This window comes from Segatella oulorum F0390, from assembly GCF_000224615.1.
Lineage (GTDB): Bacteria > Bacteroidota > Bacteroidia > Bacteroidales > Bacteroidaceae > Prevotella > Prevotella oulorum.
Map to the genome: position 1 here is coordinate 21,492 of NZ_JH114216.1, position 57,671 is coordinate 79,162.

Genomic DNA, 57,671 nt, shown 5'->3' on the forward strand with positions numbered 1-57,671 from the left:
TGTGTGTGTGTGTGTGTGTGTGTGTGTGTGTGTTACACTTTTATTTGGTTCTACCAAATAAAAGATGTTAAAACTTACACTGCTTGAAAAATTATTTTTCGTCTGCATACAAACACTTTCTGCTTAATTCGGCGGCAAAGGTAATACTTTTTTGGGAGATAAAAAACAAATTGTAATAAAAACACTCAAAGGCTGGCCACATGACGGCAGATAATTGCCCTAAAAAAGCCCCTGTTCAAGTTTGTTGAGCAGGGGCTTTCGGTTGCTAAACACATTCACTGCACCGACTTCGGCGGCAGTGTGACGGGGAACAGTGGGCTGTCGACATGCTCTTGATAGATGATGTTAACAAGTTGTTGCACAAGATCGGGGTGCTCGGCGGCGAGGTCGTGGTCCTCGTGCAAATCGGTTTCGAGATTATAGAGATGGGGCACGCCCTTGATGACCACCAATTTCCAATCGCCTCGGCGCACGGCAATCTGGTTGGTTTCGGCAAACTCCCAATAGAGATGGGGATGGCGTTGCTGTGCGGTATCGTGCCCAAGGAGCGTTGGTACGATGGAAAGTCCGTCGAAATAGTCGGTTTTTAAGCGACGGTTGCGATAGCGTTGGGCACAGTTTTTCACACCGGCCAACTCGCTAAACGTGGGCATGAGGTCGTAGAAAGCAAAGGGCAGCGGATTCACTTGCCCGGCTGCGATGTGGCCTTTCCAACGGGCAATGAACGGAATTCGAATGCCGCCCTCGTAGCATTGTCGTTTGAGTCCGCGCAGCTTTCCATCGCGATTGAAGAACGTGGGATCGGCACCTCCCTCCTCGTGGGGGCCGTTATCGCTGGTGAAAATCACGAGCGTGTTGTCGTCAAGCCCTTTGCGTTTAAGCAGCGCCATAATCTCGCCCACGTAGGCATCCAAACGGGTTATCATGGCAGCAAACTGCGCATGGGTGTGCTCCACAGCGTTGTAGCGCGATGATTCCTGTCCACCCCAGGTTTTATCGACAAAGAACCGCTTCTTGTAGAACGCCACCAACGAGTCGTTGGGCTGTGCCAATTCGGCGTGAGGCAGTGTGTAGGTGAGCACTCCAAAGAAGGGTTTACCGGGCGTTTGCGCCTCAAGCCATTGCAAAGCGCGGTGATGAATGAGGTCGGCCGAATAGGCTGTACGCTTGTGATAGTCGTCACCAAACATGGGATAGGCGATATTCTCGTCTAACACCACGCGCCTCACGCCCTTGTCGCCTTGCGCTCGGCTGTAGGCGTTGAGGAAATTGGGGTAGTAGAGATGGGCCTGAAACTGGCAGATGTAGCCAAAGAACTCGTCGACGCCACGCTTGTCGGGTGTGGAAACCGACCCTTCGTAGCCGCCCGCCCACTTGCCAAACATACCCGTCTGATAGCCGTTGGCTTTCATGATTTCGGTCAGAAGGATGTGGTTGGGGGCGTAGGGATGTTGCCCCACAACGGCAAAGTCGGTGTTTTGGCCATACTTCACGGTGTGCTGTGCATCCCAATATTCCTTGTTGCCGCGCACTTCGGTGTGCCCACTGTGCTGCCCTGTCATGAAACACGCCCGCGACGGTGCGCTCACAGGTGCTCCGGCATAGGCCTGAGTGAAGCGCATACCCTCGGAAGCCATGCGGTCGATGTTGGGTGTGAGGATGTAGGGCTGTCCATAGCAGCCCAAATCGCCATAGCCCATGTCGTCGCACATGATGTAGAGGATGTTGGGCTTCGTGGTTTTTGCGGCCTGCGCTGGCAACAGGGCAAACCATGCTGCCGGCGTGAGCCAAAGCGATGAAAATGTTTTCATTGTTCGTTTAATTGTTTAATCCGAAAAGTTCATTGTAACCGGGGTTCTGCGTGAGCTGCTTGTTGAGCACAATCTGGCTTGTGGGCACCATACTCAAATAATAGGTATCGAGCCACCCGCCGTGCACAAGCGGACTTTCATAGGTGTAAATCCAGCCACTTCCGGCGCTGTTGTTCTCGGCAGCAGCCTTGCCATTGGTGCTGATTTCGTCGTAATCTACAAACTGCCCCGTGTAAGCATTGGCACGCGGTGCATAGATGTTTTGCGTGGCGGTGGTCCATAGTCCACAAGGCTGTCGGTTGACATAGTAGGCCGCTTTCGCCCAGCGCCGCACATCGTAGAAAGCAAAACCCTCACCAAAGAGTTCGATTTGACGCTCGCGGCGAATTTCCCATAACACGGGATCGACATTATAGTTGCCAAACTTTCCACCGTGACCTGTCCACCAGGGTGCCGTACCGCGGTCGCGATGAGGGTCGAAATTGTCGTCGATGGTGGCAACAACCATGTGAGCCACACCTGCTCGGTCGCGCAGTTTGTTGATGGTTTTGTCGGCCACTGCCTGCGTGAACAGCCCCAACTCCCAAGCCGCCTCAGCATAGTTGAGCAACACTTCCTCAATCTTGAAGATGGGTTTGTCGGCCGTACAGAACGCCGATGAGCCTGTGGAGAACTCCCATAAGTCGTAGTTTTTCCAGAAATAATAGCCCGTGCGGCAACGCATATAGGGCACGCGTGCGTCGGTAGTGAGGTTGGGACTCACGGGTGTTAGTGCGGCTCCCCAGTTTTGTCCGGGGCATCGTTTCATACCTTCTCCACCGGCTGCACCACCCCGCACGCATTTTTCGTTGGCGCCCATGTAATCAATGTAATAGCGATATTTCGCAGCTTCGGCCGCTGTCACCACATGTCCTTGGTTGTTGTCGCCAGCTTGCAGAAACTTCCATGTGCGGAAGGTGTTGACATTGTCGGGCACTTGCTTGTTGGGTGCCACCACATAAGGCGGCTGAATGTTTTGATACAAGCGCGGATCGCGGTCGGCAAAGGTGCCCCACATATCCTTGCCACGCCCACCTTGATAGCCCGAAGCGGCATTGGCAATGGGCAATCCGTTTTGCATGAGAAACAAATCAACAGTGTATTGCGGCACATCGGCAGCGTTAGCAGCAATGTGTTCGAAATCGTTGTAGCGATTCATCAACACGTTGTTCACAAACGACTTGTAGTAAATCACACCGGGCTTACCTTTCAGATTCTCCGTCGTCCACAGCTCACCATATCCCGTTGCAGGCGTATGATGGGCGTCCTCACCTTGATAGAGCGTAGGATAAGCATCCATCAATTCTTGTGAAACGGCCATACAGCGGTGCAGATAGGCCTCAAAAGGCTCATTCAGTCCATGGTATTTCGCCCATGTGGCTTCACGAAGCAGAAAGCGTGAGAGTGCCGCCTTGACGGCATTAGCTGTGAGGGTGTTGTCGCCATCGTTGAAATTACCGATGTGTGTGGCGGCATATTCCAAGCGTGCGATGATGCTATCGGCCACCACAGCACGCGGAGTGCGCGGACCGTAGCTCTCGGGATTGCTCTCATCCAACACTTTTGTCACCCAAGGCACATCGCCAAAGCGGTCGATGAGCTCCATATACCAATAGGCAGAGAAGAAATAACCCACCGAACGCCAATGCGCTATCTGTGCAGACGTGAGGGCACCATCGTTCAAATGGCTCATCATGATGTTTATTCTTCGGATGTAGTCAAAGTCCCATCCGCCCCCATCGGCCGTCGCTGTGATGGTTTCATAAGCGTAGGGATTGCGGGCATTATCGCGGTGTGTGACCAAACCGCCATACCAATCACCGGTAAACTGAGCCTGCATGTAACTGCTGTTGATGCTTGTGCGAATGGTGGTGTTGGTAAACATTTCATAACAAGGGTTCATAAACGCCTTGAAGTTGTCGTATTCTTTGAAAGCATTCTCTTCGGTGAGGTCGGTCAAAGGGTATTTTTCCAAGAAACTATCGTTGCAAGCAGTGAGCACGGTGGCTGCGAGCACGACGACTGTTATTATCTTTTTCATAAGAATATTTTTTAGATTAGAATGTAATGCTGGCACCCAACGAGATGGTGCGATAATAGGGATAGCCCCACGAAATACCGTTGCTCAAGGCATTGGCCGTGGTTGATGCAGCCGTTCCTTCGGGGTCATAACCCTTGGGAAGATGGCTGAAAGTGGCTAAATTCTCTACACTAACATAGAGTTTGGCATCTTGCAACATCGCACGTCTCACCCATATTTTAGGTAAGGTGTAGGCCAACGTAATGTTCTTGATGCGCAGATAGGCTGCATTTTGCAAATATTTGTCGCTCACCCGCGTGTTGGAACCCACATTGTTACCTTGGTCATAAATGCGGAATAGCTTGCTGTTGGGATTCACAGGTTGCATATAGTCGGGGCTCGCAGGGTCATAGCTCTTTGCCCGCCAATAGTCGGTTTGGTTGGCATAGAGCGCTTGGAACACGGCATCACCTGCGCCAGCACCGCCAAAGGGGAACAGCGCTGCACCGCCAAGCCAATAGTCACGCTTGCCAACGCCCTGCAACATCACGTCTAAACTGAAACCTTTGTAGCTCGCACCAAGGTTTGCACCAAACTGATAGCGGGCGGCATCGTTACCAATAATCTTGCGGTCGCCGGGGTTGTCAACGGTGTTGTCGCCGGCATTGATGACGCCATCGCCACGCAAATCCTTAAACTTCATGTCGCCAGGTTGCGGGTTTGCTCCGTTAATCTTCGTCACACCAGGCTTCAGCGTCCAGGTTTTATGCCGGGCATCGGCTTCGTTAAAGTCGTCAAGGGTATAATAACCATCGGCCACATAGCCCCATATTTCGCCAACCTTCCGCCCTACGTAGTAGTCGGAAAGCAAGCGCGACTCATTGTTAAACTTCGTGATTTCGGCCTGACTGTCATAGAGATTGAACCCTATGTGATAGTCCACCGCTCCAATCTTGTCGCGCCATGTCACATTGAGTTCCCACCCTCTGTTCTTCATGTTGGCCACATTCTGCAACGGTGCCGACGTGCCCACCACCTTGGGAATTTCAATTCCGGCAGCCAACATGCCCGTTGTGCGGCGGTCAAACCAATCAAACGTGGCAGTAAGACGATTCTTGAAGGCATAGAAATCGAAGCCAACATTAAACGTTGTCACCTTCTCCCACGTGAAATTGCGGCTCACCAAGCCTGGCGAGGTGATGTAAGTGGTCTTGCTTTCACCATCTAATATATAGGTGCCACTGCTGTTGACGCTCATAATGGGCGTGAACTGATAAGGACTGATGCGCTGGTTGCCCACCGAACCATAGGACAAACGGAATTTCAAATCATCCAACCAGTTGTGCGACCACGTCATAAACGCCTCCTGACCCATGCGCCAACCCACACTCACAGAGGGGAAAAAGCCGAAACGATGGTTCTTAGGAAACTTCGAAGAGCCATCATAACGTCCGTTTACCTCTAACAGATAGCGGTCTAAATAGGCATAATTCAAACGCGCAAAACCGCTGCGAATGGCATATTCTGAATACTTATCAATGATGGTTTTCTCACCGGTTCCGCCAGCAAACGAAGGCACAGTGGGCACGGCTTGTGCCAACACATTGCCATAAAAATAACGATAATAGGATTTCTCTTGGTTGAAACCCGCCATCACTTTAAACGCGTGCTCGCCCCATTTGCACTCATAATTGGTAAAGAGGTTCAAAGCATTGTATTTTGTGGTGGCGTCATACATGCGATAGAAATCCTGTCCCCTCTCGGTAGAATATTTTGCAGCAAGCTGGGCATCAGCAAATCTAAACCGCCCGGAATAAAACTGTTGATGCTCATCAAGACGGTCATAAGTATATTCACCTGTGATATGCCAACCCTGAAGCGGACGGAAAATGGCACGCAACGACACCCGTGGCATGGATTTCTCAACCAACGAAGTGGGCGCATACGTGAGCATATTGAGCGGCGTTTGCGAAGGCAAATCTTCTTGAATGCCTAAAATCGAACCCGGAATACGTCCCTCGGGATAGTAGTTAATGAGACGGGTTGAATAGAAACCGTTCATGTTACCAATGTTCTGGGGCGCTTGTTGCGTGGAATTAGTATAGGTGAAAGTGGCCTCTTGCGTATACCATTTTTGCACATCGGCTGCAACAAAGCCGCTGATAGTCTTGCGGCGGAACATGTCTTTATCAGTCACCAACGGCCCATTCTCACGACTTAAGCTGCCCGAAAGACGATAACGCAACGTACCGGTACCGCCCGAAACCGTTAGATTGTGATTGGTAATGGCACCCGTAGTGAGAATGTTCTTGGCCAAATTCTTTTCCGAGAGCCAGTAAACGCGGCCATCGGTGTCTTTAAAGATGCCGTCGCCCACGGTGGCAATCGATGCTGGGTCGCGCTGATATTGTTGCAGATAGTTGCGCCATTTGCTCACTTCGCCGTTACCCGCCCAATAAGAATTGGAGTAGCCTGCTTCGAGATAGGCATCCAAATATTCCATCAGCGATGCCTGTTGCAAATGGTTGAGCGACTGTTCCCAGCCCACATTAAAGTTGTAATTGGCCGTAAACCGGGCATTGGCGTTGGGGCGTTTCAAAGTTACCAAAATCACACCACCGGCAGCACGCGCACCATAAATGGCCGAACTGGCAGCGTCTTTCAACACCGTCACACGCTCAATGTCCTCGGGATTGAGTGCACTGATGTCGCCTTCCACATTGTCAATGAGCACAAGCGGTGCGCCTCCGTTGATAGAAAGCGTGCCACGCACATTCATTGATTTTGCAAATCCCGGTCCTGAACCGCCGCCAATGGTCAATCCCGGCATCGCTCCTTGCAGCGCAGCCGCAGCATTTACCATTGGACGATCGCCCAAAACATCGCTCATTTTCACCTGCGAAACCGAACCGGTGAGGTTGGCTTTCTTCTGTGTGCCATAGCCCACCACCACCACTTCGTCGATGGCTTTGGCCTTATCTTGCAGCGTTACCGAAAGATTGGGGGCCGCTTTCACCTCTTTTTCGCTGAACCCCACATAGCTAATGACTAAGGTCGCGCCTGCAGGCACCTGCACTTTGAAATGTCCATCAAGGTCGGTTATTGTACCGTTCGACGTGCCTTTCTGCACCACCGAGGCGCCAATGAGCGGCTCTCCCTGTCCATCTTTCACTAAACCGGTAATGGTTGTCACACTTTGCGCATTCACACCGAGTGGAATGAGCAGCAGCAGCGCGAGCAAAAGCCTGCCTACTGCGGTCTTACTTCGTTGTTGATAACTGTTCATCTGTTTAAGTTTAAGTAATATATAAAAGTTTTATTGACGTTTCATTCTGCTAAAAGTTCTCACCAGCACCTACCAGGATGCACTGAAAGCACCGTCCCATAGCTTGCACATCTGCACCCATTTGTAAAGGAAGATTTTTAATATCTTTTGCTGTTTTATGACTGTTTTAGCGCCTTTGAATAGCTTTTCCATTGGTTTTACATGCGCTCTTTCTTAAAAGAATTTCATGTTAACAACTTCTTAAGCGGTCGTTCAGGCGGGGTAAATGTAGTTCTTTTTTTGATATGCACCATACTATTTAGCATTTATTAACTCGATGTTGATAACCCATCATGCCACTTCACCAACAAAACACTGCGATATTGCACAGAAAACTGCGCTATATTATACGGAAAACTCTACTATATTGCACGAGAAAATGCACTATATTGCACGAGAAATAGGTACAAAAGAAAGGAGGATATGCCTTTTTTGACATATCCTCCCATCATTGATGTAGATTGAAACTATTCATTCGTCGCTACAAAATGAGCGCAATTGAAAAAGAGTTGGCGGTCCTTGAACACGATAATGACAGAGAGTGCAAGCAACAAAAGGGTCTGAATGCACTTGCTATCGGGGTGGGTAGAGAATATTTCATTGAAATATCCTGCTGTGATATGGAACACGATTGCCACGAGAACGTTACGGTTGGTTTTGTAATAAAGCCAGTTCATCAGAATGACAAATGGAAAAATGCTGACGATGAAGTTCAAACTGTATAGCCATCCTTCATGCACTACGTTAGCATGATAGTAGCCTTTGATACCGGCAAGGGGGAAATGCCACACAGCCCAATAGGCAGCAAAAACGATAGAGGTCTTAAAAAGGTTCATTCGTAAACGCAAACTATCGGTGCCATAACCATGCCATGCAAGTTCTTCGAGCGTAGGTGCAAGGATAAGCAGAAACCATACGGGAAAGACACCCGAGGTGAATGTATAATGACCTGTTACGATAAACTGGGACGGACTATAGCCAAAGAGCAACGATATTGCCATGGCACACAGAATACTTGCAGGCATCAACAGGCAAGCCGCGAGGTAATAGGACCACTTGTTGGGCGACAAATTCAAGAATCTACCCAAGAAATCCTTTCGCAAAGTGCCACTCCTAAAAACTAAAATGAGGGTTAAAACCATCGGAAAACAAAGTCCTATCAGACCCAACAGAGGGGCTACCCATGCACTTTCCGCGTCAATAAGATGGTGACTTACATAACTGGCTGCGAACCAAAAAGCCCACGGGATAAGTGTACTCAAAAGATAGAAGAGTGCCGTATGGCGATACTTGCTGACAATATTTTCTTTCATACCGTTTGGTCTTTATAAAAAACAATCCTCGTCGTCATCTATTTATGCTTGCTGCGATGGCAATAAAGATTGACGTTTTACTTCACTTCCTTAAAAATAACAGATGCAAATCATCACTGTGTTCATGTCAGATGCTACCTACATGCGCAAAAACAAAAACAACAAACGATAATCCAAATGTTACAAAGATACTTCCTGCATACCCCTTCAGCGCAGAAAAAGCCTATCAAACACGGTTGGTCTGCCCATTTTTTTGATTTAAATCATTTCTTGTTAAGTAAAAAATGCAAACAGATGTGAGAACCACATCAGCACCTTTGCTCGGATAAACCATTCGCCTTTTAGGCGGGAAAGTGGCCATCAGACATCATAAAGATGAAGAAAAACGGCTCCAGCTACCCATCATTATAACAGAAATTGTTTATCTTTGTCCACATATTGTTCATGATACATGTGCTCATTACGTCATGGGCATGCCAAAGATTAGACATTATGCCATACGCAAAGATGAAAGAAATCACGACCCGCCTTTGGGGAAAGTACGATGTTCGCTTCACGACTAACGAAGATATCAATATCATCGTTGGCATCAATGGTAGTGGGAAAACCACCCTATTAGATGAAATCAACAAGATGGCCATTGAAAAAGTTGAGGATAAAAACCGGGTCGTATATGTGCCTTCTATCGATAATATCGTCATACGCGACGGACGAAAAGTTGCCAATGCTTTGACTCAGGATTTGGAATTTTATATGTTTGACATGAAGACCGGGCCTTCAATGATGTACCAACGCATGGCGATGATTGATGCTCCTGCTGAGAAACAAGCAGAGATGAAAGCACGTATTGGAAATTTCTGCACAGCTATCAACGGACTGTTGAAAGAAACTGGTAAGCATATCGAGATTGAAGGAAATAAGTTCAATATCATTTCTCATGATCAAACGATAATTCCTCTCCATGCATTGTCTTCTGGAGAGAAGCAAATCCTCCTCATCCTACTCCGTGTATTTCTGTTGGAAGAAAAGGACTCTTACGTGCTACTTGATGAACCCGAGAACTCACTTGACATCAGTTGGCAATTTGAACTCATCAACCTTTTGGTGAAGCTCAACCCTAATGCTCAGTACTTCATCACGACTCATTCTCCAAGTATCTTTGGAGATGGATGGGGAAACAAGATTATCTATATGGAAGAGGTAACAACTCCAGTCAAGTAATGGCCACATGAGCAACATCGAAGACCAAGCACAATACTATAATAATCTTCCATTGCGCTACCGAAACATCAAGGCTGTTGTGCATTTAGAAGCTAAAGAGGATATTCCTTTCTGGGATTATCAGTTGCAAAACGCATATCCATCAAAATATCATTACATTACCTATTCCAAGAATAATAACGGGGCTGATGCAAGAGGATGCGAGCAATGTCTTCGCTATAAGCCTTACCTGACGAAACGTTTCTTCATTTGTATAGATAGCGACTTGCGTCTGTTAAAAAGAGAAGAAGGGCTCACTGCAGAAAATAGAATTGCTCAAACATATACATACTCTTGGGAAAATCATCTTTGTGAAGCAGAACATCTTCAGCATAGATATCACACAAAAGTTCCAAATCCGGGATTCGATTTTAGCATTTTTCTCAAAAATCTTTCCATTGTTCTTTATCTACCACTTCTATATCTTGTGCATGATAGCCAAGAGCCAAGTCTGAATCAACAATGGAATATCCACAAGTTTAATGCATGTCTGCCCCTACAACCGAATCGAAAAGAGTTAGAAGATAACGGAAAGCCCTATATTGAAAAGGTAAAAAAGTTGTTTGCTGACGCACTCAAGAGCTTGCAACCGCCTGCAAACATGACGAATGAGAATCTGAAAAAAGAAGAGGCTTATCTTCATATACAAGGCCATCAAATCTACAAGTTAACGCTCCATATCGGTACTTTGCTGTGCAAAGGGACTGGTATTGCTTTCAAAACTGACATCCTTGATAAAGCTTTTCCCATCAATGGCTATTTGGAAATAGAGAATTTGCAAACAGATCTCAAGCAAATCCTTTCCGTAGAATAAACACCAAACATTGCATTCAAGGCTTCGTTTTATCTTTATTGTAACACGAAACGGGACAATATGATGATTGAACGCATATAAAAAAAGGAGGATATGCCCTTTTCTGACATACCCTCCCATCATTTATGTAGGTTGAATTCATCTGTCTTTCTAAACCCTTTCGAAGCCATTAGGCCTCAATATGCCCCAAGGTAATCTCTTTACCCACCTTGCCTTCGAGGATTTTGCGACTCAAATCGTTGAGCACATAGTCCTGAATGGCACGTTTAACGGGGCGTGCTCCAAACTCGGGATCATAGCCTAATTCAGCCAAATCATCAATCGTTTCCTTCGTCCAATGCAAGGTGAAACCCTGTGCAGCAAGCATTTTCTGCACGCGTTTCATTTGCAACTCAACCACTTCACCAATCTCCTCCTTCGTCAAAGCGTGGAAAGTGATGATGTCATCAATGCGGTTAAGGAACTCGGGACGCATCAACTTCGTGAGCTGTTCGCGCGTTGCGTTGCTCGTCATGATGATGATAGTGTTCTTGAAATTCACCAAACGACCTTTGTTGTCCGTCAACCTTCCGTCGTCAAGCACCTGCAACAAGGTGTTGAACACATCGGGATGGGCTTTCTCTATCTCATCGAAAAGCACCACACTATACGGCTTACGGCGCACAGCTTCGGTTAATTGTCCACCCTCATCATAGCCCACATATCCTGGAGGTGCACCGATAAGACGCGTCACACTGAACTTCTCTTGATACTCACTCATGTCGATACGTGTCAGCATGTTCTCGTCATTGAAGAGGTATTCGGCCAAAGCCTTTGCCAATTCGGTTTTACCTACACCCGTTGTCCCCAAGAAAATGAACGACGCAATGGGGCGATTAGGGTCTTGCAGTCCTGCACGACTGCGACGAACAGCATTCGAAACGGCTTCAATAGCCTCGTTTTGTCCAATCACTCTGCGGTGTAACTCGGCCTCCAAATGCAAGAGTTTGTCGCGCTCACTCTGCAACATGCGGCTCACAGGAATGCCGGTCCAACGGCTCACCACTTCGGCAATATCGTCAGAAGTCACCTCTTCGCGAATCAAAGACTCACCCTGTTGCTTACGAATTTCCTCACGACGATGAGCAATATCGTCATCAATCTGCTTCATTTCGCCATACCGAATCTCGGCCACACGCTGGTAGTCTCCCTCGCGTTCGGCACGTTCGGCCTCAAGTTTCAGTCCTTCTTTCTTCTGCTTCAACTGCGAAATCTGATCCACTTCGGCCTTCTGTGCTTGCCAACGAGCACGAAACGCATTCACCTTATCTTTGAGTTCGGCAATCTCTTTTTCCAATAATGCAATCTTCTCGGTGTCGTTCTCGCGCAAAATGGCTTGCCGTTCAATCTCCTTTTGCTTCAGACTGCGCTCCATTTCATCAAGCTCTTCGGGCACAGAGTCGCGCTCCATACGCAACTTTGCAGCCGCCTCATCCATCAAGTCAATGGCTTTATCGGGCAAGAAACGGTCAGAGATATAACGCTCCGACAGCTGAACGGCCGCAATACAAGCATCATCTTGAATGCGCACATGGTGGTGGTTCTCATATTTTTCCTTCAAACCACGCAGAATACTAATCGCATCTAACTCATCGGGTTCGTCGACTTTCACCATCTGGAAGCGGCGTTCCAAGGCTTTATCCTTTTCGAAATACTTCTGATATTCGTTCAAAGTGGTCGCCCCAATGGCACGCAACTCACCACGAGCCAAGGCGGGTTTCAACAAGTTTGCAGCATCCATTGCACCTTCACCACCGCCTGCTCCGACGAGCGTATGAATCTCATCGATGAACAAAATGATTTCACCATGCGCATTGGTTACTTCCTTAATAACCCCCTTTAAGCGCTCTTCAAACTCACCTTTGTATTTTGCTCCGGCCACTAACTGACCCATATCGAGCGAATAAAGCTGCTTGTTTTTGAGGTTTTCGGGCACGTCACCTTTCATAATTCGCTCGGCCAATCCTTCAACGATTGCCGTCTTACCTGTTCCGGGTTCGCCCACTAAGATAGGATTGTTCTTGGTGCGTCGACTCAAAATCTGCAACACACGGCGAATTTCTTCATCACGTCCTATCACCGGATCGAGCTTACCTTGGCGCGCTTTCTCCACCAAATTAGTGGCATATTTGCTAAGTGCCTGATAGTTTTCATCGCCACTTTGCGATTTCACTTGCTGCCCTTGGCGCAACGATTCAATGGCCTTTCTCACACCTTCTTCCGTGCATCCGGCATCTTTCAGAATGCGACCTGCCGTGTGATTGCCTTGCATCAGGGCCAACAAAATAGGCTCTACCGACACAAACTCGTCACCCATTTTCTGCGAAAGCTCCTCGGCTTTGTTGAGCACCTGCACCGAATCGTTGCTCAGATAGGGCTGTCCACCCGAGACCTTCGGCAGATGTTGCAGCTCATTGTGCAACGCCATGTCAACAGCTTGCGCATTCACACCAAGCTTTTGAAAAATGAAATGCGTAATATCTTGCGCCTTCTCCAAGATTCCTTTCAGCAAATGTATCGGCTCAACACTCTGCTGCTGTGCAGCTTGTGCAGCCTGAACACCCGCTTGAACGGCCTCTTGTGCTTTAATTGTATATTTGTCTAATGTCATACTTTAAACTCCTTTCTTTTGTTTTCCTATACGGATGCAAAGCCGATACCAAGGCTATGCACCCGCCATTTTGTCGTCTATGCACGACATTCTGTCATATATTATACACCACATGCTATGAAAACATGCTGTAATCCACTCATCCGCATGCCGCTTTTCCACTTACTGTTAACGGATAAAAGTAAGAATAGCATTTTGATTACATCCCTTTATATCACAGCAAGATAGCTATACCTTCCTATTATTACAAATCCAACAGATTACCAAAACATGCTACACATTACCTATAATCTGTTTCTCTTATAGATATTTTGAAACATATCTATCTCACGTTTGCTTATACCAAGCTTAACAGCAACAGCCTCCCATTGCTCGATACCCATCATTACTTCACCGATAATTGCCTGGGCTTCTTCCTTGTTAATCATATACTCCTTGCAAGAGTCCAGCAAAATTTGTAAATTCGATTCATTCGTTGACGAGTTGATAAGCAGACTTTGATATGTACCAAGCGTAGGATTCAGGTCATAAGCCGGTGCCAAAGTCCATCCTTTTGGAGTAAGCAAGAAACCATGATTACGGAAATGATCATCACAATTACCAATAGCTATATTGAAAGCAACCCGACGATAGAGTTGAAGAATGTTCTCCTTGACATCACAACAATGCTGAAGAATAAAGTCTACGATATCAAGATAGCCGTTTCCACTCCCTGCATCACAACCATCTGTAAGCCCTAATAATGTCATTGCTGATGCAAAGTGGATCCTTTTACCCTCTACAGTGCGGTCAAAACGCTTCGATAGAAACGTATGATACGTATCACCAGAATGAATAACTCTTGTTTCAGCGGCCACAACACCTGCCTCTTTAGCAAGCAGATGACTATGATATTCCCATAAAGCTACATCGTAATCATCCTTCCGTGAAGGGAACTTCGCAACATAAAGGCTTCCTTCTTCATCTACTACAACAGCCTTAGGACGAGCTCCACCCAAAGATGTTCCAGGATGAACAAGTTGCCTGATCCATTTCTTCTCAGGCATAAGGTGTCTTTCTTCACTACGTTCAAACTCCCTACTGGCTACAACCAAGGTGCGAATGTCTGTGATAGGCGGAATGCAAAGATTATCCCTACTGTTAATAAATGCACCTGCTGGTGTTTCCTTAAATCGAAAACCTCCCATACGAGAGAAATCATCTATACCAATAAGATAGTCGAATGAAGACAAATGTCTTGCTGGACGCCTCTCTTCTTTCGCCTGAATTTGCTCACGACGGTTCAAAAGTGTTCTCCCCCAACGGTCTGGTAATGCATCACAAAAACAACCAAAGATATCTTTTCCTGGCTGCGTGTACTGTCGATCTGGATAGCTATTGATGTCTGCACTCAAAAAAATACTGCCATAGTTGGCAAGCCATTCCTTATCAAACTCAAAAGAATAGGAGTCTGAGCCACGAAGAGATTCATAACCAAGTGTACCTATCAGCATTGGAGATTCCAACCAATCGAAATCACCATACAGCAATAATCTGTTCATTTATTCACCCCTTTTTCGAAGCGCGTTCACGATGTTTGAGCGCAAGATCCTGCAATGCTCGCCCCATTTCGTCCTTCTGTGCCAAGCATAATATATCATCCTCCAACTGCAAAGCATACAGCACTCGCAGATAAATTCCGATAGCAACCGTTGGTATCCCTTTTTCTATCCTATTAATCGTAACAGGAGAGCACGTAGCACGTTCTGCTATTTGCGCAATACTCAAATTACGACGCAAACGGGCAAGTTTAATCTGTTCGCCGACCACCTGCATTTTCTGTTCCAATTTGCGGGGAAGTTTTGTTCCCATCGTTGTCTTAACCATATTGTTATATTCAATTCAATGCACAAATATACCACCTTTTATTCATTTTATGATATGTTATGGAGAGAAATATTGTCTTATTCCAATCTTTAACATAAAAGCGAAACCGTGAAAATGAAATACCTCTTCATATTTATGAGCAATACCCCTATTTCAGAATAAACCCTGAAGAAAGGCAACATACGCTTACGTTTACCCACTTTTTAACAAGCTATGATAAGAATTCTTATCTCAAACAGGGGCAAACTCCCCTGGAAATGGTTATATTTGCAGCATGAAGCGCAACAGAAAAAAAATATTATATTTCCTCAAAACAGGGGTTTGGTTAGAGGAACAACCCGTACAACGCAGCAGCTATCGCCTGTTGCTCACCCTGCTACGCAAACTCTATATTGCCCTAAAGCTATTCATTGAGCGCGGCCATTCCGACTATGCCGCCCAGCTTTCGTTTAGCACCATCTTGGCCATCGTGCCCATCTTTGCACTCATTTTGGCTATCGGTCGCGGCTTTGGTTTAGCCAACTACATCGAAAACTCGGTGAAAGACTGGCTCAACAGCCAACCCGAAGTGGCCAATTTCATCATCCATTTCTCCAACGCTTATTTAGAACATGCCCGCACAGGCCTATTCATTGGCATCGGCATCCTCTTTATGTTGGGCAGCATCATCAGCCTCATCTACAACATTGAGCAAGTGTTTGACAGTATTTGGCAAGTGAAAAGCAAACGCAGTCTACGACGCATCGTGTCAGACTATCTATCGATGATCTTCGTCGTACCCATCATTCTCATCATTTTATCGGGCCTGAGCATCATCGCCAACACCACAAACGCCGAGCTACAACAATTCATTTTCTTAGGGCCCATCTCGCAAGTGTTGGTGCAGTTTCTGCCGTTCTTTGCCCAAATGATGATTTTCTTAGGCCTTTTTATCGTCATGCCCAACACCCATGTCAAGGTAGTTCACGCCTTGTTTCCAGCTGCTTTAGCCTCACTTTTGATGCTTATGCTGCAATGGGCTTACGTGCATTCGCAAATCTTTCTCACCAGCTATAACGCCATTTATGGCTCATTAGCCGCCCTTCCTCTGTTCATGTTGTGGATGCATCTCTCGTGGTATATCCTGCTGTTTTGCACCGAATTGTGCTACATGAGCCAAAACCTTGACAACTATGATTACATGATTAAGCCCAGCGAAATCAGCGAGCATACCCGCCGGCATATTGCCCTTTTGGTCATCACACAAATCATTAACCGCTTCAAAACGGGAGAAAAAGCGCCCTCGCCGGTAGAACTCAAACAACAAACCCACATCCCCATCCGCCTCATTAACGATGCCCTTTATCGGCTGCAAGGAGCACAACTCATCGTCGAGGCCAATCTTTTAGACGACAACGAGCAACGTTTTCTCCCCTCACAAGCGCTGAAACGCCTACCCATCGGGCAGATTATCGAACAATTAGACACCGCATGCGCCGACAAACGCAAGGACAAACGCATGCAGGTCTTGGCCACTTTAGACCCTCAAACAGAAGCGATGCTGCACGAAGTGCGGCAGGAAGCACTCCAAAAGTTAAATCAGAGTCATGACTTTTAAAAGCCTTTGGCAACAACTTCTGCCGCAATATGATGCACGCGAAGCGCAGGCTGTGGTGCGGTTAGCCTTAGAAACGCTCTTCGGTTTCACGCTCACCGACCTCTATACTGGTGCGCTTGACAAGCTCAACCCCGCGCAAACGCAACAGCTTTCAGCCCTCATGCACCGATTGAAACACGGCGAACCTGTGCAATATGTGTTGGGGAAAGCTTGGTTTTGTGGCCGCCCATTTATCGTCAATCCCCACGTGCTCATCCCCCGACCCGAAACAGAACAGCTTTGCCAACGCCTCATTTCGTTGTCCAATCAGCCCTATTGCGCCCTGCAACCGCCTGCACTTCGCCACGGATTAGACATCGGAACAGGCAGCGGTTGCATTGCAATCACCTTGGCACTCGCCCTCGATAACGTAGCAATGCACGCGTGGGATGTCTCAAGTGATGCGCTGCTCACCGCACGAGCGAATGCACATTACTTAGGCGCACAGGTGGATTTCGTGCTCCAAGACGCCCTCTTGGCTGCCGAAAATGCCGATAACAGCCCACAATACGACTTCATTGTCTCCAATCCACCCTACATTTGCGAGTGCGAACAGGCCGACATGGCACCACAGGTGTGGGCCCACGAACCCGCAACGGCACTCTTTGTGCCCAACGATCAGCCCTTGCTTTTCTACCAAGCCATCGCTGACTTTGCCGCAAAACAACTCAAAAGCGACGGCTTGTTGGCGTTTGAAATCAACCCACTCCATGCCGATGCGCTCTACACCTTATTATATAAAGGCCCCTTCTACGATGTCGAAATCACCCAAGACCACTACGGCAAACAACGCTTTGCCTGGGCAAAAAAGCAATAAAACACAGCAAGAACAATGGAATACGAGAGACAACTGAAAAAGAAAACAAAAGAGATGACCGAGGAACAGGCACTGCAACGCCTGTCAGCCCTTTGCGCAAAAGGGGAGCATTGCACCTATGAAATGGAAGAAAAACTGCGTAAATGGCAAATCGACGAGGCGGCACAAGCCCGCATCATGGCCTTTCTCACCGAGAAGAAATTCATCGATGATGCGCGTTTTTGCGAGGCTTTCATCCAAGATAAACTGAAATATAACGGTTGGGGACGACGAAAAATAGCACAAGCGCTCTATTTAAAACATATTGACAGCAGCATTTCCGAGCCCTTGTTGGATGAGATTGCAGACGATCTCTATATGGAGAAACTGCGCCCATTGGTCGAGAAAAAATGGAAATCTATCAAGGCACGCAACGATTATGAGCGCGCCATGAAGCTCATTCAATATGCCATGGGACGAGGATTCGACATCGATCTCATTCGAAAGTGCATTCAGGAAATGGGCGAAAAGACCGACGAAGACGCTGATTGCTAAACCCAACGAAACCATGAACCCGCTGCTTTCCACCCCACTCCATACCGTCTTGCAACAGCTACGCGCCTTGAGCAACCTGTTGTTCCCACGCTATTGCGCCATCTGTGGAAAGCGATTAACGACCAACGAGATAGCCTTGTGCATCACCTGTAATTGGCATTTGCCCCGCACCTATCAACACCTCACCCCACGCGACAACCTGCTTTGCCGCCTCTATTGGCGCAAAGTGCCCATCGAACGAGCGGCAGCCTGGTTCTACTATGCAGCAAAATCGCCCGTCAGCAAGGCCATCTACACCATGAAATACCATCATCGTGCCGTCATAGGCGAACAATTAGGCTACATGATGGCCAAGGAAATGGCGCCCGAAGGCTTCTTTGACGGTGTGGATTGTCTTATCCCTGTGCCACTCACCCCGGCGCGAAAACGCCAGCGAGGCTACAACCAAAGCAGGTGTATTGCAGAAGGTGTGGCACGCATCACGGGCATCCCTATCTTAGACAAAGTGCTTATCAGAACACACTTTGCAGGCAGTCAGACAAAGGCTGATGTGCAAATGCGACAAGAGAATGTGCAACACGCATTTCAATTAACCCGACCCCAAGCCATCAAAGGGCGCCATGTGTTGCTCATTGACGACGTAGTGACTACGGGAGCCACCACACTTGCCTGCGCCAAAGCATTGGCCGAAGCCGAAGGTGTCGTCATCAGTGTGCTCGCCTTGGGTGTGGTAAAAGAATAAAGGGCAAATGGATTGCCAACCAAAAGCCATGCAATTACCCGCTAATTACGATGCTTTTATGCACAAATCTCTACCACATTGCAGCACAAAAGCATTGCTTTTACAAAAGAGTTTCATGGCACAACACCACCAAGGGCGCATTGACCACAAAAAACATCAGTGTGGCGAGGGAGACAAACGCCCTGACCACGCTGACATTTTTACATTCTATTCAGGACGAACAGAGAACTAACAAGTCAGCTGTTGCACGCAGATAAGGGTTAAGCCTTATCTAAAACAAACCGCTCTACCACGTAGGCCACGCCATCTTCATCATTGGATAGCGTCACAAAATCGGCAACAGCCTTCACGCTTTCCACGGCATTAGCCATGGCAATTCCTAAACCCGCATAGCGAATCATCGACAAATCGTTCTCGCCATCGCCGCAAGCCATCACCGCTTCGCGTGCAATATGCAGGTGTTGTGCCAACTGACTGAGCGAGTCTCCTTTGTCAATTCCTTTGGGAACGCACTCTAAGAATTCGGGCATCGAACAATAAACATCCATACGATGGCTCATTGTGGCGCGCAGTTTGGCTTCTAAAGCGGCCACCTTTTCGCGCTCACCCACAATCAAACACTTGTTGACAATGTTGTCGGTGCGCGTCCAAAAGTCGGGCTGATGGATAATGGTTGAACGGTTGATGCGCCCTTCTAATTGCACTTCGGGATTGCTATCGTCGGTGGTTATCATGCCCCCTTTCTGGTGAACAAGGATGTTTAACCCCGCCTTCAAGGCCTCATCGTGCAACAAAGGCACCAAGTCGCCATCCAACTTGCGTTCGTAAATCACTTCATCCGTGTGGCAATCAATCACCTTTCCGCCATTATAGGCCAAGATAAAACCGCCCGTCTTGTCCAGCGAAAGCTCGTCGGCTAAAGGACGAATGCCATAACTCGGACGCCCCGAAGCCAACACAATCTTCACCCCTTTGGCTTGGGCTGCCTGTAAAGCCGATAGGGTGCGCGGACTAATGACCTTCTCACTATTGGTCAAAGTGCCGTCAAGGTCGAGCGCAAGGAGTTGATAGTGTTGTTCCATCAGCAACCTGTTCCATCAATACTACATGCAGGACCCTCGGGCATGGGCTCCAAACCAACCTCTGCTGACGACAAGGTTACGCTGCCATCCTCGCGCACATAGCACGGAATACCCACGTCACCAATCTTCTTTGCCTCATCAAAAGCGGGATGATGCTCGCGCAAATCTAAAAATTCTTTGAGGTTGTGAACGTGCTTGCCAATATCAATGATCTTGAAATTGGGATTTCCTTCTACCTGCTTCTCTACATAGGTGCAGTAAGGACAAGTCTGCATGACATACATCTTAATCATAATCTTTCTGTTTTAATGAAACTTATTGTAAATAGGCAAATGCTATGCCCCATGATTTTTGCGTGCAGGTTGCCCTGCATCAGAATGTTTTTTCGAAGGCCAAACGGTCGCCTCGAGGACCATAACTCACACTGCCACACGCCTGATAGCCCATTGCTTGGAGCAAATGCAACATGGCGTGGTTGTCGAAATGGGTATCAACCTTTATCGAATAGATGCCCTGTGCACGACAAAGTGCCTCACACTCGGCAAAGAATTGCTTGGCCAAACCGCGCCCACGTGCCTGCAAAGCAATGGCCAAACGATGGATAACACCATATTTTCCATGCGTCAACCAATGAGCAGTGGGCTGCAAATAGGCCGCCTCACCCTGCAAATCGAGCACCCCATAGGCCAAAATCGCATCGCCTTCTGTAAGGAGATAGGCCTTGTGGACTGCAATATCCTGCTCGATAATCGCGCGTGTGGGATAGTGTTCGTCCCATTGTTGCTTGCCTTCGGCCATCATGTTGTTGCGCGCATCATCCACAATTTGCCAACAGGCAGCAACGTCCTGCGCCTCAGCTTGGCGGAAAAGAATGGAGTGTTGCATTGTCTTTTTGCTGCAAAAATAAAGGTTTCAAAGTGAAATAGCAAATATTTATGCCGCATTCTCTATGTTATTCATGGAAAGAATATGCTTGTCCTTTCAATGTTTTATACTATCTTTGTCCCCATGAGCAACGCTTTTATCCCCGATGCCTCGCAAGAATTGGTGCTAAACCTCACTGAAGGGTTCCACCTTGTGTTGGCTCCTCCCGGCTGTGGAAAGACACAAATCTTAGCCGAACGACTCAAAAAGGCGTGCGAAGCGGGTGTGCCTTTTAGCGAAATGCTGTGCCTCACGTTCACCAACCGTGCGGCACGCAGCATGCAAGAGCGTGCGTTGCCGATGCTTTCACAAACCGATGAAGCTCCGTTCATGGGCAATGTGCATCGGTTTTGCTCCCATTTTTTGTTTGAAAAAGGACTCATCTCGGCCGCCACATCAGTTGTTTCGGACGACGATTTGCTGAGCATTCTCTGTGGATTTACAGGCGAAGACGAAAATGCTGTGGCTGCTAATCCGCGCCGAAAAAGCATGTATATGGAGGTGATGTTTTTGGAACATCTGCTCTTTCAGATTGAAACAAAGCAGCCGAAAGCACTGCGTTTGCATCCCGATTGCCTCAACCGCGAAGACATCATGGCGCTAAGAGCGCTCTGCAAAGCTGCACAACAGGAATTTACGCCTGCGACATTGTTGGATATTTACGCCCACACCGATGTGTATAGCGAATATACTTTCGATGCAGGCACACAGGTTTTGGTGGGTCGACTGCTACAAAAAATGTGCTTAGCATGGCAATATCGCCGCTATAAAAAGGAGAATTTGCTCATCGATTTCGAAGACATTCTGCTCTTAGCCTATGAAAATCGCGACTTGTTGCCGCGCTATTCGTGGATACAAGTGGATGAGGTGCAGGACCTTAATCCACTGCAATTAGCCATCATCGATGCGCTGACGGCCGACGATGGCGTGGGGAAGCCGTGCGTGTTGTATTTGGGTGACCCGCAACAAAGCATCTTTTCGTTCATGGGTGCCAAGCTCTCTACGCTCGAGTTTCTGCGCCAACGTTGCGCAGGACAGGTGCACACACTAAGCTATAATCACCGTTCGCCGAAATATTTGTTGGATGTTTTCAACGCTTATGCCATGCAACAGCTGCACATTTCACCCGAACTGCTGCCCACAACGCAGTTCAATCCGCCTACTACGGGCGACGAATTGCTGTGCATGCCCTCAACAACTTTCGACGAAGCCTATCGTGATGTGGCACAACAGACAGCGACTTGGTTGCAACGTTTCCCCCAAGAACGCACGGCAATCATTGTGAATGCCAACGCCGATGCCAACGAAGTGAGCAGGGCTTTGCACGAAATGAAGGTGCCACACTTTAAGATTTCGGGCGACGATTTATTCAATCAGCCGGCCATGAAATTGCTCTTTGCCCATCTCACCGTGATGAACGATGCCCTGAACTTCTTGGCTTGGTCGCGTATTGTGCAAGGAACGCAGGTGTTTCAGACGCCGACTTCTGCCCGCAATTTTGTGCAAGCGTGCGGCCAACGTGCATTGTTATTGCCCGATTTGCTGCGCAACGACGACGCAACCTATGTGCAACGGTTTGTCCATGCCTATGAAAACGAGGTGATAACCATCTTCGACACCGAGACAACGGGGCTTGATATCCTGCACGATGACATTGTACAAATTGCGGCAGTGCAAATCAAACAAGGAGAAATGGTGCCCGGTTCGCAGTTTTGTGTTTATATAGAAACCCATCGAACCATCCCCGAAATGCTGGGCGATGTGGTCAATCCGATGATTGAAGCACGCCGACATCAGCCGCTTGTTGCACGGGAAAAGGCGCTGCAAATGTTTATGGATTATGCGCAAGGAACAACACTCTTGGGGCATAATGCCGACTATGATGTGCACATTTTGACAGCCAACTTGCAGCGCGATTTGCCCCACTATACCGACCTTTCGCTGTTGGATAGCTATTTCGACACGCTGCTGTTGGCCAAACTTTTGCGACCGGGTTTGCGACAATACAAACTCAAACATCTGTTAGAGGTGTTGCATTTGGCTGGCGAAAACAGCCATTTAGCCGATGCTGATGTCGCAGCTACACGCGAATTAACACGCTATTGCTATCGCAAGGCATTGGACATCGTGCCCCAACAGCAACAGTTTTTGGCACAAGAGCGGGTGATGGCACGCCGAAGAACATTGCGCAACAACTACCAACCCCTGTGGGAACACACACAAGCGCAGCTGTGGTTGCAAGGCAAAGCGGCCGTCACCTTGAGCCAAGCGCTGCGCGAAGCCTATGAATTGTGCTTGCAAATGGAACTCTTTCAGCCTGTGGAGTATTTCCAAACTGTGGTGCGTTATGTTGAACAGGGATTGGAAAAGGAGGACGAACAGCAACCGTTGGCCGTGCAACTGAGCGCACATTGCATGGAATTGAACACGCTTAAAGAGACCGATTTGTGCAGCAAGGGTGTGGTAGACGAGCCGGTTTTTGTGACAACGTTGCACAAAGCTAAGGGCTTGGAGTTTGAAAATGTGTTGGTATTTGACGTGGTAGAAGGGCGCTATCCCAACTATTATCACCAGCACGACCCTGCACAAGTGGCCGAGGATGCACGCAAATTCTATGTGGCTATCACGCGCAGTCGCAAACGATTGATCATTCATCACCGCACAGTGCGCATCGACAGTCGCGGACAACGCCACGAGATTGCCCCTTCACGCTTCATCGTTCCGCTGGCACCTTGGTTGCATTTCTTGCCGCTTCCGCCCGATTCTTCGGTTGAAAACGGATTTTTCTAACGCACTTCTTCGCCTGCTTTCTCGCAGAAAACACGGGGAGAAGCATCGAAAAAGGCTGAAACCGAGCAATCGATTTCAGCCTTTTTTAGCGATGATAGCCATGCAATGAACTACTTTTTCATGTCGAAGCCCATGCGAATGCCATCGTAGTTTTGGCTCAATGTCCCCAAGGTTTGCAGCGCTTCGTTGCCCGAAAGCTTCGCCACCTTTTGCGCTAAAGCGAGCAGTTTCTGCGATTCGAAGAGGAAACTCATGCCCGCTGCCGTCTTTTTTACATAGACCGGAACGGTGAGTAGCATCGTTTTCAGCACCACTTGTTGCGTTTTACTGTTGAAAGTCCATGTGCCATTGAACGACTGTCCATAGAGCTTTCCCTTGAATTTCTTATCGTTAGTGAAGGTAAACTGCGTATTACTTTGCTGAATTCCGGCCTGCTGGAAATAGCTTTTCAGCTTATCTTTCGCCTGCGCAGCAGCCAGTTCGCCACCTGCTTTTGCGAGTACATTGTTGCTGGTGAAGGCCACTCCGGGCTCGTCATACGTCCAAGTGGCGATGAGATTGCGCTCGGTTACCTTGTCAGTTCCCAACACACTGTTGAGCACATTGCCGGCAGTTTTAGCCTTATTGTTGTTACCAAGAATACCCATAATGCTGCCCGTGATGTCCTTTTGCGGTGCAGCTTGGGCAGCCATGCCGCCCATACATACCAAAGAAATGGCCAACACTGCGGCCGGCCATTGTTTTTTATTCATCTTCATTTATATTTAGTTTGAAAAAATATTGCTTATCTGCGGTTGAAGATGCGCAGCAGATAGAGGAAGAGGTTCACGAAATCTAAATAGAGATCTAATGCGCCCACGAGGGCAAGTTTTTGTGAATTTTCGCTCAAATCGGGTGCCGCTGCCAACTGATGTTTGATTTTTTGACTGTCCCAAGCGGTGATTCCGATGAAAACAGCCACGCCAATGTAGCTCACAACATAATCGAACATGACGCTCTTGAAGAAGAAATTGGCCAACGAAGCAATGATGAGTCCAAACAAAGCCATGTAGCACATGCTACCGATGGTGGAGAGATCGCGCTTGGTGAAATAGCCAAAAGCGGCAGTTACACCAAAGGTTCCGGCCGTGATGAAGAACGTTTTGATGATGGCAACAGAATCAAAAACCACAAAAATTGCCGACAACACGGCTCCATTGAGCACCGAGAACAGTGCAAACATGAGCGTTGTCATGGCCAATGAGCGGTTTTCTTTATCAACACTTTTGCTGATTTTCCACACCAATACCAACTCCACAATGATGATTCCCCAGAAAACTATCTCTCTACCGAGTATCAAATTGAGCAGATTAGGCGATGTAGCTACGCCATAACCCACAATGCCACTGATGGCCAAAGCAAACACCATCCAGGTATAAACCTTGCGCATGAGCGCGGGAAACGCCTGCGAAACCTCGAAGGTGCGCGTGGAAGATTCTTGTTCGTTCACACGATTTTCAAAATCATTGTAATCCATATTCTTTTCTCCTTATTGCTAATTGTCTCTTATTATTCGTTTGTTCCAAATCTATTTATACGCGTGCAAAAATACACTTTTATTCAACGATGAGCAAATTATATGCCACTTTTTCACACATGTTCACGACAAGTGTGGCAGTTGTCACTGGCATACATGCCGGGAAACATAAGCCACCGGGTGAGCGATGATGCCGTGTACCACAGCACAATCATGCTCCTTTTCCGGCAGGTTGGCGGCCCTTTCGTGCACCTTTGCCACAGCCTCCGTTGTAAAAGCATCGTAATTGTGCGACAATCCAGCATGTTTTATGCGACAATCTGCATGCAATTAGTGCGCAATCTCGTGCATATTGCTGGCCATCCGAAAAGGAACTGCACGCCAAGCTCATTGGCAGAGACAATAAAGGCGGATGCTTTGTAGAGCATCCGCCTTTAGCATCGTTGCGTTGTTGGCTTAGAACGACTTCTTCGTCAGTCGGATAAAGAAGCCTATTAAACAAAGGTAGGCCGCCAAAGCACAAAGCTCGCTCAGGGGATTTTGCCACCAACTCCCGGCAATCGACCACTCCACGCCGCCAAACTTCAGCAGTGCACTCACGACACCCATCAACGCACCGCCGGCAATAAAGCCGCTGGCTATAAGCGTTCCGCGCTCGCCTCGCGCCTCGTTTACCTGCGCATCCTTCGAGCGTGTGGTGACAAACCAGTTGATGAAACCGCCGATAACGAGGGGCACATTAAGCTCTAATGGGATGAACATACCCAATGCAAAGGCCAGCGCCGGCACCTTAAACAGTGTGAGAATGATGGCCAACAGCGCGCCGATGCCATAGAGCACCCAGGGCGCTCCCACGCCGTTCATGAGCGGATCGATCACGGCTGCCATGGCATTGGCTTGCGGAGCGGCGAGATTTCCCGAAGCAAATCCGTAGGTTTGATTGAGCAACATCATCACACCGCCCACCGTTGCGGCACTCACAAGGGTGCCCAAAAACTTCCAAGTCTCTTGCTTTCGTGGTGTGGTGCCGAGCCAATAGCCTATCTTTAAGTCGGTGATGAAGCTGCCGGCCATGCTCAATGCCGTGCAAACCACACCGCCCATCATCAGCGAAGCCACCATGCCTCCGGCGCCTTTCAGCCCAACAGCCACCATGATGACACTGGCAAAGATGAGCGTCATCAGCGTCATGCCCGACACAGGATTGCTGCCTACGATGGCAATGGCGTTGGCTGCGACTGTGGTAAAGAGGAAAGCGATGACTGCAACCAGCAGAATTCCCACCACGGCAAAGAGCAGATTGCCTTGCATGATGCCCGTCAAGAAGAAGATAAAGGTGGCCAACAACACGGCGATGGTGCCGATAGCGATAATTTTAAAGCTAATATCTTGCTGCGTGCGCTCCACTTGTTGTGTGGCATTCGCGCCGCCTTTGAGCTCGCGTCCGGCCAATCCCACGGCATCACGAATGATGCCCCAACTGCGAATGATGCCGATAATACCGGCCATAGCAATGCCACCGATGCCAATGCTGCGCGCATAATTCTTAAAAATCTCTTCGGCACTCATCTGCCCTACGCTCTGCACTATCGCGGGATTCCACAGGTTAAGCACCGTGTCATGATAGAGTAACGACATGCCCGGCACAACAATCCACCACACAAACAGGCTGCCAAAACAAATGTAGAGCGCATATTTCAAGCCGACAATGTAGCCCAAACCCAGCACGGCTGCACCCGTATTGACCTTGAACACCACCTTAGCTTTGTCGGCTAATGCAACGCCCCAGCCCAGCATGCGGCTCGTTACGTTTTCATTCCACCAGCCCAACGTCGCCACAATGAAATCATACAGGCCGCCAATCAGGCCGGCAATGAGCAACGGTTTGGCTTGTCCGCCGCCCTTAGCTCCGCTCACCAACACCTGTGTTGTGGCTGTTGCTTCGGGAAAAGGATACTTTCCGTGCATGTCTTTCACAAAATATTTGCGGAACGGAATGAGAAAAAGTATGCCCAAAACACCGCCCAAAGCCGAAGCTAAGAATATCTTAAAGAACGACGTTGTGATTTCAGGATATTTGGCTTGCAGTATATAAAGCGCCGGAAGTGTGAAGATAGCGCCGGCCACTACGGCACCACTACAAGCGCCAATGCTTTGAATGATGACGTTTTCGCCCAACGCATTCTTGCGCTTTGCAGCCGTCGATGCGCCCACAGCAATGATGGCTATGGGGATAGCTGCTTCGAAAACCTGCCCCACTTTCAGTCCCAAATAGGCGGCAGCTGCCGAAAAAAGCACGGCCATGAGGATGCCCCACGTCACCGACCACACATTAACCTCGGGATAAACCCTGTTGGCTTTCATCACGGGCTCATAGTCTTCACCCGCCTTCAGCTCGCGAAAAGCGTTCTCGGGAAGCTGAATCTGTTCTAAATCCTTCGTTTCCTTTTCCATTTTATTAAAATTTTCACAAAGGTAAAGCAAACCACTCGAAATGCAAAATAATTGCCTTCTTTTTGCATTCCAAACCACCTTGAAACGCATAGACAAACTCATAAAATGGGGAATAAATAGCTTTTGAGGCGATTTAGATTAAAGAAAGTCGAAAGAAAACATACATACTGCCACCTTTTATATTATCTTTGCAACCACGAAGGAGCAAATGTTGCGTCTTACCAACAGCCACATTGTGTGGAATAAGCGTCTTGTGAGGCGTGCAATGCCCCATCGATACAACAGAAATCTTTTTTTAAGTATTACATAAACGTTTATTCATGAAAATTAAAAATTTAATGCTTGCCGCTCTATTGCTCGTGGGTGTAGGTGCCCAAGCGCAAATGGAGACGTCTATTCCGGTAGACAAAGATGTAAGAATAGGTAAGTTATCCAACGGACTCACCTATTACATCCGCCACAACAACTGGCCAGAAAACCGTGCAAACTTCTACATTGCACAGAAAGTTGGCTCTATTCAAGAGGAAGAAAGCCAGCGCGGTTTGGCCCACTTCTTAGAGCACATGGCCTTCAATGGCTCTGACCATTTCAAAGGAAACAACCTCATTGAGTGGTGTCGTGCCAATGGAATTGAGTTTGGTGTCGACTTAAATGCCTACACAAGCATCGACCAAACGGTGTACAACATCAACAATGTGCCGACCAATAGGGCCGGAGCCGTTGACACTTGTCTGATTATTTTGCGCGATTGGTCGACTGGATTGAGCCTCGAACAAGACGAGATTGAGAAAGAACGTGGCGTGATTCATGAAGAATGGCGCCTGCGTACTACTGCTTCAAATCGCATGTTCGAACGCAATCTTCCGGCGCTTTATCCCGGCAGTAAATATGGTTTGCGCTTCCCTATTGGTCTGATGAGCGTGGTAGATAACTTCAAACGACAAGAACTTGTCGACTATTATCACAAATGGTATCACCCCAATCATCAGGGATTGATTATCGTAGGCAACGTCGATGTGGACCAAGTTGAAGCGCAAATCAAAAAGCTTTTCGGCAACATCAAGAACCCAGTGAACGAAGCTCCCATTGTAGATGAGCTCGTACCCGACAATGCTGAGCCGATAGTTATCATCGATAAGGATAAAGAAATGCAGACCTCGTATGTCTCGTTCAGCGTGAAGCATGATGTGTTCCCCGACTCTTTGAAAAACACCTTGCAATATTTGGTCTATGGTTATATCAAGGATGCGGCCTTAAGCATGCTCAACAACCGATATAATGAGGCGATGCAAAAGGCCGATTGCCCCTACATTTTCGCCAACGCTGAAGATGGAAATTACATCTTTGCCAAAACAAAAGATGCCTTCAGCATCTACACTTCGCCCAAGGATATGGCGCAAACAGCTCCGTCTTTGAAAGCTGCTTTGATTGAAGCACGGCGTGCAGCAGAGTATGGTTTCACCCCAACCGAATACCAACGCTTTAAGGAAGACTATCTCAGCTCGCTCGATAAGAGTTATAGTAACAAAGACAAACGCTACAATGCAACGTTCTATAGCGAATATTTGGGCAACTTCTTGAGCAACGAACCCATCCCAAGTATCGACTATCTCTACACCACTATGAAGCAGCTTGTGCCCATGATTCCGTTGGAAACTGTTAATGGTTTGATGAAAGAGTTGCTGCCGGCTAACGACAGTAACATGGTTATCCTCAACTTCAACAACGAGAAAGAAGGCAACGTTTATCCCACAAAAGCACAGCTCTTAGACGCGGTGAAGGCTGCAAAGAGTGCAAAAATCGAGGCTTATGTGGACAATGTGAAGAACGAACCCTTGATAACCAAGTTGCCAAAGGCGGGAAAAATTAAGAAAGAAACGGCCAGCAAACGCTTCGGTTATAAGATTTTAGAGTTGTCAAACGGCGTGAAAGTCATGCTCAAAAAGACCGACTACAAGAAGGATCAAGTGCTTCTTTCGGGTCATGGTGGCGCAGGAAACACCAGTTATGGACTAAAAGACTTCGCCAATTTCACAGCCTTCGACAATGTGATTGACGCGAGTGGCTTGGGCAATTTCTCCAACATTGAGTTGCAAAAGGCTTTGGCTGGCAAGATTGCCAATGCCAGTTTGAGCATGAGCGAACGCTATATGAAGGTCGATGGCAACGCTACACCGAAAGACGTTGAGACGATGTTGCAGTTGGTTTACCTCTACTTCACCAGCATTAAGAAGGACAACGACACCTTCAACCAGCAGATAAAGCAGATGGAAACAATGCTGAAAAACCGCGAACTCTCGCCCGAAACAGCACTAAGCGACTCGCTTACAGCAACACTCTATGGCCACAATCCCCGCTTAAAGCCTTTCCTTTCGAGCGATTTGAAGGACGTTAATTACGACCGCATCCTGCAAATGGCCAAAGAACGCACGGCCAATGCCAACGGTTGGGAATTTATTATCATTGGCAATTACGACGAAGCTACCATCCGACCCCTCATCTGCCAGTACTTAGGTGCATTGCCTTCGAAGGGGCTTAACCCATCCTCTAAACGCGACAGGAAACCGGTTACAGGACAAGTAGAGAACATTTTTGAGCGCAAAATGGAAACGCCGAAGGCCAGTGCCTACATGATTTGGCACAACGAAAACATTCCTTACACCCTCGAAAAGAGCATTCAAATGGACATGGCCTGCCAGGTTTTAGCCATGATCTATCTGAGAAAGATTCGCGAAGATGCCAGTGCAGCTTACTCATGTGGCGCTTATGGCGGCGCAAGTTTGGCCGATGACGGCTATAAGATTTATCAAATGGTGGGTGTATGCCCCATGAAACCCGAGAAGAAAGACATCGCTTTGAAGATTATGACCGAAGAAGCCAACAAGCTAAGCACCACTTGCGATGCTGAAATGTTGGCCAAAGTGAAGGCCGTTATGCTCAAACAAGCCGATGATCGCGCAAAGACTAACGCCTTCTGGAGCAGCACTATCTACGACGATTACAAATTGGGTATCGACACCTATACCAATTATAAGAAGTTGGTTGAGGCACAAACGCCGCAAAATATCACGGCGTTTATGAAAGAATTCCTGACCCATGGAAACAAAGTTACGGTGGTGATGCTGCCTAAAATGTAAGGTTTCTTTGTAAAACATTTTATGAAAAGAGCGACTTTCGGGTCGCTCTTTTTTCGTGTCTTACCCCAACTTCCGGCAAAGTTTTCACAACATTCCTCTCTGTTTTGGATTAATCTTTTTTAATATCGCATTCTACACTCGACGCAAAATGAATGGCTACCTTTGCACAAGATGAAGGTCATGAGTCATAAAATCTATGCATACGCAAGGATACTGCTCGCGGTATTCCTGCCCATGTTGCTGTGTTCTATGATTCATGTGCACCAAGAAGCAGCAGAAAGCACCGCCACATGTGATGCTTGCCAGCACCACATGCAGCATCATAGCCATTTGATTGATTTGCATAATGCCACCGACCATTGTGTGCTTTGCCAATTCCTTTCTTCACCATTTGTTGGTGGAATAACGACCGAAGTGGCTCCTATCCACACCGATGTTCATGCTTCTGCCGTTCATTGGCAATCCTTCTACAACACATTCTTCACTCACCCTTTCCTCAATCGAGGCCCACCCACCCTGTTGTAAATCAAAATTCGTAAACCCTTTTTGCGCAAATGCCCGTGCATATGCGCTGTTTCTCGTATTTAATTTTTACAACATGAAGAAATTTTTATATTTATTCTTGTGCATGTTCACCGCAATATGCGCAACCGCGATGCCTGCAAAAAGTGCAGCATCCCTATCGGGAAAGGTTACCGATGCCGTTGATAACAGTGCCCTTGTTGGCGTAACCATTTTCATACCCGAACTGTCTGAGGGCACAACAACCGACATCAACGGAACTTACAACTTGCAAAATCTGCCCCAAAAGACTATCACTATCCAAGTGAGCTACTTGGGACACCAAACCATTATCCAAAAAATCGATCTGTCGACAACATCCGAAAAGAACTTCATCATGAAGGAGTCCAACGCCCAACTCAACGAAGTTGTGGTGACAGGTCTCACAGGAAAGTCGCTCATGAAAGACTCTCCGACTCCCATTTCGGTAGTCACCACACAACAATTACGCACCACCCTCTCAACCAACATCATCGATGCGTTGAGCCATGAACCCGGATTGGCACAGATAACCACCGGCGGTGGCATCTCCAAACCTGTCATTCGGGGCTTAGGTTTCAACCGTGTTGTCGTGGTAAACGATGGCATTCGTCAGGAAGGTAATCAGTGGGGCGATGAGCATGGCATAGAAATCGACCCACAAAGCATCTCGTCTATTGAGGTATTAAAAGGCCCGGCGTCGCTCATGTACGGCTCAGATGCGATGGCAGGTGTCGTGATTTTCCATGGCGATCCGGTGTTGGGTCGTGACAAGATGCAGGCCAATGTCGGCGGAGAATATCAAACCAACAATGGCCTTCTCGGCTATTCGGCTAACTTTAGTGGTCACCAAAAAGACTTTGTTTGGGACGGACGATGGTCGCAGAAATTGGCACATGCCTATAAAAACAAATACGATGACTATGTTGTGGGGTCGCAATTCCGCGAGCATGCCGCCAACATGATGATGGGATTGAACAAACAATGGGGTTTCAGCCATTTGCAATTAGGCTATTATAACCTCACACCCGGTATGGCAGAAGGCGAGCGAAGCCACGAACATAGCTATGGCGTGGCGCTGCCGTTTCAACGCATTCACCACTATAAAGCAGTGCTCGACAACTCGGTTTACTTGGGCAATGGCACGCTACATGGCTTGTTGGGCTACCAACAAAACCGCAGACAAGAGTTCGAAGACAATGCCAACGAGGCCGAACTCGACATGCAACTGCACACCATGAACTATGATTTGCGCTACATGTTGGCCGAGAACAACGGATGGAAACATGCGTTTGGCGTGAATGGCATGTACCAACGCAACAAGAATCGGGGCGAAGAAATGCTCATTCCCAACTATCAACTCTTTGATATAGGCGTGTTTGCCACCACTTCTTATCACCTCAATCAATGGACATTGAGCGGTGGTTTGCGCTTCGATAACCGCCACATGCACGGCTACGAAGAGGCCGGAACCTTTGCAAAAATCAGTCGCAATTTTGGCAGTTTCTCAGGAAGTGTGGGGGCAGTCTATGCGCTGACACCACAAATGAACGTGCGTCTCAACGTGGCAAGAGGCTTCCGTGCGCCCAACATCAGCGAGCTTTCGGCCAATGGTGTGCACGAAGGTACGCAACGTTACATGCTGGGTAATGCCGATTTGAAGCCCGAACACAGTTGGCAGTTCGACCTCGGTTGGGATTATAACTCGCCAATCATCGCCGCACAGTTGTCGCTTTTTGCCAACCGCATCGACAATTATATCTTCGATCATAAGCTCAATGGCGTCATCACAAGCGGGCATGAAACCTATCAATACACGCAGGGCGACGCACGACTCTTAGGCGGAGAGGCCAGCGTTGACTTGCACCCGGTGGAACGATTGCATTTCCAAAATGCGTTCTCCTATGTCAACAGCGTGCAGCTTCACCAGCCCAAAGCCTCAAAATATCTGCCTTGGACACCCGCACCGCGCTGGACTTCGGAACTGCGTTACGACCTCATTCGCGACGGACGCATCTTGAACAACACCTTCGTCTCTGCCGCACTGGAATGTAATTTGCGTCAGAACCACATCTATGCTGCCGGCAACACCGAAACCGAAACGCCCTCTTACACGCTGCTAAATCTTGCGGCCGGAACGGATTTCCGCACCAATGGACACCGCAGAGCCAGCCTTTATCTCACGGCAAACAACATCTTTAACCGTGCTTATCAAAATCATTTGAGCCGATTAAAGTATTTGGAAACCGATCCGTCCAACCCTCATAAAGGCATCTTTAATATGGGACGCAACATCGGTGTGAAATTTGTGGTCTACCTTTTTTAAATACTTCATGTCGATAAGGATGGGCAACTCGATGCCCATCCTCGATAAATTTTTTCTTTTCACGAAATCAAATACGAAGTAAAGAAATTTCAAAAATAAAACAGAAAAGCCGTTCGTGTGACCATACAACTTGTGAAAGCTGATGCTTTTCTGCAATCCCTATTCACCAAAATGGTTGTTAGCGGTGCATCAAATCATGTGATAAGCGCCCTCATGAACAGGGAAAGATCATCACAACGACAACGCATTGCAACTGAAAGGCTGACAGCACTTTGGGGCTTCAGCCTTTCTTTGGTTTGTAATCTCTACCATTTTATGGCACAATCTATCGCAGATTATCAGGTAATAACGATGAAATTACACGACAATTACTATCACTTTACTCAACGAGTCATCGCCAACAACACACAAAAATGCCAGTACTCCGCTCATGAAGTACTGGCATTCTTGCTTGCAAAGAGCTTATAATCTACACGTTATAGCCTTCGAGAATGCGGCGGGCACCACGATATTTGCGGGCATAATAGCCTTCATCAATGTCGCTGATGGTGACGCCACGACCGCAACTGGAGTGAATGAACTTGAAACCACCATCGCTTTCAACCTCACAAACAATGCCTACATGGCCAATATTGTGATGATTGGAGCCGAAAAACACCAAGTCGCCCACCTGAATTTCGTCTTTATCGATGGATAACCCCTGTTTCCATTGGTCGCGACTCGACCGCCCCAACGAAATATTCATACATTTATAAATGTAACTTGTGAAGCCAGAACAATCAAAACCCTTAGGACTTGATGCGCCATAGCGATAGGGTGTGCCTAAAAAATTGCGCGCCTTGGCAATGAGATCAAAGCCCGAGACATTGAAAAGTGCTTCAAATTCGCTGTGCTCTTCGTCATCATCCGTCAGCTCAACTTCAGGTTTATGCTGCGCACGTCGATGCGCAACAACAATGGAAGCCGAGGTTATGAAAAGCAAAAATACAACCAATATTTTTTTGAAATTCATTCGAAAGGATTTTTATATGCAAAACAAAGGTAGTGAGAATGAGCCACATAGACAAATCAACATGACATAAATTAAGAAAACAACGTGCCTCATCAGTCCCTATTAAGGTCTTTTAATTCCGTTTAACCCTATATTGAACGATACAAGGAAATAAAACAAAACAAGGAAAAATAAAACAACTGTCTTTGTTTTATTAGCTTTTCTCTTAAAAAATAGATTCGGAAATGTATTCTTTAAATTTAAATTTGTATCTTTGCCAAATAGCAATAATTGCAATGATCTGTGTCTTTATAAGTATAAATAACTCACAGTTTATTAACAAGTTATTGCAAGAAAGGATTATCAAAATTTATGAAAAGATCTTTATGAAAAGTAAGTCACGACTGTTAGCATTATCTTATTGCTTCCTCTTAGCTTTCATAGTTCTATCTATTTATGGTTATACTACGTCACCATTCTATGATGAACCGGGCTCTTTTGATTCTGCTATCTTTCAAATTGTAGGGAAAGGGTGGTTAGAAGGAAAACTCCCATATGTTGATTTATGGGATATGAAGGGACCGTTATTATTTTTCATTAATTATTTAGGCTACTTATTATTTGGAGCACGTGTAGGCGTATTCGTCATAGAGCTTTTTGCTCTAACAGTTACCTTGTATATTCTTTGGAAACTTTTACGACAAGGTTTTTCTTGCAAATATTCTTATATATTAGTCTTACTCCCTGCTTTTAGCTTTGCAGCAAATAATGTGGGAGGTAATAATGCTGCAGAGTACCTGCTGCCATTACTTGCCCTCTCTTTTTACCTATTATATAAATGGATAGATAAGGTTGAAAAAAAACACATCAATTACCATCCTGCTAAATACGCATTTCTTTATGGTTCAGTCTTATCTTTCAGCCTTATGACAAGATTGACCAATGCAGTTGGTGTCTGTGCTATCGTAGGAGTAATAGCTATTTGGCTATTAAAAGAAAAGAATTATAAGAATCTTTTTCAGAATATCTTTTGTTTCTTATTGGGATTTGCCATCTTATTCATACCTTTTGCAGCCTACTTTGCTTACCATAATGCTTTGGGAGAAATGTGGTATGGAACATTCTTATACAGCTTAGATTATGCTTCTGCATCGGGATCAGATTTACATTCTTTATCAGGAATAGTTAGAGTACTCGTTCATTTTGCAGATACGTGGTTACTATTAATTGTTGCTATTTCAATCTTCATTTGGAATCCTCACAGACGATTTGCTGCTTTAATGTGGTTCTTTGCTTCCACTTTCTCATTAATATGGTTTTTACGCGGAAATGGTTTCTCACATTATGGGTTAATATCCCTGCCTTGTATCTGTATTTCTTTCTTAGAATTAAAAAACTTATATAAAGAAAAAACGCTCCCATCTATTTTTATTATGGTATAATTCTATCTACAATATATGGTATCGCAACGATAGCATCGTGCCTTTATTCCTATAAAATGTTCACTACAATGTACATTGATAATAAGACATTAGCAAATTATAGGGTGTTTTTAAAAAATATCCCTGCGGATTATCGGCAATCGTTTATAGCATATAACTGCAATCCTGACTTATATCAATATGAACATATAACTCCTTATTATCGCTTCTTTGCCGTCCAAGATTTCGAAAGTAGTAGCAGTAAATCTTTGAAACTAAAGATAAGGGAAACCTTTTCAGGCGATGTTAAATGGATACTTGTACAGGGTGACGCTATCGAAATATCTAACATCTTAAAAGAAAGATATACTATATATAAGGAAGATCATTCTTTGAGACTACGACTTTACAAGATTAAAGATCATTCTCAATAAAATTATAAAATACCTATAATGTATTTATCACATCCTATTCTGAACATATTTCCATTCTGAAATCAATTTTATAAAGCATGTGAAAGTTCTAAAAGCAGTTATAAAACTCATTCGTCCCGAGCAATGGTTGAAGAATGCATTCGTGTTTTTGCCGGTTTTTTTCAGTCAACATCTCTTCACAACAAGCTATTTAATTGCCGTTGTGTACACGGCTCTTGCGTTTTGTTTCATTGCAAGTGCCATTTATTGCCTCAATGATATCATTGATGTTGAGCGCGATCGCAAACATCCTAAGAAGTGTTTGCGCCCCATTGCAGCAGGCCTCATCAGTCCCGTTGCAGCCTATTGCATTATGATGGTGTGCATTGTTGTGTCAATGTTGCTGGGCTATATGTCGGGAAGCAATCGCTTTGCCGTGATGGGTGTTTTGCTATTCTATCTCATCATGAACATTGCTTACAGCTTTAAGCTCAAGCAATATGCCATCGTCGATGTGTTTATCATTGCCATTGGCTTTGTGTTGCGTGCCTTTGTCGGCGGAAAATGCTGCGACATTGTTCCCACACACTGGTTGTTACTCATGACGTTTCTCCTCGCACTCTTTCTGGCTTTTGCCAAACGTCGCGATGATGTGGTGCTCTATGAGACCGAGAATATCCTCACACGCAATAACATTACGCGCTACACCCTTAGCTTTCTCAACCAAGTTATCGGCCTCATTGCAGCGATAACGATGGTGTGTTACATCATGTACACGGTGAGTCCCGAGGTGATTGCGCGCTTCCATTCGCCCTATATCTACTTCACTTCCATCTTCGTTTTGGCGGGAATTATCAAATATTTACAGCTAACGATGGTCGATGTGAAGAGTGGAAATCCCACAAAGGTGCTGATGAAGAATCGATTTATTCAGTGTTGTGTGGTGGGTTGGATTGTGAGTTTCTTCCTCATTGTTTATATAGGAGAGTGGTGTGGATAATCAGCTTTCGCTCGATGCAGATGCAAAACGGGCAAAGACGGGTAGCTTATGGTGCCATTTCTCCTGAATAAAGGCAATAAAAAAATCGGTCATCAACAACCCATGTCGTTTCATGACAAGAAGAAATGGCAATAACCAATGGTGTGATAAACATAAAAGTCTCGCAGAATTTGCGAGACTTTTCGTTTCTATTTGCCCATGTTTTGCAAGATAAAGCTGTAGATATCAGCTTGTTCTTCAATCTGTTTGCTCAAGGGTTTGCCGCCACCATGGCCGGCTTTGCTATCAATACGAATCAAAATAGGTGCTGTGCCACCTTGTGCCTGCTGCAAGGTTGCAGCAAACTTAAAGCTGTGTGCGGGCACAACACGGTCGTCATGGTCGGCCGTTGTAATGAGTGTTGCGGGATAATGCACACCTTTTTTAATATTATGCAAAGGCGAATAGCCCCGCAAATAATTAAACATTTCCTTTGAATCTGCCGACGTTCCATAGTCAGGAGCCCAGTTCCAACCAATCGTAAAACGATGATAACGCAACATATCGAGCACACCTACCTGTGGAATACACACGGCATAAAGGTCAGGACGCTGCGTCATACAGGCGCCAACCAATAGTCCTCCGTTGCTTCCTCCTACGATAGCAAGATGTTTTTTGTCGGTATATTGCTGTGCAATAAGCCATTCAGCGGCAGCAATAAAGTCGTCAAACACATTCTGTTTCTGCATCTTTGTACCAGCCAAATGCCACGCTTCTCCATACTCACTTCCACCTCTTAGATTCACTTGTACATAGATTCCACCTTGCTCAAGGAATGGAATTCGCAGGGCAGAAAACGATGGATAGAGCGGAATATTGAAACCTCCGTAGCCATAAAGGAACACGGGATTTTTGCCATTGCGCTTCAAACCTTTTTTAAATGTGAGGAACATGGGCACACGTGTGCCATCTTTACTGGTGAAAAACACTTGCTTCGTTTCGAAATTCTTACTGTCAAAAGCCACCTTAGGTGCAGCATAAACCGATGCTTTTCCACTATTCACATCCAACTGATAAATGCTTCCTGGCGTAGTGAAAGAGCTGAAAGAATAGAAACATTCTGCAAGATCTCGCTTACCATAAAAGCTTGCTGTGCCCGAAGGTAGTACTATTTCTTTCCGGTTTTTACCCTGCATATCACACCAATAAGCATGTGTGCAGGCATCTTTGTTATAGCTTAAAATGAGCTTTCCATTGGTAAACGTGACATCTTCCAACACACTTTCTCCCTCAGGAATAACCTCTTTCCATGCCGATAAACCCGGATTTTTCAAATCAGCCACCATCAATCGGTTCTTAGGAGCGCCCCAATTCGTGAAGATATAAATGCTGTCTCCGATGTTTTCTTGCGGCGAATATTGACACGACATGTCGTTAGTCATCTGGATAAACTGTGCATCGGGCTGACGTAAGTCGCGCACAAAGAGGTTGTTTCCATTGCCTTCTCCCGACTCAATGAGGTACATAAGCGTCTCCTCTTTGTTAACACTTACATGATAAAAGCGCAGGGGATGGGCTGGATTTTGATAAAACAATACATCGTCTTTCTGCGGCGTTCCCAATCGATGATAATACACTTTGTGCACTTCATTCTTACCACTAAAGGCATGTTTTGTGGGTGCATCGTAGGCACTATAATAGAAACCATCGCCTTTCCAAGCCGCACCACTGAACTTTGCCCATTCAATATGGTCGGACAAATCGCGCCCAGTCTGCAAATCTTTAACATAGATTTCTTGCCAATCGCTGCCACTTCGGCTAATGATATAGGCCATATAACGCCCGTTATGCGAAAAGTTTATCCCCTTTAATGCCACTGTTCCATCAGCACTTAACTTGTTTGGGTCGAGCACTTCGATAAGTTTTCCACCCAAATGCTCCATCTTATAAAGCACACTTTGGTTTTGCAAACCATTGTTTTTATACACATACCACGTGCCATGCACATGAAAAGGTGTGCCAATCTTCTCATAATTCACCAGCGTTTTCATGCGCTTCATCAACCGTTCACGCTGCGGAAGTTTGTCCAAATAGCTACGCGTTAGCTTGTTTTCTGCCGCCACCCATTGCTGCGTTTCAGCACTATTATCGTCTTCAAGCGGACGAAAAGGGTCGGCAATCTCTACATCAAAGTAACGGTCTTTCACGTCACTCTGCGGCGCTTTAGGATAGTGAAAAGATTGTGCTTGTGCACTCATTGTTGCCAAAGTCATGGCGGATAACATAACCATTTTAAATTTCATGATGAATTATAATTTGTAAAACGTCCCACGAAAATACACAAACTTCTGAGCCATCGCTATGAATCATGCGTTAAAAGAAAATAAAATCGTCCTCTTTTGGCACATTTGTTACCCAGCAAACCTTGCATTAGCATGTATCTTTGCATCAAAAATAAGAACAAAATAAATAAAACAATTATGGCACATGGACATGATATTCTCCACATGATGGAGGGCAATAACTATCAAAACAAAGAAGAATTGGTGAACGCTATCATCGAAAAGTTTGGCCCAAACGAGCGATTTCACACTTGTTCGGTCGATGGATTCACCGCAAAAGAGATGGTTGATTTCCTTGAAGCACGCGGAAAATTCAAGCCATTACCAACAGGTGGCCTCACAGTTGACATGATACAGATGTGTCATCACTAAGTTCACACGTTGCAAATCGCACACAACAACACCGTTTTCAACCCCCAATAAAAAGAGGAAATGCACATGGATAAGAAGATTGACCTTTCAAAACCGGTTTATGATTTAGTGAAACAATATCCCGAACTCACCGATATCATGGTGGAATTAGGATTTTCTGAGATTACAAAAAAGGTGCTACTCAACTCAGTAGGCAAGTTTATGACCATCCCAAAAGGCGCAGCCATGCGCGGAATTGCCATGACCGACATCGTGATGGCGTTGCAAAAGCACGGTTTTACGCTGGCAGGCGAGCAACCATCGGGCGCACAATCGGGCATGACGGGCTTGAAATATGCACCCAACGAGCGCAACGAAAAGCTGAAATCCTATTTAAAACGGTTGGGAAAAGGCGAATCATTAGAGAGCGTTCGCGCTGACTTTAAAGCCGAATTCAGCGATGTTGAGGCGGCAGAAATCATGCAAGCCGAGCAAGAACTCATGGCCGAAGGCACACCTTTGCGCGAGGTTCAGCAACTTTGTGATGTGCATTCGGCACTCTTCCATGGTGCAACCCGCGAGGAACAGATTATGAATGCCGAGCGCGAAGTGGCTGCTTCGGTCGACAGAACCGAGCAAGCACACGCCATGGCAGCATCACATGCACAAGAAGCTGCCGCGCTTTTGGCGGTCGATGGGCACCCCGTTCAAACCTTTATGCGCGAGAATCAAGCCTTAGAAACCTTATTGGCTGAGGCTTTTAATGCCGCAGAAAACCGCACATCGGTCGACGAACTCTTGCCCCGTTTGCGCGAAATTGGCATACATTATGCCAAGAAAGGCGACTTGCTTTTCCCCCATTTAAAGGTGAAATATCACATTTCAGGGCCTTCGCAAGTGATGTGGACTATCGACGATGAGATACGCGATGAGCTTGCATCCTTAGCCAAAAACGCCAACCATGACGATGCTTGGTGGCAACGATTCAAGGAAGTTTGCGTGCGCATGAAGGAGATGATTTATAAGGAAAACAACATCTTGCTGCCCATTTGCGTGGCAAATTTCACCGAAGATGAGTGGCACAATCTTTATCAAGACAGCAAAGATTACGCCCCATGTTTTGGCATAACGCCCCACGAATGGCCGGCTGCTGAGGCAAAGAAACGCATCATTCCGCAGCACGAAGGTGAGATTGTTATGCCCGGTGGGCACCTCACTTTAGAGCAATTAATAACCATGTTGGACACGCTTCCCATGGAGATTACCTTCGTTGATGCCGACAATTTCAATCGCTATTTCAATGATGGCGAGAAGGCATTTAAACGTCCTTCGATGGCCATCGACCGCGAAGTGTTCAGCTGTCACCCGCCGAAAATAGAACCCATGGTGCGTGCTATCATCAGCGATTTGCGTGCCGGTAAGCGCGACCAGCTACCCATTTGGATGGAAAAAAATGGCAAACCCTACTTGGTTAACTACATGGCTGCGCGCGATAAAGCAGGCAACTATGTCGGAACAGTAGAGGTGGTGCAAGACATGTCGTTTGCAAAAGACCACTTTCTGCCTTCAAAATAAAAAGGCTTGATGCCCATAAAACATGATGAAATCTTGCAGAAGAGGGTGCTATAGCCTCAACCACAGAGGACTATAGCACCCACACTACACACCAATGAAAACGGATAGACGTCAACGCGTCTATCCGTTTCTATTGTCCTTTATTACCAATCTTTACCTTATAAGCTTACCTTATCGTAGTTAGCAGCCTGCGTTGAGCTTGTGATAAATGTTTACTGCCTGTGAAACTACTGCTGCAACGACTACTGCTACAATCATCAATGTTACCATAATCTTCTTACCTTTTTAAAAAACTAATCGATGTCCCTTTGACATCTTGTTACCTATTATCCTTACTTTTACGCTGCAAAGATAGCACTTTCCCAAACAGACACGAACCGAAAAGGCCATGAAAAGCGCAAAAAGGCACAAAAAATTGCGATAAATCAAGAAGTGGCGGCTTTTCATTTGCAAAGTGTCCATTGCACTAATGCCCACAATAGCCCCCTTTCATGCAGCCGAATGGCATGCAATCCTCCCATTCGTTTCGTTGCAACGGCAGCGCATCCATTCTCCACTTTGCTATCAACTCATTATCAAACCGTTACAAATGCTTTCATAAAAGCATTGCTTTTGCATGCAAAAATGCACCATTTCGTCGCGTAATTTCAGCCATTTTCCTCACTAAAGTGGCGCAGTTTACAAGGCGAAAGGGTGCATTTTGCGGACGAATACCGCCGACATCATCTGTCAGAAACGCTTATTTCACGACGAAATCATAGCTACCGGCAGGCAGATTCAGCGATTGCTTATCGCGGATTGCAGAGCCCAAGACAACGCCTTTTGTTGTTTTATCAACCTGCTTTCCATCGAGATAGATGGCTTTTCCACCCGCTGTGGAGAGCCAGAGCGTGGCCGACGTGTTGGCAGGAACCACGAAATGATAGTGCGTTTCGTGAGTGGTTTGTTCCCATTGGCTTTCAATTCGGCCATACATGGAGTCGTAGAACCCCTCGGCATGCGTAAGTGTGCCCGTGGGATCGGGTGTGGGTTGCAGGATGAAATGCTGAAAACCGGGCGTTGTTTCATCGCGGGCAATACCGAGAGAATGCTGCATCAGCCAGTTGGTTACCGACCCAAAAGCGTAGTGATTGAAGGAGTTCATGCTGTTGTTGCCGCCAAATCCGTTTTCCTTGGTGTAGGAATTGAGGCGTTCCCAAATGGTTGTTGCGCCTTGTGTGACGGGATAAAGCCATGAGGGGAAGCGCGTGTTGAGCAACATCTTGTAGGCTTCTTCGCTGTGTCCGCATTCAGAAAGTGCCTGATTGAGCCACGCGGTGCCAATGAAACCCGTCATCAGTGCATGGCTTGGATAGGTTTTTCCGTCGTCACCCGTGCTTTCTCGTCTCACGGTTTGCAGGAAAGCGTCGACAAAGCGGTGGCGAACATCGGGCGAAACGATGTGAAAGACCAACGGAAGCGCATAAGATGTCTGTGCACCAATGGCCACTCCTTTGCGTTTAGGCCCATCCATGCCTCCAAAAGGATTGGGCTTTTCTTCGCCCAACCCCGAGCCTTCGGTTCTCCCGGTGGCGCGGTTGATATAGTGATGGTTGATGAACTGAATGCGTTTGTCGCGCATTTGGGCGTAACGTTGGGCATCGTTGGCGTGGCCAAGTGCCTTTGCCGCCTGCGCCATGATGTCGAGTTCGTGCACCAAATAGCAGTCGAAAAGTAGTGAATTGTCGTTCTTATTCACCTCGAAGCCCAACCAATCGCCCAAGCCGATGCCATCGGTGAAATTGTAAAAGCCCTGCTTTGCATCGATATATTTCGTGGTTTGCAGATGGATGAAGCGCTGCATGGCCGGATAATGGGCTGCCAAAGCCTCTTTATCGGCATACTGAAGATAGGTCTGCCAAGGCATGATGATGCCCACAGAAGCCCATAACGGTCCGCCGAAACCGCCGCCAACGGGGGCAATAGCGGCAAAGTTTCCGTTGTCAAGCTGCGTGTCGCGCAAAGCAATGAGGTGGCGTTTGAAGAAGTTTGCACCGTTGAACAAATAAGACATGGCAGGCGAAAACACGCTCAAATCGCCCGACCAGCCCATTCTTTCGTTGCGTTGTGGACAGTCGGTAGGAATGCTTAACACGTTGGCAAGCGTCGACCAAGTGACATTTTTGAAGAACCTGTTGAGCAGTTCGTGGTTGGTTTTATAACCGGAAGCAATCGAATCGACCGTGCTGAGCACCCATCCTTCGACCTGATGGGTGGGCAACGGAGCGGGAATGCCCGTGATTTCAACATACCGATAGCCATGATAGGTGGCACGAGGCGAGAAGGTTTCGGTGCCGCCTTTGGCAATATAGATGTCTTGTTCCATTGCGCCGCGTTGGTTTTCCATCATCACCATGCCCACGTTTGCTTGATATTCGGGCAAGTTGGGATAGGTAACTTCGGCATAACGCATGTAAACCTTTGTACCGGGTGCGAGCCCTTGGAAGGTAATCCGGGGCACACCGGCCATGTTCTGCCCCATATCGTAGACAAAAACACCCGGCCGGGGTTGGTCAACACGTTGCGATGGCAACGTAGTGAAGTGTCTAACAGGCTTCCCCACCTGCGCCATGAGTTTGAAATCGGCATAGTTATCGGGCGTGGGCCAGGCAAAAAAGCCACTCGGTTGTGCATGGCTGATGGTGCCTTCGAGGGGAATTTGCACGGCGTTTTTCCATGTATGGTCATCGAATGCAGCGGTCGACCAACCTTGAACGGCCGCTTCTTGCAGTGCATTGTACACCTCGCCTTGGAAGAACGAACCCAATCTGACGGGACCTTCGGTGGTGTATCGCCAGGTGTCGGGCGACGAAACGACGCGTGTTGTGGTGCCATCGGCATAGGTAATGATGGCTTGTGCCAACACCGATTGGCGGTCACCGTAGAAGTTCCAGTTCTCTCCGGCAAACGTACTTGCGCCACTCCACCAACCTTCGTTGAGCATGATGCCGAGCGCATTCTGCCCTTTTGTGAGCAGAGGGGTGATGTCATAGGTTTGATAGAACAGCGTTTTATTGTATTGTGTGCACCCCGGATTGAAATAATCCCGGCTCAAAAGTGTGCCGTTGACATAGCAATCATAGATGCCTCGCGCCGAGATATAGAGGCGAGCATGGGCAATGGGCTTGTCGTTGAGTGCGAAACACGTGCGCAATAGGGGTGCACCGTGCTCACAAGGAGTTGTGAACGGGGTGGAAGCAACAATCGTCGTGTCGTTGGCAAAGGTAGCAATCACGTTGTTGGGTGAGCGATAATTGCGAATGTTGGCCACGCCAAAATGTGCCCGTTTGCCCTTTTCCACATACAAACCTACATCGCCGACGCAGGGAAACGAAATATAATCGCCACCCTTTCCCATGGGGTTGAGGTTGAGATCAGCAATGACTTTTTCGGCGGCATCGTCTACATAAACCTGCGTTGTGCCGTGCATGGACAATAATTGAATGCTGTGGGGCGCATAACGGTTGGCCTGATTGATGACCGAAGTAGGCACTTTAGCGGTGGCAAACGGCACCGATGCCTGGTCGTTGCGCGTGTAACCAACGCGGTAAATCTCTATTCGGGCGCTGTCATGTTGGTCTAATGGCCGGGTGTTGAGCACCACTTTTATATAGGATTCGTTGGGTTTGTTGGCCACGCCGAGGATGTTTTTATTGGCATTCAACAAGCGAATGTCATTGGCTCCATAGAAAAAGCCGGCCTCTTGGGTGTGGGTTTCCTGGTCGAGCATCAACGAAACATCCATCGAAAAGACGGGCAGATATTGGCTGAAGAAGGTGTATGCGTCTGCTGTTGAGGCGCCAATCCACTGCGCTCCGCCCCACTTTGCATCGCTATCCGAGGTGGTCATGAGCCCCGTTTCGAAGTATGCCGAAGCTTTTTGCACCTCATTGGCTCCGTTCCACACGGCGATGGTCCACTGATAGCGTGTGGTGGGATGGAGCTTTTCGCCTGCATAACGAATGCTGAGCGACGTGTTGCTCATGACTTTTCCCGAATTCCACACCTGTTTTCCGGCGGGATTGGTCACCCAAAGCTGGTAGGCTGTTTGGCGGGCACCACGCTTTGTGTCGCACATTTGCCATGAAAAGCGAGGCGAAGTTGTGTCAATACCGATTGGATTTTCCTCGTATTCCACCCTCAACGCATGGAGCGTGAAGGCATTTGCAACTTGAATGACAAGGAGGAAAAGAGCGGAAAGAATAACTTTTTTCATTTTCTGGTGTTGGTTTTTGAAATGAATAGAACGGCCTTTGGGGAGCTAAAGCACCTTGAGTTCGGCCGTTTGAACGTTTTCTGAGTTATCACCTACCATAATATCATAGCTGCCCGGCTCGCAGACATATTGCAAATCGTGGTTGAAATACTTCAGGTCTTCGGGCGTAAGCGTGAAGTTGACGGTTTGCTTCTCGCCTGCTTTGAGATTGATTTTCCTAAAGGCACGCAGCTCCTTCACAGGTCTTGTGCTCGTGCTTTGCTTCGCATGAATGTAAAGTTGCACGGTGGTCATGCCCTCACGTGTGCCGGTATTGGTGACATTCACCGTGGCTACCACGCTTCCTTTATCCCTGTTCATCGTGGCATGGCTAAGCTGAACGGGGGTGTATTGGAACGAAGTGTAACTCAATCCGTAGCCAAAGGGATAGAGCGGAGCGTTGACTACGTCGATATAACAGCTCGTAAACTTGCGGTAAGGGGCATGGTCGGGATGCGGACGCCCCGTTGATTTGTGGTTGTAATAGATGGGACACTGCCCCACTTGGCGCGGAAACGACATCGTCAGTTTGCCACTTGGGTTGACCTTTCCAAAGAGAACGTCGGCGATTGCACGCCCGGCTTGGTCACCTAAGCTCCATGAACACAGGATAGCGGGGATGTGATCGTTTTCCCATGTGAGCGTTAACGGGCGTCCGGTTGTGAGCACTAATACCACGGGTTTGCCCGTTTCCTTGAGTGAACGCAGCAATTCGCGTTGCGGTTCAGGTATGGAAATGTCGGCTCTTGAGGCGCCTTCGCCATTCATTGCATTCGATTCGCCGAGACAAGCCACGATGATGTCGGCCTCCTTGGCAGCGTTAACGGCTTCTTGTATCAACGCTTTCAATGGGCGTTCGTGCACGGCCACGGGCTTATAGTTGGGGATAAAGAAGCCTAAAAGGCCATTGACGAGGGTGCTTTCGGTGAGGGAATCGCTCACTATCCACGACCCTTGGGCAGTTGTTACGCTGCCTCCGGCCTCGGCAACCGCTTCTTTTATGCCTTCGTAAATGGTCACACTCTCTTTCGAATGCGACGACATCGCCCACGAACCCTGCATGTCTTCGGCATTGTTTGCAAAGGGACCGACGACCGCTATCCGCTTATTGGGAGCAAGAGGCAGCAGCTGTTGGTCGTTTTTGAGCAACACTTGGCACTCTTGTGCCACGCGTCTGCTGTGGGCTTTCATCTCGGTTGTGTAGACATTTTGCCGTGCTCTGTCTTTGTTAAGATAGCGAAAGGGGTCTTGAAAGAGGCCCAATCGCCACTTCATTTCGAGCACATGGCGACAGGCTTTGTTGATATCTTCCTCGCTAACCTTGCCTTCTTGCAGCGACTTCTTCAGTGTTTTGAGAAATCCTTGACTGTTCATATCGAGGTCAACGCCTGCTTTTAATGCCCGTGCTGATACCTCTTGAAGGTCGCCTATGCCATGAACTGTCATCTCTTGAATGGCCGTTGCGTCGGTAACAACTAAGCCCTTGAACCGCCATTGCGTGCGCAACAAATCATGAATCAAGTAGTGATTGGCCGTCGCCGGAACGCCTTCAAACTCGTTAAAAGCGGTCATATAGCTGCCTGCTCCGGCCTTACATGCTTCGTAATAGGGGCGCATATAAAGGTTCATCATGGTCGGACGATCCATCAATACGGTGTTATAATCACGCCCAGATTCAGCTGCTCCATAAAGCGCATAGTGCTTAACACAAGCAATAGCACTATGGATTGGCATCGGGATTTGGGCCGTTCCTTGATATCCTTCGACGTAAGATCGTGCCATAATTCCACCGAGATAAGGGTCTTCTCCGGCCCCTTCTGCCACACGACCCCAACGTGCATCGTGCGCAATATCGACCATAGGAGAGAACAACCAGTTGATGCCTAACGAGGTAGCTTCCATGGAAGCGTGACGCGCATAGTCGCGAATCAGGTCGGGATTCCATGAAGAAGCCATCGCAAGAGGGATGGGATAGGTGGTCTCTAAGCCATGGATTACGTCCATTCCAAAGAAGAAAGGAATCTTGTTTTTACGCTTCATTGCCAGCTGTTGCAGGCTTCTCATGCGGTCAATATCTTTCAAACCATAGAACGCTCCAACCTGTCCTTGGTTGATAAGTGCTATGTTTTGATCCTTGGCATTTACCGTTTTAGCCGACACAAAGTCGTAAGCGCTCATCAAATTCAGCTGTCCTATCTTTTCATCAAGGGTCATTTTAGCCATCAATTCATCAATAAAACGCGTGCCATCGGTCTGTGCTTTTCCTGCCAAAGCAGCAAGCAACAGGAGCGAAATGAGGTGTATTTTCTTCATCTTGTTTCTTTTTTATCCAACGGTTGGTTGGTCATTCTACTTATATTGCTTAACTCTACTGTCACAAATGATGCCACTCCAGTTCAGACCAAAGGCGAAATCATATTGATTTCCATCGCTATCGGTGTAGGGAATCATGTCGCGTGGCCGATCTTCTGCTTGCATTTCAACGGTCTTCATGTCGCGTGGAAGTTGACAAGGGAGCAGTCCAAAGGGCTCGTTTTTGCCGCTGATAAGGTCAAGAAATGGACGCTTACCGGTGCCGAAGCTCACGAGAATGGCATCCGAATAGGGCTCAAACTCGGCAAAAACAGCAGGGCGGCTGATGGTAATCGCTACGATAACAGGCTTCGATCCCATGGCTTTCTTGGTGTCAATCACCATGAGAAGGTCGTCTTTATTGGCCGTCTTGACGGTCTTTCCCCGATAGGATCGGTTGGTAAATGCCTCCTTTGGATCGCCTCCTGCAAGGCTTTTTGCACGTGCATCGGTGGCCGTATAGTCATGATATTGCAGGCTAATGGGCACATATCCGTTACCTCCTGCCTCAGCATCTGCGCGACTATAGCCCGTTCCTGCCATCGGATCTTGTATGAAACAGAGAGCAAAGTCAGCCTCTTGTGGCGTGTCAACGACTTGATAATACGTGCTCATGAGTTTCAAATCAACGGGATAATCCCAATAATCTCGGGTCTTATTGCCAAAGAAATCGGTAACAGACGGGAAGTGACGCTTAGGGATATACACCTTCATTCGCGCGTCTTTGAGGGGCAAAGTGTGGCGATGATTCTTCACCATCACAATAGATTTCACCTGCGCCTGATAACCTTTGAGCATAAATTCGCGGTTTCCTACGATGGCTTTACTCTTTAAAGGATCAAGATAAGGGTTCTCAAAGAGACCCGTTTCGAACATAGGAAGCAACAAACGACGCGCCGAATTGTGAATGCGTTGCGCCCATTTCTCGTGGCCAAACTCTTGATATCCCAATTTAAACGCCTCTAAAACAGGACCTTTTTCATTGTTTCCGCCAAACTGATCGACACCTGCTTTGAGGATTTCATAGTGGCGTTGAACCTCCGAAAGATTTTCAACTCCCCAGCATTTCCCATCAAAAGCATCAATCGCCTTGTTGTCTTTGGTCACCATCCAATCGGTACATACAATGCCATCGAAGCCGTATTGATGACGCAATAAGTCGGTAACTATGTAGTGACTGAAGCTCTCTCCGACATTCTTTCCCGACGGATCCTGACCATAAGAGATGTTATAAAAGGTCATGACGGAGCCTGCTTTCTTCGTCGGTCCGGCCAATTTAAAGGCGCCATTGATAAAACCTTGCATCTCTTTTTGAAAGTTATGGGTAGGATAAACGGCATACTTACCATAATTATAGTGGCTGTCTCGGCCACCTTCTAACGTGCCTCCGCCCGGCCAATGCTTTGCCATTGCAACAACACTTGCATATCCCCAGCCATCTTTGATAACCTTATTGCCGGTTGATGTTTGGAAACCATCGATATAAGCCCGGCTTAAATCGGCCACAAGTGCAGGGTCTTCGCCAAACGTTCCGGTGAAACGCGTCCATCTTGGCTCCATAGAAATGTCGACTTGTGGCGATAAAGCCGTCGTAATTCCCAATGCACGATATTCCATTGCAGCCACTTTTCCAAACGCTTTCACAAGCTCCGGCGAAAATGTTGCAGCCAAACCGAGCGCCGTTGGCCATTGAGAAATGTCGCCTCCCGCACCATAATTATACTCAGCATTGGCCGAAACCTCATGCCGTGGATCGGAAGAATTGTTGGCAGGAATGCCATGTCCGAAACTTTCGCAGTAGCTTTGAAGATTGTTACTCCACTCGGCGGCCACCTCAGCGCTTTGCACTTTCGTCACAAGCACTGCGCGAAGATAATCGTCTTTGAGAAACTTTTTCTGCGCATCGCTTAGCGCAGAAGGCTTCATGCCGCTCTCTTCAAAGGGCTTTCCGTTGTAGGTGGAAGCACCATAGCCGGTGGATTTTGCCGGAATTTGCTGGTGTGCGGAGTACAACATGAGCCCCGCTATCTCTTCATCACTTAGCTGTGAGGCCAAATCGGCTGCGCGTTCGTCGAACGAAAGGCGCCAGTCTTCGTATTTATCCAACTTGCCATTGCGATTTAAATCCTTGAATTTGAAACCGCCAACGGTTAAAATCTTCACGCCCGACGCAGGAGAATAGCCCAAAGTGGGGCCTCCTTTCTGTTCGATGAGGGTGTAGATGCCCTTCTTGGTTTCCTTGAATTTCTGCTGGGTTAGGCCGCTTGTCGCTGCCAAGAGCGTTGCTGCTGTGAGCAAAATAAAACTTTTTTTCATTGCGTTTAGGATAGAATTTTATTGTGTTAAAGGATGAACGACACGACGAATTGATTTAGGGTGCCATGCGAAGCAGCTTTGCTTCGAAGTCGCCAAACATCAAACGCTGGTCTAATTGGTAATAAACCCGGATGGAACGTCCCTCATGATTGAAAGCATAAGAGCCGTCATCATTGATATGAGGAGCCGACATGTTCACATAAAACGATGAAGAAGGGTCTTGCTCAAAGCCCGTTTGCAAGGCCGAAAGCAACACCAACGGACTATCACCTAATATATAAGTCTCGCCCATTCTGAGGCCAAAGTCCTCGCATTTACCGACGGTTTGCATGAGCGAATCATAGAGATAACGCCCCACTTTGCCGTGAGTAGCCACCTTAGTAGCCACTTCATCGAGCCCGTATAAGCACAGTCTGTAGGCATTTCTCGGCACTTGCCAAATGCGAATGCGGCTTTGATTGAACACCACTTGCGCCGCAGGAATGCAGAGATTGAGGTTGTATTCCACCCGCGAATAGCCCGGAGGCGGATAGGAACCCACGCCCGTGTATTCCTGACCACCAATCCATATCAGAACAATCTTGTCGTCAATGCTTGGGTCGATGAGATGAGCTGTGGCAATATTCGTGAGACTTGCCCCACAAAGCACCAACAAAGGCTTGTCTTGGGTGCATTGCTTCGCTTCGTCAACAATGAGCCTTGCTCCCTCGCTGTCGGCCGGTTTGTTGACCGCTTCCATACCTTTCTCGGCACCGGGAACCACCTTTATGGTGCCTTCCCGCCCCATGAGTTGCAGCACTTTGCGTGCTTTCTCGCACGATTCCGTGGCTTGATCGCTGCGATTGGTAAAGCCGGCGTTGGCCGAAAGATGCCCACCCACGATGCCACGGATATCACATGTGGTGCAAAGCAGTTGGTGAACGAGTTGGAATAAGCCGTCGGGGTCGCCGCAAAAGTCATTGTCAACAACCACCTTCACCTTGGTTTTGGTGTTTGGTGAGGCCGCCTGTGCCATGCAAAATCCACCGATGGCGAGCACGAAAAAAAGAATTATTTTTTTCATTGTGTTGCGTTTTAAAGGGTTTACTCTACTTCAAGAATGACGCGTTTGTAGTGCGTCAGCGCAGGATCGCCGTTGTCAGTTGCTTCAAGAACGGCGTGATAGGTTTGCCCCGGCTGCGCATTGGCCGGTACAATAAAGATGGGCGAGGGCGTGTTGTCGCGCTCAATGCGCAGCTTTTCGGCCGGATTGCCCACGTGGAAGGGATGCCATTGCAGCTGAACGGCGTTGCCATCGGGGTCGCTGACTTTAAATTTTGCCGAAACATGCTGCCCCGGTTTCACGCTGATTTGCGCCGGCCCGTCAATCGAAGGCTCGTGATTACAGTCTTGATAGCGCGGTGTTGTCGACCATTTCATGCGTGCAGCAAAACCATTTTGCACGGCAGGCATGAAGCGAGGCAGCCCTAATTGCTGCTTCACATAGGCCGGTTTCTCAGCATCTTTCATATCCTTTGGCATCGCAACCTTGGCACCTGCCCAGCCGCCCCACGTTTGATTTTTCCACGCATCCAGCCCATTGTCGATGAGATTGAGATAGCAAAAGGTGTCACCCTCGGAGATAAAGCCACCCGATGGCAGCAAAGGCATCCACAGAACGTAGCCCCTTCGCTGCAGCTCTTCTTTGCCAAGGTAGCACAATCCGAAGAAATCAAAGATGTCGTCCTTCACCATTTGCTTGCCATCGCCCCACACACGATAGCGCTTTCCGAATGCTCCCTGACTGAGAACATACTTCTTTGTCCACTCGGGAGAGTAGAAAACCTTGTCCTCTTCATTGGCACGAAGCGGTCCGAAGAAGGTGAGATCGACCTGCATGCCGCCCGTTTCGAGCGTGCGAACATGCGGCCAAAAGGGTTTGATATAGCGCGCATAGGTGTCGTCTTGGTCGCCCGAAATGCAAAGAACAATCTTTTTTGACAGCTGGTTTTTCCATTCCTCGTAGTGCTTTTGCGCGCCATAAATGTCTTCAATCGACTTCAATGCGCGGGCAATGGTGCTGCATCCGCCCCACGCCTGAATGAAAAGCGTCGACGTGTCGGGCGAAATAATCTCCTGTTTGATGAGTTCCGAGCCCGGTGTGTCGCGCGAAAAATCGCCGTCGAAAGCCACATTGCCCTCGCGGATTTTTGATTTCAGCAGCGCAGGCGACGGATAATGGGCGTTGTGCTTGACGAGATTGGGATAGACCTGCGCATAAACGGCCACGTTGTCGTCGATGAATTGTTCGTCCTTTGCGTAACGATAGCTCGCCATGGGCGTGGTTTTTCCAATGCGATCATACTCTCTTCCGGGCACCCACCACGTTGTTCCTTTGCCGTCTCCCTTCCAATGAAACTGACTACTGGCATAGATCAGTCCGCGAATGTCGAAGTCGGTGCTATAAAGCAGGAAGCGAATGAGCGAGTTGTTGTCGTCGAGTTCGGGGTCGCAAGTAATGATTACACGGGGCTTTTCGGTTGCAACAGTCGCCGCTTTTACCTGCGCGACATGGCCGAAGTTCATGCAAACAACCATCGATAAGGCGGCGATGGCCTTGCAATGTGTGCTGAATTGTGTCGTAATTGCATTCATATTATGGGATAATTTGCGTTGAATTGTCGGGTAATTGCATGCAAATTGTTTTGCAATGTTTTACGAAGCGGGAGACGAGGACGCATCAGAAAGAAGCCGTTAGCCCTGTGCAAGGGGTTCTGCTTCTGTCTCGTTTGGGTTTGCCGAACGGTCGGAAAAGCTCAAAATTTCTTTTTCTTGTTTGCCGGAACCTCGGCAAGGTTCAACCTATTATTTTGGCGTTTGCCGAACCATCGGCAAGTCGTTTTTTCTTTTTCCGACATTTGCCGAACCATCGGCAAAGCTCTTTTTATTTTTTTTCGTTTGCCGAAACGCCGGCAAGTCACAGATTTTCTTTTTGATGTTTGCCGGAACCTCGGCAAGGTTCAACATCTTTTTTTGACACTTGCCGAAGCGTCGGCAAACCCTTTCATGCTTTTTTGTGCACTTCTTCTCCCGCAGTTGAGCGTTATTTGTTCATCAACCACCGGTCGATGGTGCGGTAACGGGCTTCGATTTTGGGCGAAACCACTTGCCGTGTGTGCAGATCAATATACATCACCGGCGCCACTTCCTTGCCATTGATGGCATCCCATTGCGGAAGTCCCAACCCGTTTGGATTGCCCGTTTTAACGAAATTGAGATAGATTTGCTGGAAGATTTCAGACACTTGATAATCGTCTGCGTTCCATTTAAACATCGGATTGGTGGCCAAATTGCCCATAGCATACTCAATATCTGCCGAGTGAACGGCTCCCGGAACAGCCGGCATTGCAGGCTCGTTGCCTTTCTTTTCGGTTGTTCCTCCTGCCAAACCGGGTTGCTTATCCTGCACGGTCATCTCGGGACGCGCGTGACAATAGAGGTAACGATAGACGGGTTGCGGGTTGTTTTTGGCCAACAGGTCGAGCCATTTCCAAGTGGAATAGGCAATGAAAATGTCGCCACCCAACTCGTATCCCGGCCGATTGACGATGTCGGCATCGCTGTGAATGTTGTAGAGTGCCAACACATCGTCGGGATTGGTGTTGAAGAACGACTGCACATAAGGCTTCAGATTTTCGAGCGTCGGGGCCTTTCCGAGCATGAATGTCACGGGCAACTCGCAGTTGTTGAAACCAATCAATGCGGGCACTTGCGCCTGTTGGTTCTTCTCATAGGTTGCAATAGGCTGCTCAACGAGAAACTTTCCGTCGATACAAGCCGTTTGAAAGCCCACCGTTTGATAGAGATCGAGGAGCTTCTCGGCCGGCATTCTGCGCAACTCTTCTAAGTTTTTGCAGCCCGCTTTCTTCATGAAAGCATCGCCAAATTGCTCGGCTTCTTGCAGCGAAGCCACATGACGTGTGCCCATAAGGCTGCCGCTTGAAGCCATGACTTGGCTGAAATAGCCGCGCGACATGGGCGAAACCATCTGCGCACTCACTGAAGCTGACCCCGCCGACTCGCCGTCAATGGTGATGCGTTTGGGGTCGCCTCCGAAGGCTTCGATATTGTTATACACCCATTTGATGGCCGCAGCCTGATCCATTAAACCCTGATTGCCCGAACCTTGATAGCCGTTTTCCTTGCTGTTTTCCTTGGAAAGCGCCTTGGTTGAAAGAAATCCGAACACACTTTCGCGATAGTTTGCCGTAACGACAATGATGCCTTTGCGTGCCAAAGTGAGCCCCTGATAGCGGGGTTCTGAACCCGATCCGGCCACGAATCCGCCACCATTGAAATAGATCAGCACAGGAAGTTTCTCGCGATAGGTGCGTGTGGGCGTCCAAACATTCAGGTAAAGGCAGTCCTCAGAGAACGCTTTACTGCCGAAAACCATATCGCCAAAAACATTCTTTTGAAGAGGATTGGCCCCAAACTCCTTGGCCGATCGCACGCCTTTCCACGCCACTACGGGCTGAGGTGCTTTCCAACGGAGGTTGTTAATGGGCGGTGCGGCAAAGGGAATGCCGCGGAATATCTTCACACCTGATGAGTCAGTGCCTTCAATCATGCCTCCTTCTACTTTCACTTGTGGGCCTTGTGCCCATGCCATTGCCCAGCAAAATAGGGCCAATGTGCTTAAAAATAGCTTTTTCATACTGCTGAATGTTAATGCGTTAAAAATTGATTGTTGTTGACAAAGATACTTCAAAAGGCCGGATATACGAACCCGACATGAGATAATTCTTATAGGATGACGTGTCAGTAATGAGGTCAGCGGCACTGATTGAGCCTGTTGCGCCACTCTGATTGAAGATGTTTACAACATTGAGGGCAAAGTTAACTTTGCTGTTTAAAGCATAGTTGATGCCGCCAAACGACTCCCAATGGCCGTTGAAATGCAGGGTGTTGGTTTTGTTGATATATTGTTTCGAGAAGTAACGGAAACTCAACCACACCCTCCATTGGGCGAAACTGTAAGACGGATCAAGCTCAATGAGCGTCTTAGACATCGCCGTTACGGTGTTGTTGTTAAGGTTTACGTCGACCGTTGCACCGCTGGGATAGGTTCCTTTGATGTGGAACTTCTTGTATTGTGGGTTCTGAAGGGTGAGCAACGCATGCAAAACAGCACCTTTAAACGGCGTAATCACGGCGTCGGTTGTCCATCCTATGGTCTGCACATTATTCGTAATGGGGATGGTTAAGCTCTCTTCTGTGCCCAAAGCTGTGGTGTGATAGAAGGTGGTTCGGCTCTTATAATTGGTCTGTGTGATGAAACTTACCTGCGAAACCAACTTCATCCAAGGGGTGTTCCAATAGATACCGCCGCGCAACATGTTGATGTTCACGGGCGAAGTGATGGGCAATTCAGCGCCGGCATAGTCCTGAAGGTTGGGTCGTTGACGCACATATACATACTCACCATCCACACCAAAGCCCTTCAAAACCTTGTAACGAAGGCTATAAGTGAGGGCTGGATTGAGCCAATCGCCTGCAAAACGATTCAGTTGTACGCCCAAACTCTTCAACGACCAACCCATGGTGCGCGAATTATAGGTGGCTCCTGTCGGTTGATTGAGTGCTGCTTCGCCACCCACTGCATTGTATTCAAGGCGCGCACCAAGGCTCATCCACAAGTATTTATTCACGTCCCAGTCGTCACTTATGAATAAGGCTGTCTTCACATCATGCCCATCATAATACTCACCTGTGCCCGGATTGAGCGCCATATAAGGCAAAAGGCGCGTGCCATTCCTCACATATAACTGTGCAGGATCGGGCTTAACTTCGTGTGCCATGATAGAGTTTGACTGCTGAACTCCCGAGCGGCTCCACCAAAAGTTGGCCCCAATGCGCCACGAATGCTTCTGGTTGGTGGTCTTTCCGCTCAAGATAGCTGTCGTCATCCAGCTGCGTTCGAAGCCCGGAACATACATCATCCAGCGGTTTTGTATTTTATTTCCGGTGAAAGGAGTGCCGTCAGCGTAGAAGAATCCGCCAGGATTATTTACAATTCCCGACACTGCATTCATAGCCATACTCACGTCGCCGCTCTTCAATTTGCTGGAAACATTCAACTGTTGTCCACCATGAAAGCGATAATCCAAGTTGAAAGTGAGTTGATGATTGTCGGTTGTTGACCCGTCTTTCCAATCCTTTTGCACGATTTCTCCCGTCTTAATGTCTTTATAAAAGAAGGAAGATGCCTCGTTTCCATAGTAGGAATCGGTTCCGAATTTGAAGCCGTTGTACTTCTTAACGCTACCGTCTCCCACGAAAATGAAAGGCGCATAGGCCGACGATGTGCCCGTGTAGCGGCTATATTGATAGAGTAATTGCAAGTAACCCCGGTTGTCATTGAAATGCTTATCGATGGACAATTTGTAGTTTTGCGTGCGATTTTGCAGGCGCGCTGCTTGCAAATGTGCCGATCCAGGATCCCAAATTTGATGCGAACTAACCATGTAACCAAATCCCTTTCCGATAGGTCCTGCAAGCGTAACGTCAAATGCTTGGCGGCCAAATTGGTTGAGTTGATAGTTCGCTATGCCCCAAATCGTTTGAGAAGAGCGACGATGATGACTCGTCACAGCATAGCCAACAGCACCATATTGCAGCGCTGTTTCCGACAAACTCATCACACCCATGCGGCCGAAAGAGGCACCACCAAACCATGAAAAATAGGGCATGTCGGGCCATGTGCTATAAGAAACCGGGAGATTATCCTCGAAAATAGTGGCCGAAAGCGATGAAGGCAAACCGATATTAATCTGCCTTGGTTGGTCGGCACTTGATGCATTGAGCATCACATTGCGGTTTTTCACCTCTTTATGTTGCTCGGTTGAGTCTTTCTTTGTCACTTCCTGAGCATACGAAGCAACGGGCAATACGCTGCTCATGAGCAGGAATGCCATTAATTTCTTTGCGTTCATTGTTTATATATCACTTAGGTTGGTAATCTTATTTCTGTGTCAATACGTTGAGTTTCACCTGCGGTGC

39 protein-coding genes (1 of these 39 only partly in view) are annotated in these 57,671 nt (G+C 47.6%); 16 read left to right on the plus strand and 23 right to left on the minus strand.

Going from position 1 to position 57,671, the window contains the following annotated elements:
- Positions 1-275: 275 nt before the first annotated feature.
- The 4 genes from HMPREF9431_RS06595 to HMPREF9431_RS06610 all read right to left on the minus strand — a co-directional run bounded on the left by HMPREF9431_RS06595 (position 276) and on the right by HMPREF9431_RS06610 (position 8,508).
- A complete protein-coding gene (locus HMPREF9431_RS06595) occupies positions 276-1,811 on the minus strand; it encodes an arylsulfatase (RefSeq protein WP_004380415.1) in 1,536 nt (511 codons plus the stop codon).
- Between the two features lie 7 nt (positions 1,812-1,818).
- Positions 1,819-3,891: a RagB/SusD family nutrient uptake outer membrane protein gene (locus HMPREF9431_RS06600; RefSeq protein WP_004380416.1), complete on the minus strand. Its 2,073-nt coding sequence runs from the start codon at positions 3,889-3,891 to the stop codon at positions 1,819-1,821.
- Between the two features lie 16 nt (positions 3,892-3,907).
- Complete coding sequence (locus HMPREF9431_RS06605; RefSeq protein ID WP_004380417.1) at positions 3,908-7,156, minus strand: SusC/RagA family TonB-linked outer membrane protein; 3,249 nt, start codon at positions 7,154-7,156, stop codon at positions 3,908-3,910.
- Positions 7,157-7,662: 506 nt separating this feature from the next.
- Positions 7,663-8,508 (minus strand): CPBP family intramembrane glutamic endopeptidase, encoded by an 846-nt coding sequence (locus HMPREF9431_RS06610; protein WP_004380419.1) that lies wholly within the window; start codon positions 8,506-8,508, stop codon positions 7,663-7,665.
- A gap of 492 nt (positions 8,509-9,000) precedes the next feature.
- On the opposite strand from HMPREF9431_RS06610, the gene HMPREF9431_RS06615 reads away from it, so the two are divergent.
- Together HMPREF9431_RS06615 and HMPREF9431_RS06620 are read left to right on the plus strand one after the other, a co-directional pair.
- Positions 9,001-9,729 (plus strand): AAA family ATPase, encoded by a 729-nt coding sequence (locus tag HMPREF9431_RS06615; RefSeq protein ID WP_040561396.1) that lies wholly within the window; start codon positions 9,001-9,003, stop codon positions 9,727-9,729.
- Between the two features lie 7 nt (positions 9,730-9,736).
- A complete protein-coding gene (locus HMPREF9431_RS06620) occupies positions 9,737-10,582 on the plus strand; it encodes a DUF4435 domain-containing protein (RefSeq protein ID WP_004380421.1) in 846 nt (281 codons plus the stop codon).
- A 169-nt stretch (positions 10,583-10,751) separates the two neighbouring features.
- On the opposite strand, the gene clpB is transcribed toward HMPREF9431_RS06620, so the two are convergent.
- The 3 genes from clpB to HMPREF9431_RS06635 form a co-directional block, all read right to left on the minus strand.
- A complete protein-coding gene (gene clpB / locus HMPREF9431_RS06625; RefSeq protein WP_004380422.1) occupies positions 10,752-13,232 on the minus strand; it encodes an ATP-dependent chaperone ClpB in 2,481 nt (826 codons plus the stop codon).
- 284 nt (positions 13,233-13,516) lie between these two features.
- Positions 13,517-14,773, minus strand: coding sequence for a type II toxin-antitoxin system HipA family toxin (locus HMPREF9431_RS06630; protein ID WP_004380423.1), 1,257 nt, complete (start codon positions 14,771-14,773; stop codon positions 13,517-13,519).
- A gap of 4 nt (positions 14,774-14,777) precedes the next feature.
- A complete protein-coding gene (locus tag HMPREF9431_RS06635; RefSeq protein ID WP_025069892.1) occupies positions 14,778-15,098 on the minus strand; it encodes a helix-turn-helix domain-containing protein in 321 nt (106 codons plus the stop codon).
- A 274-nt stretch (positions 15,099-15,372) separates the two neighbouring features.
- On the opposite strand from HMPREF9431_RS06635, the gene HMPREF9431_RS06640 reads away from it, so the two are divergent.
- Genes HMPREF9431_RS06640 through HMPREF9431_RS06655 form a run of 4 tightly spaced genes read left to right on the plus strand, consistent with a single transcriptional unit; the run spans position 15,373 to position 18,827 of the window.
- The gene (locus tag HMPREF9431_RS06640) at positions 15,373-16,695 is read left to right on the plus strand and encodes a YihY/virulence factor BrkB family protein (protein WP_004380425.1); all 1,323 of its coding nucleotides are present in this window, start codon (positions 15,373-15,375) and stop codon (positions 16,693-16,695) included.
- On the plus strand, positions 16,685-17,551 hold the full coding sequence (prmC, locus tag HMPREF9431_RS06645; RefSeq protein ID WP_004380426.1) for a peptide chain release factor N(5)-glutamine methyltransferase: 867 nt from the start codon (positions 16,685-16,687) through the stop codon (positions 17,549-17,551). Before HMPREF9431_RS06640 ends, prmC begins: the two co-directional genes overlap by 11 nt.
- A 15-nt stretch (positions 17,552-17,566) precedes the next feature.
- Positions 17,567-18,085, plus strand: coding sequence for a regulatory protein RecX (locus tag HMPREF9431_RS06650; RefSeq protein WP_004380427.1), 519 nt, complete (start codon positions 17,567-17,569; stop codon positions 18,083-18,085).
- A 13-nt stretch (positions 18,086-18,098) separates the two neighbouring features.
- Complete coding sequence (locus HMPREF9431_RS06655) at positions 18,099-18,827, plus strand: ComF family protein (protein ID WP_004380428.1); 729 nt, start codon at positions 18,099-18,101, stop codon at positions 18,825-18,827.
- A 260-nt stretch (positions 18,828-19,087) separates the two neighbouring features.
- On the opposite strand, the gene HMPREF9431_RS06660 is transcribed toward HMPREF9431_RS06655, so the two are convergent.
- The 3 genes from HMPREF9431_RS06660 to HMPREF9431_RS06670 all read right to left on the minus strand — a co-directional run bounded on the left by HMPREF9431_RS06660 (position 19,088) and on the right by HMPREF9431_RS06670 (position 20,794).
- Entirely contained in the window at positions 19,088-19,909 is an 822-nt protein-coding gene (locus HMPREF9431_RS06660; protein WP_004380430.1) for a Cof-type HAD-IIB family hydrolase, read from the minus strand.
- Entirely contained in the window at positions 19,909-20,202 is a 294-nt protein-coding gene (locus HMPREF9431_RS06665; RefSeq protein ID WP_004380431.1) for a glutaredoxin, read from the minus strand. The genes HMPREF9431_RS06660 and HMPREF9431_RS06665 overlap by 1 nt, the downstream gene beginning before the upstream one ends.
- Before the next feature lie 79 nt (positions 20,203-20,281).
- Entirely contained in the window at positions 20,282-20,794 is a 513-nt protein-coding gene (locus HMPREF9431_RS06670) for a GNAT family N-acetyltransferase (protein WP_004380432.1), read from the minus strand.
- 84 nt (positions 20,795-20,878) lie between these two features.
- Between HMPREF9431_RS06670 and HMPREF9431_RS06675 the strand changes: the two genes are divergently transcribed.
- The gene (locus HMPREF9431_RS06675; RefSeq protein ID WP_004380433.1) at positions 20,879-23,623 is read left to right on the plus strand and encodes a 3'-5' exonuclease; all 2,745 of its coding nucleotides are present in this window, start codon (positions 20,879-20,881) and stop codon (positions 23,621-23,623) included.
- A gap of 110 nt (positions 23,624-23,733) precedes the next feature.
- Here the strand turns inward: HMPREF9431_RS06675 and HMPREF9431_RS06680 are convergent, their stop codons facing one another.
- From HMPREF9431_RS06680 to HMPREF9431_RS06695, 3 genes are all read right to left on the minus strand, one after another.
- Entirely contained in the window at positions 23,734-24,381 is a 648-nt protein-coding gene (locus HMPREF9431_RS06680) for a DUF4923 family protein (RefSeq protein WP_231287782.1), read from the minus strand.
- Between the two features lie 26 nt (positions 24,382-24,407).
- Positions 24,408-25,139, minus strand: coding sequence for a Bax inhibitor-1/YccA family protein (locus HMPREF9431_RS06685; protein WP_004380435.1), 732 nt, complete (start codon positions 25,137-25,139; stop codon positions 24,408-24,410).
- 456 nt (positions 25,140-25,595) lie between these two features.
- Entirely contained in the window at positions 25,596-27,593 is a 1,998-nt protein-coding gene (locus tag HMPREF9431_RS06695) for an OPT family oligopeptide transporter (RefSeq protein WP_040561282.1), read from the minus strand.
- Positions 27,594-27,913: 320 nt separating this feature from the next.
- Between HMPREF9431_RS06695 and HMPREF9431_RS06700 the strand changes: the two genes are divergently transcribed.
- The 4 genes from HMPREF9431_RS06700 to HMPREF9431_RS06715 all read left to right on the plus strand — a co-directional run bounded on the left by HMPREF9431_RS06700 (position 27,914) and on the right by HMPREF9431_RS06715 (position 34,064).
- Positions 27,914-30,730 carry a M16 family metallopeptidase gene (locus HMPREF9431_RS06700; protein ID WP_004380437.1) on the plus strand — a complete coding sequence of 939 codons (2,817 nt, stop codon included), beginning with the start codon at positions 27,914-27,916 and terminating at the stop codon, positions 30,728-30,730.
- A gap of 180 nt (positions 30,731-30,910) precedes the next feature.
- Complete coding sequence (locus HMPREF9431_RS06705) at positions 30,911-31,255, plus strand: DUF2946 family protein (protein WP_155812982.1); 345 nt, start codon at positions 30,911-30,913, stop codon at positions 31,253-31,255.
- A gap of 73 nt (positions 31,256-31,328) precedes the next feature.
- Entirely contained in the window at positions 31,329-33,596 is a 2,268-nt protein-coding gene (locus tag HMPREF9431_RS06710; protein WP_004380439.1) for a TonB-dependent receptor, read from the plus strand.
- A gap of 117 nt (positions 33,597-33,713) precedes the next feature.
- A complete protein-coding gene (locus HMPREF9431_RS06715; RefSeq protein ID WP_040561288.1) occupies positions 33,714-34,064 on the plus strand; it encodes a hypothetical protein in 351 nt (116 codons plus the stop codon).
- Between the two features lies 1 nt (position 34,065).
- Here the strand turns inward: HMPREF9431_RS06715 and HMPREF9431_RS06720 are convergent, their stop codons facing one another.
- Positions 34,066-34,608, minus strand: a complete 543-nt coding sequence (locus HMPREF9431_RS06720; RefSeq protein WP_004380440.1) for a C40 family peptidase — start codon at positions 34,606-34,608, stop codon at positions 34,066-34,068.
- A gap of 365 nt (positions 34,609-34,973) precedes the next feature.
- Between HMPREF9431_RS06720 and HMPREF9431_RS06725 the strand changes: the two genes are divergently transcribed.
- The 3 genes from HMPREF9431_RS06725 to HMPREF9431_RS06730 all read left to right on the plus strand — a co-directional run bounded on the left by HMPREF9431_RS06725 (position 34,974) and on the right by HMPREF9431_RS06730 (position 37,421).
- Positions 34,974-36,029, plus strand: a complete 1,056-nt coding sequence (locus tag HMPREF9431_RS06725) for a glycosyltransferase family 39 protein (protein ID WP_231287783.1) — start codon at positions 34,974-34,976, stop codon at positions 36,027-36,029.
- Positions 36,030-36,097: 68 nt separating this feature from the next.
- On the plus strand, positions 36,098-36,442 hold the full coding sequence (locus tag HMPREF9431_RS13505; RefSeq protein ID WP_004380442.1) for a hypothetical protein: 345 nt from the start codon (positions 36,098-36,100) through the stop codon (positions 36,440-36,442).
- Positions 36,443-36,521: 79 nt separating this feature from the next.
- Positions 36,522-37,421 carry a UbiA prenyltransferase family protein gene (locus HMPREF9431_RS06730; RefSeq protein ID WP_004380443.1) on the plus strand — a complete coding sequence of 300 codons (900 nt, stop codon included), beginning with the start codon at positions 36,522-36,524 and terminating at the stop codon, positions 37,419-37,421.
- Between the two features lie 188 nt (positions 37,422-37,609).
- Here HMPREF9431_RS06730 and HMPREF9431_RS06735 read toward each other — a convergent pair whose 3' ends face one another.
- Positions 37,610-39,703, minus strand: coding sequence for a prolyl oligopeptidase family serine peptidase (locus tag HMPREF9431_RS06735; RefSeq protein ID WP_040561291.1), 2,094 nt, complete (start codon positions 39,701-39,703; stop codon positions 37,610-37,612).
- A 177-nt stretch (positions 39,704-39,880) separates the two neighbouring features.
- Between HMPREF9431_RS06735 and HMPREF9431_RS06740 the strand changes: the two genes are divergently transcribed.
- Entirely contained in the window at positions 39,881-40,114 is a 234-nt protein-coding gene (locus HMPREF9431_RS06740) for a YecH family metal-binding protein (protein WP_004380445.1), read from the plus strand.
- Between the two features lie 66 nt (positions 40,115-40,180).
- The gene (locus tag HMPREF9431_RS06745) at positions 40,181-41,668 is read left to right on the plus strand and encodes a DUF438 domain-containing protein (RefSeq protein WP_004380446.1); all 1,488 of its coding nucleotides are present in this window, start codon (positions 40,181-40,183) and stop codon (positions 41,666-41,668) included.
- 739 nt (positions 41,669-42,407) lie between these two features.
- Here the strand turns inward: HMPREF9431_RS06745 and HMPREF9431_RS06750 are convergent.
- From HMPREF9431_RS06750 to HMPREF9431_RS06785, 8 genes are all read right to left on the minus strand, one after another.
- Positions 42,408-45,923, minus strand: a complete 3,516-nt coding sequence (locus HMPREF9431_RS06750) for an alpha-L-rhamnosidase (protein WP_004380448.1) — start codon at positions 45,921-45,923, stop codon at positions 42,408-42,410.
- A 45-nt stretch (positions 45,924-45,968) separates the two neighbouring features.
- Positions 45,969-48,275 carry a beta-glucosidase BglX gene (bglX, locus tag HMPREF9431_RS06755; RefSeq protein ID WP_004380449.1) on the minus strand — a complete coding sequence of 769 codons (2,307 nt, stop codon included), beginning with the start codon at positions 48,273-48,275 and terminating at the stop codon, positions 45,969-45,971.
- A 36-nt stretch (positions 48,276-48,311) separates the two neighbouring features.
- Positions 48,312-50,630 carry a glycoside hydrolase family 3 protein gene (locus HMPREF9431_RS06760; protein ID WP_004380450.1) on the minus strand — a complete coding sequence of 773 codons (2,319 nt, stop codon included), beginning with the start codon at positions 50,628-50,630 and terminating at the stop codon, positions 48,312-48,314.
- Positions 50,631-50,685: 55 nt separating this feature from the next.
- Positions 50,686-51,693: a nucleoside hydrolase gene (locus HMPREF9431_RS06765; protein ID WP_004380451.1), complete on the minus strand. Its 1,008-nt coding sequence runs from the start codon at positions 51,691-51,693 to the stop codon at positions 50,686-50,688.
- Positions 51,694-51,713: 20 nt separating this feature from the next.
- Positions 51,714-53,264, minus strand: coding sequence for a nucleoside hydrolase-like domain-containing protein (locus HMPREF9431_RS06770; protein WP_004380452.1), 1,551 nt, complete (start codon positions 53,262-53,264; stop codon positions 51,714-51,716).
- 448 nt (positions 53,265-53,712) lie between these two features.
- The gene (locus HMPREF9431_RS06775) at positions 53,713-55,326 is read right to left on the minus strand and encodes a carboxylesterase/lipase family protein (RefSeq protein WP_004380454.1); all 1,614 of its coding nucleotides are present in this window, start codon (positions 55,324-55,326) and stop codon (positions 53,713-53,715) included.
- Positions 55,327-55,345: 19 nt separating this feature from the next.
- Positions 55,346-57,604, minus strand: coding sequence for a TonB-dependent receptor (locus HMPREF9431_RS06780; protein ID WP_004380455.1), 2,259 nt, complete (start codon positions 57,602-57,604; stop codon positions 55,346-55,348).
- A 28-nt stretch (positions 57,605-57,632) separates the two neighbouring features.
- Positions 57,633-57,671: the 3' end of a glycoside hydrolase family 3 N-terminal domain-containing protein gene (locus HMPREF9431_RS06785; RefSeq protein ID WP_004380456.1), read on the minus strand. The gene runs 2,307 nt beyond the window's last position; 39 of the gene's 2,346 nt are visible here — the last part of the coding sequence; its start codon lies off the right edge, out of view; the stop codon is at positions 57,633-57,635.

Coding starts and splice junctions, on each gene's coding strand:
- HMPREF9431_RS06680 (WP_231287782.1), bottom strand. CDS start 24,381: ATGAAGATGAATAAAAAACAATGGCCGGCCGCAGTGTTGGCCATTTCT.
- HMPREF9431_RS06775 (WP_004380454.1), bottom strand. CDS start 55,326: ATGAAAAAGCTATTTTTAAGCACATTGGCCCTATTTTGCTGGGCAATG.
- HMPREF9431_RS13505 (WP_004380442.1), top strand. CDS start 36,098: ATGTACATTGATAATAAGACATTAGCAAATTATAGGGTGTTTTTAAAA.
- HMPREF9431_RS06735 (WP_040561291.1), bottom strand. CDS start 39,703: ATGAAATTTAAAATGGTTATGTTATCCGCCATGACTTTGGCAACAATG.
- HMPREF9431_RS06605 (WP_004380417.1), bottom strand. CDS start 7,156: ATGAACAGTTATCAACAACGAAGTAAGACCGCAGTAGGCAGGCTTTTG.
- HMPREF9431_RS06635 (WP_025069892.1), bottom strand. CDS start 15,098: ATGGTTAAGACAACGATGGGAACAAAACTTCCCCGCAAATTGGAACAG.
- HMPREF9431_RS06595 (WP_004380415.1), bottom strand. CDS start 1,811: ATGAAAACATTTTCATCGCTTTGGCTCACGCCGGCAGCATGGTTTGCC.
- HMPREF9431_RS06640 (WP_004380425.1), top strand. CDS start 15,373: ATGAAGCGCAACAGAAAAAAAATATTATATTTCCTCAAAACAGGGGTT.
- HMPREF9431_RS06620 (WP_004380421.1), top strand. CDS start 9,737: ATGAGCAACATCGAAGACCAAGCACAATACTATAATAATCTTCCATTG.
- HMPREF9431_RS06655 (WP_004380428.1), top strand. CDS start 18,099: ATGAACCCGCTGCTTTCCACCCCACTCCATACCGTCTTGCAACAGCTA.
- prmC (WP_004380426.1), top strand. CDS start 16,685: ATGACTTTTAAAAGCCTTTGGCAACAACTTCTGCCGCAATATGATGCA.
- HMPREF9431_RS06745 (WP_004380446.1), top strand. CDS start 40,181: ATGGATAAGAAGATTGACCTTTCAAAACCGGTTTATGATTTAGTGAAA.
- HMPREF9431_RS06725 (WP_231287783.1), top strand. CDS start 34,974: ATGAAAAGTAAGTCACGACTGTTAGCATTATCTTATTGCTTCCTCTTA.
- HMPREF9431_RS06685 (WP_004380435.1), bottom strand. CDS start 25,139: ATGGATTACAATGATTTTGAAAATCGTGTGAACGAACAAGAATCTTCC.
- HMPREF9431_RS06700 (WP_004380437.1), top strand. CDS start 27,914: ATGAAAATTAAAAATTTAATGCTTGCCGCTCTATTGCTCGTGGGTGTA.
- HMPREF9431_RS06695 (WP_040561282.1), bottom strand. CDS start 27,593: ATGGAAAAGGAAACGAAGGATTTAGAACAGATTCAGCTTCCCGAGAAC.
- HMPREF9431_RS06760 (WP_004380450.1), bottom strand. CDS start 50,630: ATGAAAAAAAGTTTTATTTTGCTCACAGCAGCAACGCTCTTGGCAGCG.
- HMPREF9431_RS06740 (WP_004380445.1), top strand. CDS start 39,881: ATGGCACATGGACATGATATTCTCCACATGATGGAGGGCAATAACTAT.
- HMPREF9431_RS06750 (WP_004380448.1), bottom strand. CDS start 45,923: ATGAAAAAAGTTATTCTTTCCGCTCTTTTCCTCCTTGTCATTCAAGTT.
- HMPREF9431_RS06660 (WP_004380430.1), bottom strand. CDS start 19,909: ATGGAACAACACTATCAACTCCTTGCGCTCGACCTTGACGGCACTTTG.
- HMPREF9431_RS06780 (WP_004380455.1), bottom strand. CDS start 57,604: ATGAACGCAAAGAAATTAATGGCATTCCTGCTCATGAGCAGCGTATTG.
- HMPREF9431_RS06610 (WP_004380419.1), bottom strand. CDS start 8,508: ATGAAAGAAAATATTGTCAGCAAGTATCGCCATACGGCACTCTTCTAT.
- bglX (WP_004380449.1), bottom strand. CDS start 48,275: ATGAAGAAAATACACCTCATTTCGCTCCTGTTGCTTGCTGCTTTGGCA.
- HMPREF9431_RS06600 (WP_004380416.1), bottom strand. CDS start 3,891: ATGAAAAAGATAATAACAGTCGTCGTGCTCGCAGCCACCGTGCTCACT.
- HMPREF9431_RS06705 (WP_155812982.1), top strand. CDS start 30,911: ATGAGTCATAAAATCTATGCATACGCAAGGATACTGCTCGCGGTATTC.
- HMPREF9431_RS06665 (WP_004380431.1), bottom strand. CDS start 20,202: ATGATTAAGATGTATGTCATGCAGACTTGTCCTTACTGCACCTATGTA.
- HMPREF9431_RS06675 (WP_004380433.1), top strand. CDS start 20,879: ATGCTTGTCCTTTCAATGTTTTATACTATCTTTGTCCCCATGAGCAAC.
- HMPREF9431_RS06710 (WP_004380439.1), top strand. CDS start 31,329: ATGAAGAAATTTTTATATTTATTCTTGTGCATGTTCACCGCAATATGC.
- HMPREF9431_RS06630 (WP_004380423.1), bottom strand. CDS start 14,773: ATGAACAGATTATTGCTGTATGGTGATTTCGATTGGTTGGAATCTCCA.
- HMPREF9431_RS06720 (WP_004380440.1), bottom strand. CDS start 34,608: ATGAATTTCAAAAAAATATTGGTTGTATTTTTGCTTTTCATAACCTCG.
- HMPREF9431_RS06650 (WP_004380427.1), top strand. CDS start 17,567: ATGGAATACGAGAGACAACTGAAAAAGAAAACAAAAGAGATGACCGAG.
- clpB (WP_004380422.1), bottom strand. CDS start 13,232: ATGACATTAGACAAATATACAATTAAAGCACAAGAGGCCGTTCAAGCG.
- HMPREF9431_RS06770 (WP_004380452.1), bottom strand. CDS start 53,264: ATGAATGCAATTACGACACAATTCAGCACACATTGCAAGGCCATCGCC.
- HMPREF9431_RS06615 (WP_040561396.1), top strand. CDS start 9,001: ATGCCATACGCAAAGATGAAAGAAATCACGACCCGCCTTTGGGGAAAG.
- HMPREF9431_RS06670 (WP_004380432.1), bottom strand. CDS start 20,794: ATGCAACACTCCATTCTTTTCCGCCAAGCTGAGGCGCAGGACGTTGCT.
- HMPREF9431_RS06765 (WP_004380451.1), bottom strand. CDS start 51,693: ATGAAAAAAATAATTCTTTTTTTCGTGCTCGCCATCGGTGGATTTTGC.